The sequence below is a fragment of the Virgibacillus oceani genome (assembly GCF_014638995.1).
Lineage (GTDB): Bacteria > Bacillota > Bacilli > Bacillales > Amphibacillaceae > Virgibacillus_E > Virgibacillus_E oceani.
The window spans coordinates 1-57,671 of the sequence record NZ_BMFR01000005.1 but is presented as its reverse complement, the minus strand read 5'-3'; the positions used below and the strand labels follow the sequence as shown (position 1 = coordinate 57,671).

The following is a 57,671-nucleotide window of genomic DNA, read 5'->3' as shown; positions in this document are numbered from 1 at the left end:
TCCGCTTGCCAGCTTTACGAAGGATTGGAATGGCTTTCGATACATGCCTTATCCGGAAGGCTTTTCAGGTTCGACGATGCAGTTTTTCAGCTATTACGGTCAGGATAAAGGCGGTTTATATTTCGCTGCTTATGATCGTGAAGGTTATGCCAAATGGCTGAATTTCTATAAAAATGCTAACGGACTATTGGAAGCATCCTTTATTCATGGGTGTGAGGACATAGGGGAACAAAAAGGAATTACTGTTCACTATCCAGTTGCTGTGAAAGTACTGGAAGGCAAGGACTGGTATGAAGGAGCGGATATTTATAAAGATTGGGCGACTTCACAATTTTGGTGTCAGAAAGGTGTTCTTGCTGATGCTGATGAAACAATTAAAGCTAAATGGCTGCTGGAGGATATAGGACTTTCAACATTTGGTATAAATGCTGGGAGTGATCGTTCGGAATGGATTAGAAAATATCATGCATATATCGATACCGAATTATTTCATATCCTTGGTCCCGATTGGCCAAATAAAACACAGGATTTCGGAAACAATCTTCCAGGGGGACTAGAGGATTGGTTCCCGACTAAATTTAACCAAAAAAATATCAAGACTATGGAAAGCTTTGGCGATAAATATGCCCCGTTTGAATTCGATTATTTATTTAATTTTGCAGGAGCGGATGGGGATAAAGGAAAGAAGGCAATGCAGCAGATACCTTCTTCTTCAATGAGCATCGATCAGTATCCATTTCCATTTGTATGCCCGGCAGATACTTTTGTACAAGATCTTCACGTTCGGCGTGATGAAGCACTTCAGGAAGAAGCAAATGTGGATGCTATTTATTATGACATTTCTGCCAACAATATTTTGAAGGTTTGCATGGATGAATCACATGGGCATCCAGTGGGAGCGGGAAGGCAAATCACGATGGCTTACAGAGAAAATTATTTGAAGACGAAAGAAGCAATGATGAAAAAAGCCGGTGACCATTATATTCCAATGGGGACGGAAATGATGAATGAAATTTTTCTGGATGTGCTGGACTTTTATCAGGCACGGGCCGGGGCACAACCCGCAGCACCGCTGGAAGGATGGAATGTAAGAGAACTTCTGAAGACAGGCGATGCAGAACTGATTCCAATGTTTACGTATGTTTATCATGAATATGGTGCAGTAAGATTGGACGGCTGGGGAAAGGTTGTTGAGGAGATAGGCGATTTATTCTATTTTACTGTTGCCCGGACGTATCTTTGGGGCGGCCTATATGAGCTGAATCATGAGTACAGTCCAATGGAAGCAATCGAAGGAAAGGAAAATGGTGCCGCGGAACATTACTATTCATTCGATACGGCAGGTTATGAATTTTCACCTGAAAGGGCAACGTATATTTCCCAGTTTGCTAGATTAAGAACCGGGCATGGCAACAAGTATCTGGCCTATGGGAAAATGCTGCGGCCACTAGAATTTGTCTGCGATAAAACTTCTCTGGATTGGTTTCATTATAACTGTGACAAAGGCTTCAATGAATTTCATGATTCGGGGGAATTAACCGTAAATTCTATTGTCCATTCTGCATGGCAATACCGTGATGAAGGTATCGGCCTGTTCTTTGCCAATGTCACCGATCAACCACAAAGGATCAAGCTGGATTTGGATTTAAACAATTATTCATTAGCTAAAAATGAATATGCTGTTTATCTGGTTAATGAAACGAATCGGGAGAAAATGTTTGGTATCTATTCGAATGAAGTAAAAAATATTGAACTGGATATTACCGGAAAAAGTGTTATTCAATTGGAAATTTTTTAGAAAGTCATTGGGGCAGATGGAAAGGATTAAAACGGAGCGTGGCTGAAATGGAAGTTTTTCGGATAAGCCTGGATTTACGGATTGGAAAAATAATTCGGAGGGAGGTATGAGAAATGGAGAAAAACATGAATGTTGTATTTATCATGACAGACCAGCAGCGGGCAGATGTAATTGGTGAAAACCGCCACCCTTGTGCGGACTTTCCAAATATGGAACAGCTCAAGCGTGAATCTGTATCGTTTGCTAACTTTTTTACCGCGGCATCACCATGTGTCCCTTCACGGCATACCTTTTTGACAGGAAGACAGCCTTGGAGGAATGGTGTCAGCGGCAATAGGAAGTTTAGTACGGAAGGCGAGACAACGTGGATGCAGCTTTTGCGAGAATACGGATACCGCTGTGTTTCAGTGGGGAAGACGCATATGGTGCATGCAGGAAGCTTTCATATTCCAGTTCCAGTTGGAAAATCATTTGGTGAGCAGGATGGGTGGAATCATTTTAATCCGGAAGCATCCCCGGAATCGGATGATAACTATTATGATATCCATGTTGCAAGAAGGGCTTGTGATGCATTGGAACGCTTAAATGATACTGAACCATTCGCTATGTTTATCGGTTTTCACGCGCCGCATGAACCATATGTTATGCCAGAAAAATACTTGGACTTCTGTAAGCCTGAGGATGTTCCATTACCGGCAAATCGATCAGCTGATGAATATGAAACGAAATCAGAAGCATACCGAAGACGCCGTGATCTGTTTAAAAATATGTTTGGAGACATGACCGAGGGGAAAATGCGGAAGGGAATCGCGGGTCATTTTTGTTTATTGAAAATGGTTGATGATTGCCTGGGAATGATTAACGATAAATTAAATGAAAAAAATCTGCTGGAAAATACATTGATTGTGTTTGCGTCAGACCATGGTGAATTGCTGGGCGAGCATAACTTATTCAATAAAGCGGCAACAGCTTATGAATCGGAAATTCGGGTTCCGTTCATGATTCGCTATCCAGACGGATTCAAAGCAGGAGAAAACATTACGGGTCTGGCATCAAGCATCGACTTTGTACCAACACTGTTTAACATAATGGGACTAGAACCAGATGTAACGCTGCCAGGGCATTCATTGGTACCGTCCATAGAAGCGGGGAGGGAAGTCAGAGATTATGTGACACTTGCTGACGGTGATGGCACAATGGGAATTCGAACAAGGGAGCACAAGCTCTGGTATAACGCCAATTTAAAAGATGGAGAAATGTATGATCTCATCAATGATCCGGACGAAATGACTAATTTATATAATCATAAGGATTTTAAGGAACTGCGAAGTGAATTAGTTGAATTGATGCTTCATGCAAGGATGGTCGATGACGACAGAGATAACCTTCCTACAAGACGGGAAAAGCTTTTGCACGATGAAGTGAAATCTTCGTATGAGCCTGAGGTGGTTTGAGGAGGATTTGGTGAAATGGGCAGAGCATTCGGGAACATCGGCAGGAGAGCAAGAATGAATATCGGCGGGAGAGCAGGAATATCGTCAGGAGAACGAAATATCGGCAGTACATCCAAAACATCACTAGCATTGCCTGAATTTTTCTAAAAACTTATCATTAAACAGTTGAAAGCTTAGTGGATCTATTATATAGTATATGTAAACGATTACACAATTTAATAGGAAGTGGTCCATTGGCGAATGTAACGATTAAGGATATTGCGGAAAAGTCGGGGGTTTCAACGGCGACAGTATCAAGGGTTTTAAATCGAAGCGGCTATGCAAGTGCGGAAATTAAGGATAAGGTTTTCTCGGTGGCAAAGGAATTGAATTACCGGCCGAATGGCATTGCCAGAAGTCTTAAGATGCATAAGACCAATACAATAGGAATCATTATACCGGATATTTCCAACCCCTATTTTATGAAAATTTCAAAAGGTATTGAAGATGTCATCCAAAATGAGGATTATGTTTTGATTTTCGTAAGTGGAGATGAAAGCCCTATCAAGGAGGAGAAAACGCTGAAGGTTCTTCTGGAGAATAGGGTAGAGGGGATTGTGCTTGCTACATCCAGTGAAGACGATGAAAACATTACAAAGATACAGCAAGCAGGAGTGCCGGTAGTATTAATCGATAGAAAATTAGAGAACCAGTTAGTTGATTTGGATTTTGTGGTAGAAGATAACGTTGAAGCGGCATATCAGCTTACGAAATATTTAATTGAACAAGGTCATCGCCATATTGGTGTGATCAATGGTTCATTAAAGGTAAGTACCGGTATGGAACGTTATATGGGATACAAAAAAGCAATCATGGAATATGGAATGGAAGAGAATGCTGATCTTGTATTTAACGGCAATTTCATACAGGAGGATGGGGAAGAAGCGGTTGCTAAATTTTTCGAAAGAGATACAAAACCGACTGCAATCCTTTCCTTTAATAATACGATGACATATGGAGCAGTTCTGCAGCTGTCTCGAATGGGGTTAACGGTACCCGATGACATTGTAGTTGCTTCCTATGGTGAAACAGAAATTGCTCAATTGCTAAAACCACCCGGCATTATAAGTGTCAAACAATCACCATATGAAATGGGTGTCAGGGTTGGTGAAATTTTACTGGAACGATTAGCAAATAAAGAAAAAGAGGCAACGCATGAAATATTCACGCCTAAACTGGATATTTATGAAAATAACGTCAAAGAGGTGAAGTAGCAATGACAATAATAAACGATGTTAAACAAGCCATAGAAGTAGAAGCGGATGCTATTAAAGCGCTTGCGGATCAGGCGGGTCCTGAATATGAAGAAGCTGTTTCATTAATTCAAAACAGCAAAGGAAAAGTTGTGATTACTGGAGTAGGGAAATCCGGGCATATGGGCAAGAAGATTGCTGCTTCTCTTTCCAGTACTGGAACACCGGCGTTTTTTGTACATAGTACGGAGGGTGTTCACGGTGATTTGGGTATGATCGAGAAGGAAGATGTCGTTATTATGATTTCCAATAGTGGTGAGACTGCAGAAGTATTAAGTCTTCTTCCTTCATTGGGAAAAATTGGCTCTAAAAAAATAGCTATTACGTCAAAAAAGGCATCAACATTGGCTAAAAACAGCGATGTAGCACTGACGTATCACTATGCGAAAGAAGCCGATCATCTGGGACTTGCTCCAACAACAAGCTCGACGCTTACACTTGTAATTGGGGATGCCTTGGCAGTAGCACTATCTAAAGCAAAGGAATTTAAAAATGAGGATTTCCACCTGTACCATCCGGGCGGAAGTCTAGGCAAAAAATTATCAAACTAACAGACTATCAAAGATAAAGGAGAATGAACGATTATGTCATTTGTAGGAACATCATTAAGAGATTTATATCGCGTACGGGACAGTAAAAGAAAGCGTGCATCAAGCTATGATACTACCGGCGGCAACAGAGACTTTTTGAAAATTTACCCGGGTGATGCAGTGGATATTTGTGAACTGGAGGGCTCCGGCTGCATCACACATATTTGGATGACGATGGCACCATTAGATGATGATGTGGAGGAGTATTTGCACCGTAAAGTTGTCTTAAGAATGTATTGGGATGGGGAAGAGAATCCGAGTGTACAAGCACCGATTGGGGATTTCTTTGGCATGGGTCACGGAATCACAAAGAACTATTCATCAGCCCCATTACAAATGAGCCCTGAGGATGGACGGGCATTAAATTGCTTTTTCCCAATGCCTTTTGGCAAAAATGCCAGAATCGAAATTGAAAGCAATGCAGATGATCCGATTAAATTTTACTTTTACGTAGATTACGAGGTTTATCAGGAGGAAATTGATAGCCCGCTACGTTTTCATGCATTGTGGAAACGTGAATTGACGAAAGGTATTGATGATAAAACAGTTTCCAACGCTATCTATTGCTTCGGAGGTAAAAATACAACAGGTGACGAAAACTATGTCATTTTAGATGCAGCAGGAAAAGGGCATTATGTCGGCTGCAATTTAAATATTCATAACCTGAGATATACGCAGGAATGGAATTGGTATGGTGAAGGAGACGACATGATCTTCATCGATGGGGAAGCATGGCCGCCATCCCTTCATGGTACAGGAATGGAGGATTACTTCAATACTGCTTGGTGTCCGCAGCAGGAGCAATCCACCCCATATCATGGATTAATCCTTGGCGGGGATCCGAACTGGGCTGGTAAAATTTCTGCCTATCGTTATCATATTCAAGATCCGGTTATGTTCGACAAATCGATTAAGGTTACGATTGAGCATGGGCATAATAACCATCGAAGTGATGATTATTCAAGTACAGCCTATTGGTATCAAACAGAACCACACAATACGATACATCCGATTCTGCCTGTAAAAGATCGCCTGCCATTGCCGGATATTTTACCGCAAAATGAAGCGGATTTGAAAAAGTGTTTTGATTATTAATTAGCATCGTTTAAAGTATACAGCTCCTGCAAAACTTCCATGTAATCATATATTACGAAGGGTTGCAGGGGCTTTTTCTATTGAAGGGTTAGAAGGCATGGCGGGTATATGGTTCTATTTGTAAATTTTGCTGCCTTATATTTGACAGTTTTCGTAAAATGAGTGTTTATTTTTTTCGAATATTATGGGTGGATGGTCGCTCGAGTTCGGTTGCTTCTCGCTCGAGTGAGGTGGATTGTCGCTCGAGTGAGGTGGATTGTCGCTCGAGTGAGGGTGGATCTCGCTCGAGTGAGGTGGATTGTCGCTCGAGTTAGGGTGGATCTCGCTCGAGTGAGGTGGATTGTCGCTCGAGTGAGGTGGATTGTCGCTCGAGTGAGGTGGATTGTCGCTCGAGTGAGGTGGATTGTCGCTCGGGTGAGGGTGGATCTCGCTCGAGTTAGGGTGGATCTTGCTCGAGTGAGGGTGGATCTCGCTCGAGTGAGGTGGATTGTCGCTCGAGTGAGGGTGGATCTCGCTCGAGTGAGGTGGATGGTCGCTCGAGTGAGGTGGATGGTCGCTCGAGTGAGGTGGATTGTCGCTCGAGTGAGGTGGATTGTCGCTCGAGTGAGGTGGATTGTCGCTCGGGTGAGGGTGGATCTCGCTCGAGTTAGGGTGGATCTTGCTCGAGTGAGGGTGGATCTCGCTCGAGTGAGTTGGATTGTCGCTCGAGTTCGGTTGCTTCTCGCTCGAGTGAGGTGGATCTCGCTCGAGTGTGATGCTTTTACGAAAACATCTTAATTTAAAGATAAAACTAAAGGAGATGTTAATTGTGGCGTTACTAAAATGTGAGTTTACTTCGGAGATATTATCGATAAGTACATCCATGACAGTTATCCTGCCACAGGAACGGGCAGCTGGTCATGGAAGAAAGGGTCATCCAGTCCTTTATCTGCTTCATGGCTACATGGATGATCACACAACATGGACACGACTTACCTCGTTGGAAAGATACGTGGAGAACATGGGGCTTGCAGTCATCATGCCACAGGTAGGTCATAGCTATTATACAGACATGGATAAGGGGGGGAAGTATTGGACCTTTTTAACGGAGGAGTTACCACATGTGGTTCATTCCATGTTTCCCCTTTCAGATAAGCAAGAGGATAACTTTGTTGCGGGACTTTCCATGGGAGGCTATGGCGCATTGAAATGGGCACTGCGATTTCCTAATAAATTTGCTCAAGCGGCTAGTATGTCAGGGGCACTTGATGTTGCGAGTTTTACCAAACGTGTATCAGGAGACAGAAACGAAGAATTTAAATGGATCTTTGGAGAACAGGATATTCAGGGAACGGAAAATGATTTGCTGTGGCTTCTGAAAAAACATCAACAATCAGGCAGTAAAATTCCGTTAATATACCAGAGCTGCGGAACAGAGGATTTTCTATATGAGGATAATATTCGTTTTAAGGATTTATGTCAGAAGGCAGGCTATCCCTTAAAAACAGAGTTTGATTCGGGTGACCATAATTGGCTGTATTGGGATAGAAAAATTAAAGATGTATTAAACTGGCTTCCATTAAAAAGTGAATAGTTCTGTGAAAATGCCAGCTGTTCATTATGATAGTTTTAATTAGGAACAGGGGAGGAAATCTATTTTGAAACAAGCGGAAACGATATCGATCGGTGCAGGCTATTATCCGGATCATTGGCCAAGGGAAAGATGGCATGAGGACATAAATTTAATGAAAGAAGCGGGAATAAAAGTATTAAGGCTGGCTGAGCTGTCCTGGTCTTTTTTAGAGCCTAGGGAAGGGGAATTTGATTTCGCGTGGCTTGATGATTTTATTGCGCTGGCTTCAGGTGAAGGATTGCAGATTATCCTTTCTACGCCAATTGAAGCGTCACCGGTTTGGCTGCGGCATAAACATCCGGAAGTTGTTCGGACCGATAGCTTTGGCAGAATTCATGGTGACCGCGGTATGCATTGCCATAATAACTCCGATTTTATTTTTTATGTAAATCGTATTGTAACAAAAATGGCAAAGCATTACGCAAATAACCCTGCAGTTATCGGCTGGCAGATTGACAACGAACTGCGAAATGTGGATTGCTACTGCGGGGAATGTCAGGTCGCATTCAGGAACTGGCTCAAGGATCGATACGGTTTCTTGGGGGGATTAAACGATGCATGGGGTACTTGTTTTTGGAGTCAGGTTTATCATGAATGGGATGAAGTGACGTTGCCTTCTGCAGATCAGTTAACCATATCCGTAAGTCAGAAGCTTGATTTTACCCGGTTTGGCTCCGATTCAACTGTCAATCACCTGAATCGGCAGGTTGATATTATTAGAAGCTATGCACCCCATCATTTTATTACCCATAACATGCTGGGCTGGTATCCGAAATTAAATGCGTACAAGCTTGCAGAGAAACTTGATTTTATCAGCTGGGACTGCTATCCGCACGTTGACGGGGATAATAATATTGAGTGTTTTTTACATGACCATTACCGGGCTGTCAAAGGCAAGGGTCACTGGGTAATGGAACAAAAGAATGGCTATTTTAACTATAGTGATTATAATTTGGCTATTGAGCCTGGATTGATCCGCTTGTGGACATACCAGGATATTGCCAGGGGTTCTGATGGTGTCATGTATTACCGGTGGAGATCAAATAAATACAGCGGTGAACAGAATCCAAATGGACTGCTCAGACATGATGGTACACCTAGAAGACCGTATTATGAAGTCCAGCAGGTAACAAATGAACTGGAGAAGTTTGGTAGTGAGCTAATTTCAACAACTGTCGAGGCTCCTGTTGCCCTCATTTACAGCTATGACCAGATGTGGGCATTTGAGGCTCATGTACAATACAAGAATTTTGACCATAGGGAACATCTCTTAACCTATTACAGACAATTAACTAGGTTAGGGATTACGGCAGATTTAGTAGACCCAACAGCAGATTTATCGAAATACAAAATGGTTATTGCCCCGTCCATGGCAATGATCAGTGATGAAATACATGCGAATTTTACATCGTATGCAGAAAACGGCGGTTGTTTAATCATCGGTGCCAGAAGCGGTATGAAGACATGGTCAAACACAACACATGAGATGGCGTGGCCGGGGCTGCTTGGGGAGATGGCAGGTGTTGCGGTTGACGAATTTGAAGTGCTTCCAGATAAATATGCAAATTCCATTACTTATAATGGAAAGGACTATCCTGTAAAAGTTTGGCTGGACATGCTTGATACGAAAACAGCGGAGTCGCTTGCAACCTATAATGAAAAGTTTTATGCAGGCAGAACCGCTATTTCAAAGAATAATTTTGGGAAGGGGGTAGTTTATTATGCTGGCGTGATGGGGAATAGTGAGCTTGCCTATGACCTATTGGCGGATATTGCAAAGGAAAGGAATCTATCCGTTACACTATTGCCAGCGGGAGTGTACGTTTCTACTAGATCGAATGAAGCGTGCAGCTATACATTTTATATAAACATTAATAGGGAGCCGGTTCATGTTATTTTACCTGAAGATGGGGTTGATGTCATTCAGGAAAAGAAAGTATCTGGAGAAGTTGGTATTGAAGGATTGGATGTGCTGATTGTGAAATTTAGTAAATAGGGGAAGTATGCAGGCTGCTCCGGGATTTCTTATGGAGCAGCTTGTTTTTCCTTGGAGTCTGCAAGCTCTTTTTGGTTCTGTACTTTCACAAAAGCAAAATGACAATACCACATAACAACGAATGCAAAGATGCTACCGCCAAATACTGCGATCAATATTGGCACTAAATAATTAATGAGATAAATTACAACTGCCGCTATCCCCATTAAAATAGAAATAACAGGATGGGTGATCATGATCAAAAAGGCATTTTTGAATACTTGAAGCAGCTTTGTTTCAAAATGGACAAAGACAGGAAAAATGTAGCAGGCAGTTAATAGAAAGATTACGATAACAAGCAATAATGGGTAATAGGCAAGCTGCAGAAGCGGATTGGCTGCATCCTTGGTTATCATTAAATCAAGATAAAGTATATATCCAGCGATACTAAGTATATAGCCTAGAACATTACTTTTAGCAAATTCCTGTTTATAAACAGTCCAGAACGTTTTAAACACTGGGATGTCGGTTTCTGATAAAACCCATTTTCGGACAACAGAAAACATCGCAGCGGTTGCTGGAAAGAAACCTGCTGCAATTAAACCTAGTAACGAGAATGCAACCCATAATAGATTGACATAAAATAATTTCGTAACCCAATCTGAAAATCGATAAATACTTCCCATTAAACCTGTTTCCATACGCCAGCCTCCTGTTACCTAAGTATAATGTTCTATATTTTCCAAAAGTGTTGATTTATTAATAGATTCATAATATAGTTTGTGTAAGCGGTTTATTATACATTTGTGTAATCGTTTACACATCTATTTTATCTCTTTTTTGAGAAAAATACAATAAGCTAATTTTCAAGGATGAGGAGGAAGAGAAATATGTTTAATGGTTTAGGAATGGGGTTGGGGAATCTTTCCCGGCTTTCAAATGCAAAAACACGCTCGATCAGTCCGGAAAATTTTACTGGAGAAAAAGGGAAAGGTGCAATGGCTACTGAGGGAACGGGGGCAGAACCAAGCAGAGATCTAGGAAAGGGCTGGAAAATCTCCCCCTCGGTAGAAATTAAAGGGAACACAACACACACGGTGGCTGAAATTGATGGACCAGGTGCGATCCAGCATATTTGGCTAACAACACATCCAAATCATTGGCGCACGTCGGTTATCCGCATGTACTGGGATCATGAGGAAGAACCATCTGTGGAAGTTCCGCTGGGCGATTTTTTCTGTAATGGCTGGGGTGAGCGCAGTGATGTGAATTCGATCCCTGTCGCAGTAAACCCTGCAGGTGGATTTAATTGCTATTGGGAAATGCCGTTTCGTAAGCATGCAAAAATTACAGTCGAAAATATCGATGATGAAAGTATGATCCTTTATTATCAAGTGGATTATGCACTAACGGAAGTTCCTGAGGATGCAGCGTATTTTCACGCACAATGGAACCGAAGCAATCCATTGCAGTATAAGGATGTTCATACAATTGTCGATGGAATTAAGGGACATGGACATTTTGTTGGAACATACATTGCATGGCAGGTAAACAGCAACAATTGGTGGGGAGAAGGCGAAGTCAAATTCTATATGGATGGTGACGACGAATACCCAACAATATGCGGAACGGGTACGGAAGATTATTTTGGTGGAGCATGGAACTGGGAACAGCCAAAAGGGGAGTACAGAACCTATTCAACTCCATACTTAGGCATGCATCAGGTTATCAAGCCAGACGGACTATACAGGGCACAGCAGCGATTCGGTATGTACCGCTGGCATGTAATGGATCCGATTCGTTTTGAAAAAGATTTGAAAGTAACCATTCAAGCACTAGGCTGGAGATCGAAATTCAGATACTTGCCACTGCAGGATGATATTGCATCAACGGCATTTTGGTATCAGGCAGAGCCACATAATACGTTTAAAGAGCTTCCTAGCAGGGATGATTTGGAAGTTATTTAGTAGTGGTTGATGTGTAATCGTTTACAGATTGTAGGTTGAGTGCGGGGATTGTTTGCTTGAGAGAGCAGAAATATCGTCAGGAGAGCGTGAATATCGGCAGGAGAACAGGAATATCGTCAGGAGAGCGGAAATATCGTCAGGAGAGCGTGAATATCGGCGGGAGAGCAGGAACATCGTCAGGAGAGTGTGAATATCGGCAATAGAACAGAAACATCGGCAGAAAGTTCATATCCGACGAAATCGGCTAACTGGCCGATTTCTCCCACCCTGCTAAAAGCTTCTAAGGGAATGCTCGATAAAAAATACGGCTCTCTTATACTTAAAATTGACGGAATATTGGTAATTATAATTTCACAAAAATCCAAGGAGGTAAACAAAATGAAAAAGAAGCCACTTATTGTTGCTGCTTCAACGTTACTGCTTGCTGGCTCCATCGCGACACCATCAATGGCAGAAACTAAACAAGAGTCGTTTGAGCTGATAGCAACGAAGGCTAAAAAGGTTGCAAGGGTAACAGGGGCAACACTTGAGGGGGAGGACATTCCAAATCCAAATCAGACGCATACCAATTATGGGTTAACAGCGACGGATTTGGGGATTGTTTGGGATGCTACAACGGATCCAGATGATAAAAAAGTGATGATTGCATTTGGTGATTCCTATGATGATGGATGGGGTGGATCAGGTGGGGGTGGTGATCCTGAAGGCTGGCGAGGGAATTTGCTTGCTATTTCCAAGGATACCGATCTATCGGATGGGTTGAGTTTTTCTTCCATGATCACGAAGGAAGACGATCCAAACTATGCAAAGGAAATCATTCATTCCGAGCATGACACTTCAGGTGATGGTGATTTTACGGCTATTCCAACGGCCGGTATTACTGTTGGGGACAGGCATTTCATTCATTACATGCAAATCAAAAACTGGGGTGCTAATGGAAGGTGGAATACGAATTTTTCCGAGATTGCTTATTCGGATGATGAAGGGCAAAATTGGACTAAATCGGATGTGAAGTGGGATGCAGACAGTAAATTTGCGCAAGCCGCCTATGTGAAAAAGGATGGCTATGTGTACATGTTCGGTACGCCTGCTGGCAGATTTGATAATGCTTATCTAGCGCGGGTTGCGGAAGAGGATATGCTTAAAAAGGCAAGCTACGAATATTGGGATGGCTCAGGCTGGGTGGAAAATGATGAAGAAGCGGCCGCACCAGTCATTGATGTACCTGTAAGCGAATTATCTGTGCAGTATAATTCTTATTATGACAAATGGATCATGATGTATCTGAATGAAAACCGCTATGCAATGGTGATGAGAAGTTCCTCAAGTCTTACGGAAGGCTGGTCAGCAGAAACCGTTGTCGCAACAGGTGAGGAGTACCCAAGTTTATATGGAGGGTTTATTCATCCATGGACAAACGATGGAAAAGATCTTTATTTTCTCATGTCAGAATGGGGACCGTACAATGTTGTGCTAATGAAGGCCGAGCTCGATATTGGCAAACCGAAACCGAATCTTGTAGCGGACCCTTCTTTTGAAGACCAGGATTCGGAAACGATAGAAGATCCGTGGGTACTGGAAGATGGTGAAGGTGGTGTAGATGCTGCACTAGGAAATTCAAGGGGCGGCAGCAATAATGTCTTTTTACGAAACACCTCGGGATGGAACGGAATTACGCAATCTGTTCAAGTAGAAAAAAACACAGTATATGAGCTTACTGGTTTTGTAAAAACATCGCAAAACAACAATGCAGGCTATTTTGGTGTACGCGGTGAAAATGGAGATATTATCAAGGAAACGAAATTTGAAAGAAACGATAATTATACGAAGCAAACGATCAGGTTCAATTCCGGTGATAATGAATCAGTTACCGTTTTTACCGGAATGTGGGCAAATGGGGATACGTGGGTTCAAATCGATGATTATTTACTTGTTGAAGTGGACCCCACGCCGCCTGTTATTACATTAAACGGGGAGGAGACAATTGAGGTCCCATTAGGTGCTTCGTTTGAGGATCCGGGTGCAACAGCAGATGATAATTTAGACGGTGATCTTACCGATAAAATTCAGGTGTCCGGGGAAGTAAACACAGCTATAAAAGATACTTATACACTGACATACACTGTTACGGATGCTGACGGGAACAAAGCGGAACCGGTAACGCGAACTGTTAAAGTAACTGGCGAGGACTATACACTTAGTGACACTGAATTTACAGATAAGAATGGAAATCCGATAACAAAACTGCCTAAAGATGGGTTAGTCATGGGAACTGCAGCTATAAAGAACAATACAAGTAACGATAAAACGGTAGCGCTGGCCGTAGTACTTTATGACAAAAAGGATAACGTTGTCAATGTTTCTGGTGTAACAAAAGCAATTAAGCCAGGTGTTACGGAAACATTTACTGGCGGGTTCATGATGCCGGGTAACAATTCAGGCTATTATGCGGAAGTATTTTTAGCCAAGTCTTTAACAGATTTAGAACCGATTTCTGATGTGGAAAGAATTGAGCAAAAGTAGTATACAGGAGGAACGAATATGAAGCGCGATATTCCAGACTGGCTCGAAAATTGGATTTCAATACAGGATACACCATGTGATGTTGTGCTGACAGAAGAGCGGGCTGGCATTACGGGTGTTGAAGTTAAATGGGGCGAATCTTCTAAGGATGTTTCACAAATGCAGCTAACAATGGAATTGACCGATCCAGATATACAATGTGTGTGGAAACCGCATCTTTCGCCAGAGGAGGATATGGTAGTAGGGGATTTTGTCTTTCGCTCACCAGCAATAATTTTTGAAAAAGCTGATAGCATGTTTGCATTGATACCAGATATAGATTTTTTAAATGAGCAGCGAACCGCACCGCATGTTATGGATTATGTTGATACGGAAAGAAAGCTGTTTTATGGTCTTGGACACTATGAAAAAACGAAACATGTCTATCATAGGAGCGTTCATAAATCTATTTTTCTGGAAAGCGGTCAAACGTTGTTCCGCTTCTATCTTGCTGAATGGAAACAGACAGAAGGGAAGCGGGATTTCACACCAGTTGTGACTTTTTTATGGGAACGATTTGGTAAACGAAAAATGGCTGGAAATACCAGCAGTTTAAAGGATTTGGAAATTTACGCGAAACATGCTTACGACTGGGCGTTTAATCGTTGGGAAAATGTTGTGTGGCAGGAATTTGAACATAATCAAAAAGCGGTTGGCGGATGTGTATTCATCGTTCGTGCTGCGCAATCTCCAGGACGTGGCGAGGAGAACAATTGGAGGGAAAGGAAAAGTCTGTGGAATCAAGCCTGGTTCTCCAGTTTAAGAAGTGCATATGGCTATCGGCTTTGGGGAGACAAATGGAACAATCCCGATATGATCAGAAGAGCGGAACTAGCTAAGAATTTTGCTTTGGCAGCACCGCAAACGAATGGTTTGTTTCCATCTGTTTATTGGGCGAATGCCGAACAGGGTTGGGAAAACGGGAACTGGGGACATTCGGATAGAAGGCCGGAACATCATGAGGAATATGGTCATTTATTAGATATGTCATGGACCTGTTTGTGGATGCTGAAATGGTATCGTGACATTGAACAAAATGATGACTTATTAGCTTATTCGAAAAAATATGCCGAGCGCTTGCTTAAGCTGCAGCATGCTAATGGCAGTTTTCCAGCCTGGGTTCATGAGGTGACTGGCAAACCATCACCATATCTTTTCGACAGCCCGGAAACATCGATGCATGTGTGGCTGTTATCCCGGTTGTATAGCATTACAGAGGATGATAGATTTTTAGAAGCTGCTGAACGCGGGATGGAATTTGTGATGAAACATATCATTCCTCATGGCCGCTGGGAGGATTTCGAGCTGTACTGGTCCTGTTCACGTTCGTGGGATGGGAAAAAGTATGGCGAAAAGGATAAACGAAGCGGACTGTATAATCAATGTAACTTTTCCATTTATTGGACAGCTGAGGCATTGAAGGAATTATATGCTGTGACGAAAGAAGAAGAGTATTTACTGGAAGGGGAGAAAGTATTAGCCGAACTTTCGCTGTATCAAGCGATTTGGGAACCGCACTATTTAGGTGTTCCAACTTTAGGCGGATTCGGTGTGATGACATCAGACGATGAATGGAATGACGCACGCCATAGCCTGTTCGCACTAACCTATCTTGACTATTTTAATCTGACCGGTAAAGAGGAATACCACTGTCGCGGGATATGGGCAATGCGTGCTTCGTTTTATCTGATGTACTGCCCGGAAAATCCGCTTATCAAGGAAAGGTATGAAAAGACTTTCCCGCATTTTGGTGAACGCGATTATGGTTTTGAAATGGAGAACTCCCATCATGGTGAAAATGACGAATTCCATACAGGAGAATTTACAATATTTGATTGGGGAAATGGATCTGCAGCCAGTTCGTTAGGGGAAATTTTAGTGAAGGGTTACTAGATATATAAAGAAGACTTAGCCAATGAGGTGGTTAAGTCTTTTTTGCTAAGAAGTGCGCGAGCGTGTGGAGGTTTCCTAAATTATGGCAATACGATCCGATTTTGGGAGAATACGCTCCAATTATGTGAAATACGATCCGACTTTGGGAGAATACGATCCAAAATCCTGAAATACGTGCCAAAAATGATAAAATACGATCCAACGCTTAATTTCGTGTCATCCACTTTTCAAGTTCGGATAGGGACAAATGATATGTTTTGTCTTTATAAGAACCACTAGTTGGCAAATTTGATTTTTGTAACAATTTTGCTGCTACGGAACGTGATTCAATATGAAAATAAGATCTAAATTGCTGATTAGTAATTGTATTATCTATTAACAAAAAGTAATCCGCCAAACCCCGTAAATGCGCATCCTTACTTACCGAATTACAGCTTGTGCATTTCCAGGAACCCCTATTTCTCTTTAAGGATAGTTTCTTGCAATCCTCACAAAACAATCCTTTTTGTAATTCCTCACTCTTTATACCATACCGCTCTAACATAGCTGGCTTTGACGGGGTATGTTCCGATACAAGTTGTTCGGCAATTTTATTCAGCTTTTTTACAGTCAAAATTTTGTTTGGGTACAAATCTATTAGCGGATGAATTTTTTCAGGAAGATTCACAGCGTGTGTAACTTTCTCGTAGAAATTTGGATCATTGGAATTTGTATTTATAATGGCGGATGAATTGCTTATAACTACATAAGAAATGATTGGGATGTTGGGAAATTTGTGCTGCCGTAACCAGGAATTTAATTGTAAAACGTGCCGGTTTGACTGCGTTATCGGATAAGAAAAGCATTCCTGTGTACCGTCAGTTTTTGTACGGATTAACTGTTTTGCCGGTTCATCAAAAAATAATGTGCCGGTCATGTTTTTAACTTCTAATAGGATAATATAGGATGGGGAAAGGATTAGGGAGTCTATTTGGAAGTATGTATCATCTTTCCAAGGAAGCCGCAGATTGTGGAGAAACATGTATTTATTATCTTCCAAAAAGGATAAATGATAGTCGATGGACTGTTCACCGTAGTAGCCTGCGTACCTTTTTCTTAAATCTTCCTCAACTTTGGGCCGTTTCAGATGATTGTATGGGAGCCTTCGTAAAATTGCCTCCAATATGAAAATCTCAATAGGTATTTCTCTGTCTTTTAGTAACAAAATCTCACCTCTATTATTTTTATTAGCTATATTCGCCACTGAAAAACGATTATCCTGCTGAAATAATTGAATAATTTATGAACATCCCAGTATGATGCCGCCTAATATTTGGCAATACGATCCGATTTTGGGGGGAATACGATCCGATTATGTGAAATACGATCCGAATTCAAGAAATACGATCCAAATCCAGCAAAATACGATCCGATTTCAAGAAATACGATCCAAACCACTCAAATACGATTCAAATCCGAGAGATACGATCCCCCAAAATTTAAACCGTGATGTAAAAATACTATCCGCCATATTCGCCACTGAAAAACGATTATCCTGCTGAAATAGTTGAACAATTTATGACCATTCCAGTATAATACCGCCTAATATTTGGCAATACGATCCGATTTTGGGGGAATACGATCCAATTATGTGAAATACGATCCGAATTCAAGAAATACGATCCAAATCCAGCAAAATACGATCCGATTTTGAGAAATACGATCCAAACCACTCAAATACGATTCAAATCCGAGAGATACGAGCCCCTTTCAAATACGATTCAATTCCGAGAAATGCGCTCCTCCCTCAAATACGATCTAATTTCGAGAAATGTGATTCCCAAAAATTAGAACCGAAATGTAAAAATACGATCCAAATCATGAAATACGATCCCCCACTCAAATGTAATCCGAACTTATATACGAGCCAAACGATATATCCAGTATGGCCCGTATAGTCTATTTATCTAGTACGGGAAATTCGCCTATTCGCAGTCTTGCGCATCCGTATGGGACAAGTTCTAAACCCTTCAATTCCGCATTATTATATGGCTTTGGATTCAAAGGTGGCGATCCTGCTGAATTTTTCTCCATTATCCAGTTGGATAGCAGCCGGCCTTTTGTCACTAATTTAACCGGCGCATCCTCGGTACGAAAAGGCTGATAGGATACACCATTTAATTGCACATCAAAGTCTTTCTCCAACGCATATTGCCAGGGGCTGCTAGGGTAGACCTCCCAGTCATGAAACTTTTCCCGTTTCTGTGTGCGGATCCACTGTTCCTCAATTGGCAATGCAAATACGAGCGGTCCGCGGGTAACACTGATGGCGTAATTATTTCGTTCTTCCACTCGCACTTCCATTGGTAATACTAGATCGATTCGGTCATTATTTTTCCACACCCGGTTAATACGTGCAAACCCATCTTCGGCATTAACCTGTAAAAGCTCACCATTTATTTTGATTCGCTGATTGCTGCACCAGTTTGGAATTCGTAAAAATATTGGGAAGGCAGCCTCATCGGATAAACGTATTTTAATCGAAACCTGCTCACGGAACGGATAGGCACCACCAACCAGTAATTCCACATCTCTACCATCTGCCACCGTTGTTTTAACATGACACGGTGCATAGGAAATTGCAGCCAGTCCTTGATCCTCGGTTGCCATCCATAGACTTGCGGTAAATTTTGGCCAGCCTTGATGCATATTTGCTGTACAGCAGCCGAAATGCGGTTCAAGCCCAAAAGTATTCGCATCAGGTCCATTCACCCATGGCCGGTTGGCAGCATTGCACATGATTTGGTTAACCTGCTGATCATACTGGTGAGCATCCCAGGCAGGAGAAATTGTTGCCGGCAAAGCGTTAAATACGACTTTTTCAAGGATATCAGCAAACCTCCCATTACCAAGAATGCGAACAAGATTTTCCATGCTGAACATGTATTCGACAACCGCACATAGTTCAGTACCTTGGCTTGGATGCGTCCCTGACAACCATTCATCACCGGAAAACATCCCATTTGCCTGCCCGTGATAGGTCATTAAACTTTCGATTCCTTTATAGGCAGCATCACGGTCCCGATCCTCGCCGGTTTGCCTGAAAAATAATGCAGGAGCCTTCGTGGCCATCGCGACATTTACGACATGAACGCGGTGATCCCATTCTGTTTGCTTACGCTTATAAGGAAAATTTGAAAAAATTCGCGTCCAGTCAATTGTCTGTGTACGAACAGTTTCCGCCAAGTTAAGAAGCATATCATCGTTTGTTTTTTCATATAGCCAATGAATGGACAACAGCAGATCTGCACCTCTTGCCTGGGACCATTCCTTTAATGGAAAACGAACGATGGCCACATTTAAATACCGGAAATACCTTGTCATGAAGGGGATTACCCGCTCATCATTGCTTGCTTCCTGGTATTGTGTCAGCACCTTGAGCATGATAACATCCTGCCACCAGTCCTGTTTATTCATATGGACATTAAAATCGGCTTCGGTATTAATTGTTGAAAAATGATTTGGACCAAACGACCCATCCTCTTTTTGACTGGATAATGTCCACTCAATCCAGCGTTTAGCCTTTTGCAGAAGCTGTTCATCCTCTAATAAATATGCCAGTGGTACGAGCCCATCTAAATAGTACGGACCTCGTTCCCAGCTGTCACCATCACCGCCAAGCCATCCATTGTTTGGACCGACATCTTCCCAATGTTCCTCCAGATGGCCGGTTAATCCATCACGTTGTATTTTTAACTGATTCCGCAGCCATCCTTCAGGTTTTATGCTGCCAAGTGGCAATGATCGGAACTTAGAATCTATCAGCTTAAAATCTCCCATTTTATCACCCCATAAAGTTGATATGTTCATTGTAGAGTGATAGATATTGAAAGTGAATAGCATATTGTAACAATTTTTTTCACTTTTATAACATTCTGTGGTGTAGTTAAGGTATTGATAAAACGGCGCTTGATCTGATATCGATGGTTTGGGCAACTAAATTGCATGAGCGGCCGTTTTTGAAAATACCGGTATATTGTAAGGGAACAATCGTTTTTGGAGAATATCAGCAGTGCTGTGAGGAAGCGATCATTTTGGAAGATGCCAGCCATATTGTCGAGTATATTCATTTTGAAAAATACCAGCCGTATTTTGCAGGAATCCGCCATTTTCGGAAAATATCACAGTCTTGCTGGAATTCAGCAGTTATTAAAATTTTACCGCTCGACCAAAGCTGAAATCGACCGCAGTTTATCATATAATTATAGACACACGATTTGCATAATCAAAACATAGGAGGTGATGATGAAATGATACTAAAATTGCTGGCACCGCCATTGCCTTCTTTCATATCTGGTGGGGAGGATACGTATGAAATTGGTCAACATCATCCAAACAGAAAAGGTATTGGTGTATTTGATTTAATTGTAGTTACAAAAGGTGTATTACATATAAGTGAAGATGATGCCCGTTATCAGGTGAATGAAAAGGAGACTTTAATTCTTTATCCGGATGGTCATCATTATTCCGCGATGCCTTGTAATAGCGAAACTCACTTTTACTGGTTTCATTTTATAACAGCCAATAAATGGACGACTATTTCCCCGGAGTTAACCAATTCCCAATATAAGGAAGCAATGCATGATGATCCATTTAAGGTGAAGCATTTTTCTATAAGGCTGCCAAAGCATTGCACTATTGTTAATTGGGAAAAGGTAGAGTGGCTGTGCGGGCAAATTATTGATCCATCTCCAGAACTGAATCTTGCCTGGGAATTTCAGCAGCAATTATTATTTCAAGAACTGCTGCTGGAATTAGCAGCTAATCAGGATGCAGACAGGTTATTACCTTCTGTCGCTCTAGCGGAAAAAGCTGCAGCATATTTGCGGAGAAATTATACAAACAAAGTCAGTTATCAGGAGCTGGGCAGGGTACTGCAGTTTCATCCGAATCATATTGCCAGGTGCATGATTGATGTGCTGGGGTTTGGACCGAATGAATATGTGAATCGTTATCGTATTGAGCAAGCTAAAACGCTATTGATTTATACCGATTGGCCGATCGAACGAATAGCCGAAAAATGCGGGTTCTCCCAGCTTGCTTATTTCAGCAGGTTTTTTAAGAAGCTGGAGGGAGTTAGTCCAAATCGTTTTAGGAAGATGGGGAAGGGATAAAGGAATTGCTTTACAGTAGATTTACTTTAATAAACAAACGAATAGAGATATTAAAACCCATTCTTCGGGATCACGATAGCATACGCACCCCAGTGTACGGTCCTCAGCGACAAAAGAAAGGTCACTCGTAACATCTTCCATTCTTTGTGTCGTATAGCTATTACTTATGGTTGACTAAAGCGGAAGAGCAACCATAAATGCCAAATCAAACAACATTTGTGTAAGTACAATTATTAGAAAACATCCATGCAGTAAAATACCTTTAATAATTAACTTAATTAATTATGATATACTCAAAATAAGAATTAACAATGGAGGATGCTTATGCGACGGGGTACTTTTCAATGGATGAAATCAGTAAATAAATCGATCATACTTAATAAAATACGGACGAACGAGCCGATTTCAAGAGCTCAAATTGCGAAGGACACCAAGATCACACCTCCAACAGTCAGCAGTATCGTAAAAGAATTAATTGAGCAGGAGATTGTGGTGGAGAGTGCTGTTGGTGACTCTAAGGGTGGCCGGAAACCGACGCTGCTAATGATTAATAGTAGGAATTTTTATATTGTTGGTGTCGATGCTGGGCCAAAAACAGTTGATTGTGTGCTTGCTGATTTATCAGGCAGTATTATTGAACGCTCATCCCATCAATTGGAGCTGCCCATTACAAATAATCAATTTTTAAACGTATTGAAATCGGCCATTCGCACTGTTATAAAATCGTTTCATTTAGATATGGAAAAAATCGTTGGAATCGGAATAGCGATGCACGGGGTGGTGAACGTTGAAACCGGTACATCGATTTATGCGCCCAATTTGAATCTGTCCGCTATTCCTATTAAAGAGGAGCTGGAGAAGGAATTTGGATTGATTGTTAAAGTAGAAAATGACGCAAGAGCCATGGCATTGGGTGAAGCATGGTTTGGCAATCATGGTCAAACAGATAGTATGCTGGCAGTAAACCTCGGCCGTGGGGTCGGGGCGGGAATTGTGATTAATGGAAAGCTATACCATGGCGCTTTTGATATTGCTGGTGAAATCGGTCATATGATGGTGGATATGAATGGAGAAGTCTGTGCGTGCGGCAATCGCGGTTGCCTGCAAACACTTGTGTCAGGACCAGCTATTGCACACCGGGCGGAAAAGGAATTAGGGCTTGACCTTGGAAAGATTGCTGGTGAAGATGTTTTCCATCTGGCAACTGAAGGTAATCGTGCATATGTAAAAATATTAGAGGATACTGGTACGTACATTGGAATGGGCTTAACAAATCTAATTCACATCGTTAACCCTGAAAAAATTGTCCTGAGCGGCGGCGTTACAAATGCTAAGCAATTCATCTTGGAACCAATTAGAGGGGCGATAGCAGAACGTGCATTGACACCACAGGCGAAGCAAACAGAGGTTGTCATAACGGAACTTGGTAAGGATGCGACTATATTGGGGGCTGTTGCATTGCTGCTGGTGGAATTGTTTGATTTGGTATGATAATAGAAATGAAGCGCGAGCGGGACACAGGGTCAGACCCCTTGTCCCAAAAAAAAATCGGGACGCGGGGTCTGTTAACTATACCCCGCGTCCCGATTTTTTTAGATATACTACCTGTCGCCTTTAACAACGCCAAATGAAAACACGGTTCGCGATTCATACTTTTCATCTGGCGTAAGCACTACCGATGGAAAGCCTTCATGATGGAGTGAAGCAGGGGAGCTTTGTGTTTCAAAGCACACTCCCAAATAATTTTTTGATTGCCCTTCTGCTAATTCGAGGTCGTTCCCAAGACCATTCGATGTATACATTACCATTCCAGGCTGATCGGTCTCAATGGTCAGTATACGTCCGCTTTTAGACTCATTTACAACAACACTTTCCTTTTTTTGATGGTCAAAAATAAAATAATGATCATACCCGTTACCCGCAATGATATTTTGGCCAAAGGATGATTCTATTCCATCCATTATCTCTCTGCCATTAGAAAAGTCGAATGAAGTACCAGTGGCATCCAACAGCCGTCCCGTTGGTATAAGTGCATTATCCAGTTCGACAAAGTGCGTGCTGTCCATTGTAATGTGATGATGTTGAATTGTATTTTTCAAATCGCCACTTAGGTTAAAATATGAATGGTTCGTCATTGTCAGAACTGTCGTTTTAGTTGTCGTGCCTTCATAAGAGATTGTGAACTGATTATCATTGTTAAGCTCATAGGTAACGGCAGCATCCAATTTGCCCGGATATCCACCTTCACCATCTGGACTTGTGTGTGTCAGTTTTACACCGACTGTCGACTCGGTTTGAAAGTCTGTTGAATTCCATAAAACCTGATGAAAACCACTTGAACCTCCATGCAGATGATTTTTTCCTTCGTTAGGAGTTAACGAATATGTTTTTCCATTCAATTCAAAATTGGAATCCTGAATTCGTCCCGCGATCCTTCCGATTAGTGCACCGAAATAGGTGGAATTTGTAAGATAGTCATCGTAATTTTTATAGCCGAGAACAACATTTTCCAAATTGCCGTTTTTATCCGGAACCACTATGCTTGTAATAATCCCGCCGTAGTTTAGAAAACTTACCTCCATACCGTTATCGTTCACTAAAGTATAATGCTTCCAATTATGTTGGATGTCTTTTGTATTTATTTTCATGCTATCAGCTCCGATTATGATGATGATTTATGGTATCGATGAAACGTTTGAAAGCTTCTTTTCCTGTTTTGTTTTGTTTAAATACGCCTGCATCTTCCAGTACCCGTGAGAATTTTGCACCTAATTCCTTCTGTACGATAAGGTCGGCTTCCGTGGTATCTGACTGCTGTCCGTAAGTATTTTTAATATGATTGGCCCATTCCTGATGATAAGAATTTACGTTAGCTAATTTACCAAGAAGGAAACGTTTGATTTCTTCCAGTTCATCCTTTAATCTTGCTGGCAATACAGCAAGTCCCATTACCTCAATTAACCCGATGTTTTCCTTCTTAATATGATGTACATCTGCATGTGGATGAAAAATTCCTAATGGATGTTCGTCAGTTGTTCGATTGTTTCTTAATACGAGATCTAGTTCATACACCCCGTCACGGATTCTAGCGATTGGCGTTATCGTGTTGTGTGGCGTTTCATTGGAAAAAGCCTTAATGTCTACTTCTTCGTCTGAGTAATTTTTCCAAGTGTTTAACACATGTGACGCTGCATCTAGTAGCTGGTCTTTGTGAGCGCTTTTTAACCGAATGACAGACAGCGGCCATTTTAATACGGCAGCAAATACATCGCCAAAACCGTTTAATGCAAAAGTAAAACTATCCTTTGTATTCGTCATGGCAAATTCATATCGTCCAGCCTGATAATGGTCGTGGCTTAATATGGAACCTCCTACAATCGGAAGGTCTGCATTCGATCCGATAAAGTAGTGGGGGAACTTTTCCACAAAAGCAAGCAAACGCCCGAATGCTTCCTTATCAATTTTCATATCCCGATGCTCTTCCGCCAAAAGAATACTGTGCTCATTATAATAGACATATGGTGAATATTGAAGATACCAGTATTCTCCCAATAGCGGGACACGAATAACCCGGTGATTAGATCTGGCTGGGTATCCCGTTCTGCCAGCATAGCCTTCATTTTCAATACATAAAACACACTTTGGATAATGAACATCTTTCTTCATTGTGCGTTCCCGTTTAATTTGTTCCGGGTCTTTTTCCGGTTTTGATAGATTGATCGTTATTTCCATGGCGCCGTATTCTGTATCTGCTTTATAATGGATATTTTTCTTAATCCGGTTCATTTGGATGTAATTGCTGTTTTTGCTTAATTTGTAAAAGTAATCTGTCGCGTCTTCTGGTGATTGGGCGTATTTTTCGTTAAATATACGGTTAACCTCTGATGGTCTGGCAACAAAGCAATTCATGATCTTGGCTGCAAGGATCTCTTTATCGTCAAAGACATCATCGATAACACCTTGCTCGACAGCAAAGCCAATTACCTTTTCCAAACTGTTAGGAATAGAATTGTCTTCCGCTTCGATGGCCGATTCCGGGAATGATTCAAGCTGTAATAGATGAAGGATTTGATTGCGCACATAGATTTGGTCTCCGGGTTCGATTAGTTCCACATCAACGGCTTGTTTGATAAGTATTGCTATATGCTGATAAATTTGCATTACCTCACATCCTTTTGGTAGCCATGCGGGTGGTTTGAATGCCAGTTCCATGCATCTTCAATGATCTTCGTTATCGATGTCCTGCTCGGATTCCATCCAAGTGCTGCTTTAGCTTTTTCGGATGAAGCAATTAACGTACCTGGATCACCTGCTCTTCGTTCGCCCATTTTCGCAGTGATTTCTTTTCCCGTGACTTTCCGTGCCGTATCAATCATTTCTTTTACAGAAAATCCTTGATTGCTTCCCAGATTGAAAATATCACTCTTACCGCCGTCGTTTAAATAATCAAGTGCTGCTAAATGCGCCTGAATGAGATCCTCGACATGAACATAATCCCTAATGCACGTACCATCAGGTGTATCATAATCATCTCCAAAAATGGTGATATGTGATCGCTGGCCTAGTGCGGTTTGTAAAATAATTGGGATGAGATGTGACTCTGGATTGTGATCTTCGCCAATTTCGGCTGTTTCCCGTGCACCGGCAACATTGAAATAACGCAAGGAAACGTATTTAATGCCATATGCAGCATCACACCATTTCATCAGTTTCTCCATGGTAAGCTTCGTTTCGCCGTATGTGCTGGTTGGATTTGTTTTCATTTCCTCTGTGATCGGGACTGAATCTGGCTCTCCGTACGTTGCTGCCGTGGAGGAGAAGACAATTTTGTTTACACCATATTCTTTCATTGCCTCAAGCAATACTTGAGTCCCATGAACATTGTTGTCGAAGTATTTCAATGGTTTTTCCATAGACTCACCGACAAGTGAGTTTGCCGCGAAATGGATAACAGCATCGATGGATTCTTTTTCAAAAATGTCTCGCAAAAAGTCATTGTTACGGATGTCGCCTTGATAAAATGCTGCATCAGGGTGGACTGCTTCCCTGTGTCCAGTCTCCAGATTATCGACAACAACAACTTCTTGTTTATTATCTATTAATTGATACACTGCATGCGATCCAATATATCCCGCTCCGCCTAAAACTAATACACTCATTTATAACACTCCCTCGGTAATTTCTTTTGCCCCATCACCAATCGCAGCCGTGTAAAATGTGGCATCATAGCCAATTTCAACCAGGTAGGCTTCGTTAACGTTTTCTTTAAACCGATTAACCTTGTCTTTTTGAATTATAGCAATAGCACAGCCGCCAAAGCCAGCCCCTGTCATGCGGGCCCCTAACACACCATCTTGTTCCCATGCCGCTTTAACCAGTGTATCAAGCTCTATCCCTGTTACCTCATAATCCTGCTTTAGCGATAGGTGCGATTCATTCATGAGTTTTCCAAAGCTATCAAGGTCACCATGCCGTAATTTTTCTAATGCTTCTAATGTACGGGCATTTTCGTATACGGCGTGTTTGGCACGTTTTTGATTGGTTTCGTCTTTAATGAGATGCCTATGCTGCTCGAATTCTTCCTTTGTCAGGCCGCCAAGACTTTTAATGGAAAGCCCAACCTGTAAATCAGCTAGAGCCTGATCGCATTGGGCTCTGCGTTCGTTATACTTTGACCCGGCAAGCGTCCGCTGCTTATTCGTGTTCATAATCATGATGACATGATCATCCAGTTCAATTGGTGCATATTCGTGTTCCAATGTTTGACAGTTTAATAGAATCGCATGGTCTTTTTTCCCTTTTCCAATTGCAAACTGGTCCATAATTCCGCTGTTAACACCAATATACTCGTTTTCTACTTTTTGTCCTAATTGAATCATATCTAAACGATCAATACTAAGGTCAAATAATCCTTCTAAAAGAACCCCAGTGGCCATTTCGATTGAAGCGGATGAGGAGAGACCAGCCCCATTCGGAATGTTTCCGTAAAATAGAATATCTGCACCGGATTTAATGCTATGGCCAGCATTTTTAAGATATTGAATCATTCCTTTAGGGTAGTTCGCCCAATCGTGATCATTCTGAAAAGTTAAATCAGCAAGGCTGCACTCCACAATTCCTGTTTGCGGAAAATTCATCGAGTAAAAGCGCAATTTTTGATCACTGCGTTTTTGGGCAAGTGCGTACGTCCCAAATGAAATCGATGCAGGGAAGACGTGACCGCCGTTATAATCTGTATGTTCGCCGATTAGGTTGATCCTGCCTGGGGCGAAGAAGATGCGTGGCTGCTGTTTGGTTGTAAACGTATTTCTGAATTGCTTTACTAAATCATGAATCAGCATAGTAACCTCCTTGAAGTTTATTAATTAATTTAATTAAGTTTATATTACTATTTATTTTAATGAGTTTCAAGGATCTGTTTATATTAAATAAATAGACACAATGAAATTAAAAGTCCAATTTTGCAAAAACGGATGTGACTCATTTGGTCTTAACTATTCGTAGTAGCTTTATTATAGTGAACGTAAGGGAAAACTAGTATGAATTATCTTTAATAAACGGATCCTGGCAAGGGTGATAGGTATGGATAAACGAAGTATAGCGGTGTTAAATCAACTATTACAATCAGATTCGTATTGCAGTGTTCAACAGCTGGCATCGATGTTTAATGTTTCAAGACGTACGATTTACAACGATCTTGATAAAATTAACTATTGGCTGAAGGAGCATGATTTATCAGAAGTTATGCAGGTCCGGTCAGAGGGATATTATTTATGTGAAGATGAGAAACAGCAGATTTCAAGGAATTTACAGGTTACGGATGATCCATATTATGAATATTCTCCTGTGGAAAGAAGGTCTTGGATTTATATTTATCTCGTAGCACAGGAACGACCATTCCTTCTGGATACGATTCAAAAATTGTGCCGGGTAAGTAGAAATACAGCCCTAGAAGATATAAAGAAGTTAAAGAGTGATTTAAGCGAATTTCGGCTTACACTTTTTTCAGAGCGTAAGCAGGGATATATCATTCAAGGAAATGAAAACGATATCAGAAAGGCTCTTGTTCATTATTTGTCTTATATAACCCCAAAAAATGGCTGGCACAGTATTGCAGACATTCCAAATGAGGATAGAGCACAGCATGCAGGAGAACCTTTTGCCATTTTCCATGTACCTTCATTAAAAATGCTGCGTGAATTCATAACCGATTATGAAAAAGAAATTGGAATTGAATTTGTGGATGATGTACTGAATAACCTGGTTGTTTGGTTCTTCTTATTTATTCAGCGGATGAAACAAGGGAATTACGTTGAAGTAGATCCGATTGAAAAAGAAGTAATTTACGCTACTGATGAGTTTCATGGTGCAGAAAAATTGTCCGACCGGATTTCAAAGCAATTTCTTAGTGAGTTCCCAAGAGATGAAATCTATTTCATTGCTAAGTATTTGCTTAGCTCGAAGGTGAATTACAATCTGAGTCAGCAGGATGAAAGCCAGGAAATGAAGAAACTTCGGGATGTAGTAGAAAAGATGGTCCATGATTTTCAATTATATGCCGCTGTAGATTTTCCAGATCAAAAGAACATGATTCAAAACCTTTTATTGCACATGAAACCTGCTTATTATCGAAGCAAATATGGCATCTATCTAGAGAATGTGCTGCATGATTCAGTGAAACGAAATTATCCGGAAATTTTTCACTTAACGAGTAAGGTGATTCATCATTTTGAGGATTTAATTAAAAAGCCTGTGAGTGATGACGAGGTGGCATTCATTGCAATGCATTTTGGCGGCTGGCTGCGTAAAGAAGGGGTTGAACTTGAGCAAAACCGGAAAAAGCTATTGATTGTGTGTACGAATGGCTTGGGAACATCAAGACTTCTTGAAAGCCAGCTGGAGGGGTTATTTTCGGACGTTGGGATTGTGGGTGTAACGTCATTAAGAGAGTATGAAAAAATGGAGTTATCAGCCGATTTTATTGTCTCAACTATTCCGCTTCCTGATAGGGGGGTTCCAGTATTTGTCGTGAACCCTGTACTGGATAATGAGGCAAAAGAAAACCTGTTGAAAAAGGTTAATAGTTTATTTCAGCAAACATCCCTCAAGCAAGTGTATTCGGTAGATACGGTGATGGATATGGTGAATCGGTATGCGACAGTCAATGAAAGTGAAGCATTAAGACAAGAACTGCGGCACTATTTTCAGACGCCGGTTTCGATTGATAATGAAGTAATAAAACCAGGTTTAAATGAACTTTTGCCACAAAGCAGAATCAATTTTGTAAGGCATGTAAACAATTGGGAGGAAGCTGTTGAAAAAGCCTCAGATCCATTATGGAGACAAGGATATATTGAAAAGAACTACATTGATAAAATGATTCAAGCGATTAAGGAGCATGGACCATATGTTGTTATCTCAAAGTTTATCGCACTACCCCATGCGAATGCTGCCGATGGCGTGATCAAGACAGGAATGAGCATGCTGCATCTTAACAAACCAATAGACGTAATGGGTAAAGATGCATCTATATTTATTGTGCTTGCTCCAAGGGATAATGAACAACATTTGAAGGCATTAGCCCAATTGACAAGATTGTTCTCGGATAAAACATCTAAAGAGGCAATACTCAGGGCTGAAACGAAGGAACAAGTTGCAAGCTTGATTCGTTCGTATTCAACAGAATAGCTTACGTACAAAAGGGCAGGTGTGTGTGATTTATGAAATTCTTAGATGAAAAATTAGTAGCAGTAGGTGTTGAAGCTAGTAATGCAAGAGAAGCAATTGAAGAAGCAGGAAAACTGCTTTTAAAGGAAGGGCTTGTAGAAGATTCATATATTAAGGCAATGGTTAATGCCTATAACGAAAACGGACCATACTTTGTACTTGCACCACAGATTGCAATTCCGCATGCGAGGCCAGAGGATGGCGTAAAGGAGGCATCCGTTTCCTTTGTTCAATTAAAAAAGCCAATTGCATTTGGGCACACATCCAACGATCCGGTCCAGCTTGTATTCGGATTAGGAGCATCGTCAAGTGATGAACATTTAACATTATTGAAGAAATTAACCTCGTTATTAAATAATCCTAAAAATGTGGAGAAACTAACGAATGCAAGAGACTATGCATCAATAGAACAAATTTTAGAAATGGAGAGATAAATGATGATGAAAATTTTAACGGTTTGCGGATTAGGTCAAGGAACTAGTTTAATTTTAAAAATGAATGTGGAGCAGGTGCTTGGGGAAAAAGGAATTCAAGCTGATGTTGAACATACTGATGTTTCAGCTGCTTCCAGTATGCAGGCGGATTATATTGTAACAAGTAATGAGCTAGCAGAAAGCTTGGTAGGACATAGTGCAAAGGTATTTATTGTCAATAACTACTTTGATATGGACGAAATTAATCAAGCAATTGACGAGAATATTGTGAAAGACTAATAAACCATGTAAAAACAAGGGGGAAGAACAATGGATATTATTTTTTGGTTTGCAAAGAACGTATTTGGTCAACCTGCCATTTTGCTCGGGTTTATCGTTCTGCTGGGCTTGCTATTACAGAAAAAAACAGCAAGCCAAACGATTAGTGGAACGTTCAAAGCAATTATCGGTTTTTTAATTATTGGTGCAGGTTCCGGTGTAATCACCAATGCGTTGACTGTTTTTGAACCGTTATGGAAAGAGGTTTTTAACCTTTCCTCTGAACCACTAGGGGATTTTATGGGACAGGAAGGGTTTAATGCAAAATATGGCAGTGCGGTTACATTAGCGATGACACTTGGGTTTGTTATTAACGTATTACTGGCACGGTTTACTAAATTAAAGTTTATTTATTTAACCGGTCATATGATGTTTTGGACGACAACTATTTTTGCTGGAATCGTTGTTCAGGCAGCAGGAGATGTTTCATTTGGAAAGCTTGTTATATTCTTAGCAATTATTATGGGGCTGTATTGGACGATACAGCCAGCATTGACACAGCCATTTATGCGGAAAATTACTGGCAATGACAATATAGCACTAGGACATACATCGGCATCTGTCGCATTGCTTGGTGCGTTGGCTGGTAAATTGCTGGGAAATAAAGAGAATGATTCTGAAAAAATTAAACTGCCTAAAGGGCTGGAGTTTTTGAGAGACTCCAATGTTATTACTGCATTAACGATGGGGTTATTATTTTTAATCGGGGCTATCATCATTTCCTTTAAAGATACTCCAGGTGCTAAAGAATTGTTAGCCCAAGCTGGTGATCAAAGCTTTATTGTTTATGCAATTATCCAGTCGTTTACCTTTACGGCAGGTATTGCAGTAGTATTAGTTGGGGTACGGATGTTCATTGGTGAAATCGTACCTGCGTTTAAAGGAATCGCAACAAAGATTGTACCAGGGGCAAAACCAGCGTTAGACAGTCCAGTTGTATTTCCTTATGCACCGAATGCAGTTATTCTTGGGTTTTTAGGATCCTTTGTTGGTGCATTGCTTTGGCTGGTTGTGTTAGGTAATACAGTAGGATATGTATTTGTTCCTACCATGATCGTGCTGTTCTTCCACTCAGCAACTGCTGGTGTATTTGGAAACGTCACTGGTGGAGTGCGAGGAGCTCTAATGGGCGGATTTATTACGTCTACTGTTGTGGCATGGGGGCAATATATTACCGTTAAGCTATTGCTGCCGGATACGATTCCAGATACAGCAATGTGGGCGGCTGATTCCGATATGTTTATCTTAGGACCAATTATCCGGTTTCTGGCACAGTTGTTATTTTAAGCTAATGATAGGGGAGAGGTTAAATGAATCTCCCCTTTTAATTATTAATCTAGGAGTGATTGCATGCGTTTTATTCGTACATTACATGGTGATATTCATCCAGAAGAGTTGGGAATTACGTACTCACATGAACACATTGTTTGCAGACCTCCGTATTGGGTTGAACAAGGTGCGGATGATTTGTTACTAGATGATAAAGAGAAGTCCAAGCAGGATGTAATTGACTTTAAAAATTTGGGAGGGCAAGCGATTGTTGATGCTACTGCTGTTGATTATGGTCGAGATGTAATTGCAGTTAAAGAAATCGCAGAGGAAACAGGTGTTACCATTATTGGAACAGCTGGATTCAATAAAAGTTTTCTTTGGGATGCAAAGCTCCCGCAAAAGGTTAAGGAAGTTGTTGGCAATTACAATACGTATTATGAGTGGATTGATTCTACGTCTATAAACACATTAGCGGATTTCGTTATCAAGGAAATTGAAGAGGGATTAGAGGGTACTGGAATACGAGGCGGTCAAGTGAAATTTGGAACAGGCTACAACCGTATTTCGCCTTTAGAAGAGAAAACCCTGCGTGCAGTTGCAAGAGCCCATCACGAAACAAAAGCTCCTATGCACTCCCATACCGAGGCAGGTACGATGGGACTTGAACAAGTTGAACTTTTGAAGAGTGAAGGGGTTAATCTGGAGTATATCAGTTTTGGCCATATGGACCGTAACCCTGATCCCTTTTATCATAGAAAAATGGCAGAGACTGGGGCACTTCTTAGTTTTGATGGAATTTCAAAAATAAAATATGCCCCCGAAAGTACGCGTATTAACTGCATTTTGGAACTTGTAAAGAATGGCTATGAAGACCAAATTCTAATAAGCGGGGACACTGCAAGGAAGTCCTATTATAAGCATTATGATTATGGACTTGGCCTGGAGAACATCCTATTAAAATGGGTTCCGCGTTTTATTGAAGATGCGAATGCCAGGGGTTTTGATGGAGAAAAACTGATTGACAAGTTTTTTATTGAAAATCCTGCTCGATGCTTTACTTTTAAAAAATGATGGATGGTGAAACGGATATGTACATGCAATATCAGAATTCCTTTGACATAAAGGAACAAATTAGTCATTCAAAAATAGCCATATTGCCAATTGGAGCTGTTGAAGCACATGGTCCTCACCTGCCATTGGGTACGGATAATTTGTTGGCAGAGCGTGTATCCGAAAAACTAGCCGAACGTGTTAATGGCCTTGTATTGCCTACACTCCCATATGGACAGGTGTGGAGTTTGCGTAATTTCCCCGGAAGCATAACAGTAAGCAATGATTCGTTAATCCGTTTTATTGTCGATATTGGCAAAAGTCTTTCCAAACAAGGATTCACTACATTTGCGATGGTAAATGGTCATTTAGGAAATGGGACTGCTTTAAAAGAAGCGGCACGTGTATTATATGAAACATGTCCTAACTTGCAGGTATTTTACTTCTTTTACCCTGGTATGAATAAAGCTGCTGCAGAGGTTCGTGAAACAGTCTCCGCACATGCCGCTTATTTTCATGCCTGTGAAATTGAAACATCCTATATGCTTTATTTGGCACCTGAACATGTGGATATGGATAAGGCAATAACCGATATTCCGGATATACCAATGCATGCAGATGCAACACCAACACCCTGGGAAGAATTTACGGAAACAGCAGTTTTGGGGGATGCAAAATTAGCAACGAAAGAAAAAGGAAAATATATTATTGATATCGCATTGGATAACATGGCAACAATGGTGAAGAATGCGACGGCAGAAATATAAGGTAAAGGCGTGAACTACAGAATGCAGCGAAAACTATATGATAAATTTTTGTTTAACTACTTAGCTAAGGATGCCGGGAATGCTGCTGAGATTATGGAAGCCGGTGGAGGGTATGTTGTTCCAGGGATTGTTTCTGATAAATTCTCCACACCAGATAAGGCTGCTTTGAAAGTTCAAGAGCTAAAGACTGTAACAGAGATGGTAAGTGTTGGTCTTGGTGGAGGTGGAGATGCGGCTAACTGGAAAAGGGTGTTAGATATCAGTTTAGCCAGTAACCCGGGCCATCTAAATCAACCATTTGAGACAGCATCCTATACAAAAGGGTTCTTGGACGGAAGTGATGTGCCAAATCAATTGGTAAACGCACTTGTAAAGCCGACAGGACAAGTCGGAAGGATACAGCTTACCTCAGGACAAGTAATGAATGCTGAAGAATTTCTTGATCTGGCAGCTGCGCTCGGAATTGAAAGTATAAAAATCATGCCTGTGAACGGTGATGAACACATAGACGAACTGATTCATTTGACAAGATTAGCTGGGGCAAAAGGGATCCGTGGTATTGAACCAGCTGGAGGCATTAATGCTAGTAACATTAGGAATCTTGTTGAAGGTGTGAAAAATATCGATATAGAGTTCTTTATGCCGCACATTTTTGGAGCTACAATCGACAAACAGACCGGAAAAACGATACCAACTAAAGTACGAGAGATTCTGGACGAATTGGAGGATTAAGTATGATCAGTCACTATTTGAAAAAAATTAACGATCTTTTAGAATGTATTGAAACGGAAGAAAAAACTGTCATGTGTGAGGCGGCACAAAAAGTTGCAGATGCTATTCAAGCTGGTGGTATCGTTCATTTATTTGGATGTGGTCATTCGCATATTCTAACAGAAGAAGTCTATTATCGTGCCGGTGGTTTGGTTCCGATTCATCCGATTTTGCATGAACCTTTAATGCTGCATGAAGGAGCAGTAAAATCTTCAGAACTGGAAAGGAAAAATAATTATGCCAGTACGTTTATGGATGCTGAAGACATACGTGAAGGGGATATTATGATTGTGATTTCAACGTCAGGCCGAAATCCTGTTCCGGTGGATGCTGCACATATTGCTAAAAAGAAAGGTGCATACGTAATTGGAATTACATCAATTGCCTATTCCTCCAGTCAGCCATCCCGTCATACGAGTGGCGAGCATTTATATGATGCAGTGGATTTGGTGATTAATAATCATGCCCCTGTTGGTGATGCATTACTTTCACATGAAAAAGTCAAAGTAAGCTTTACACCAAGCTCTACGGTTATTGGTTCCGCAATTTTGAATGCCATTTTTGCAGAGGCTATCGAGAAGATGGCGGAGAATAATTTCGATCCCCCGATATTTTTAAGCGGGAACATAGAAGGTGCAGATGGCCATAATCAGCAGCTGATTGAAAAGTATAGGAAGCGGGTTAAGCTTTGAATGGTGTATATTAATTTCGGTGATCAGGAAGCAGGTGAATGTGTCTGCTTCCTTTTTATAATGGGAAAAGTTTAAATTGAAGCTGTATGACTGTATTAACAAGCGACACAGCCTACTGTTTTTTCGTAATTGGAAAGGTTATTTTCATATTCGGATGATTTTCTCAAGAACCCATGATGCTTGTTCCCTAAGGTTTCCGAGGTAGCGGCTGGGAGTCAGATTAATTATCTCCATTTTTACATCGCTTATGTTTTTTTATCGGAATACATACTTCCTGGATTCATCATTACCAATCGGATTTGATAAATGATAAAATAGGCAATATCATAACACTTAAAAATTTTGCCAATTGGGAGGATCATAATGACACACATTCAATTCACATACGATAAAGCACTAAGCTTTTTCAACCAGAAAGAAATCGATAATCTTAGCAGCTTTGTTCAATCTGCTCATGATGCATTACATAATAAAACAGGTGCAGGGAATGACTTTTTAGGATGGATTAATCTGCCGGAGAATTACGATAAAGAGGAATTTGCCCGCATTAAGGCAAGTGCTGAAAAAATTAAAAATGATTCCGACGTACTGATTGTTATTGGAATTGGAGGGTCCTATTTAGGTGCACGTGCTGCAATTGAAATGCTGAATCATTCTTTTCAAAATTTGCTATCTAAAGAACAGCGGAATGTGCCGCAAGTTATCTTTGTTGGCCACCATATGAGCTCAACGTATATGAGCGAACTGTTTGATGTGCTTGAGAATAAAGATGTTTCCATTAATATCATTTCAAAAAGCGGTACTACGACGGAGCCGGCAATTGCGTTTCGTGTTTTCCGCAATTTCCTTGAAGAAAAATATGGGAAAGAGGAAGCCCGTAAGCGAATATATGCGACAACTGATAAAGAAAAAGGTGCATTAAAATCTGTTGCGGATGAGGAAGGATATGAAACGTTTGTAATTCCGGATGATGTCGGCGGCCGTTATTCTGTCCTGACTGCTGTTGGTTTATTGCCAATTGCAGTAAGTGGTGTTTCTGTTGATGAGATGATGCGGGGGGCAGCAGCAGCGATGAATGATTTTGCGGAACCTGCATTGGAAAAGAACGCAGCATATCAATATGCAGCGGTTCGAAATGTCCTGTACAGCAAAGGGAAAACGATTGAAATGCTAATTAATTATGAACCACAGCTTCAATATTTTGCCGAGTGGTGGAAGCAATTGTTTGGTGAGAGTGAAGGGAAGGATCAAAAAGGTATTTTCCCAGCTTCTGCAAACTTTACAACAGATCTTCATTCATTAGGACAATACATTCAGGACGGAAGAAGAGATTTGTTCGAAACCGTATTGCGTGTAACTTCGTCGAATAAGAAAATGACTTTAGAAGAAGATAAGCAAAATTCGGACGGGCTTAACTATTTAGCAGGGAAAACGATTCATGAAATAAATGATAAAGCATACCAGGGAACATTACTTGCCCATACGGATGGCGGGGTTCCTAATTTAGTGGTTGAAGTTCCGGCACTTGATGCGTACACTTTCGGCTACTTGGTTTACTTCTTTGAAAAAGCTTGTGCAATGAGCGGCTATTTGTTAGGAGTAAATCCGTTTGATCAGCCTGGGGTGGAGGCATATAAGAAGAATATGTTTGCGCTCTTAGGGAAGCCTGGGTTTGAAGCGGAGAAGGAAGCGCTGGAGAAGCGGTTGTAGGGAAGTTGATAAGTATGTAGATCATAGCATTTTTAAAATTAATGTATGGAGTATATTGTTTTGAAGTAGGTTTGTATTCTGCCATGATTAAGGAGATCTGTGTAATCAAGCTACCAAAAATAATCACATATTTTTTTGTTTGCAAACCATTTTTTCTAGTTATAATATAAACATAGAGACAAGAAAAAAGCATAAACAAATAAATACTGAAGATACGTCAATATCTCCGGTCAGCAATAAATCGCTCCCCTTCAAGAGGGGTCAGCGCAAGTAAGGAATAGACCTCGCCCGGCTGCTAAACTCAGGGAGGTCTATTTTTTTTCGTTCTGTAATCGTTACAACGAGTGTTGCAAAAGCGATCATTAGAACCAGTGTTAATATATCGTAAAAACAACGGAAACTTCAGTAAAGACTGGAGATTCCGTTGTTTTCTTTTTCCTTCTAGTAAATATTTAGTACCTTTTCCTTTACATTTATTCCTTTGTTTATAACAGTATTTTATAGTTATGTAATTCAGCAATACCAATAAAATTTATGTTTTTGTTATCAGAATTTTCGAATGCAAATCACAATGATGTACAAAATAAACTCAATCCATTGCGATGAAAACGCATCCATTTATCTAAATTGCGGTGATACAATAAATAGTGAAAGAGGGGTTATCATGAATCTTGATGCCAGAAGCAATAAAATTTTAGAAGAACTTATGATGAATCCGGGTATTACGAGCAAGGATATTGAGAAAAAGTATGACTTGACCAGAAGAAAGCTTGGTTACAGCTTCGATAAAATAAACGATTGGCTGATCAGCAAGAATCTTCCGGCAATCGAAAGAACACGCCAAGGTCAGTTTATTATTGACGAGACTATTTTTACGAAAATGAATAACGACCATACTGGTGAACCGGCAGAGTTAGAAATTCTTTCGGAAAAGCAGCGAGTTTATACGATTATCATGATGCTCTTAAGTAATGAAGAACTTTCTTTAAATCATTTTACAAGTGAACTGGATGTTAGTAAAAATACAGTGCTACGTGATTTGAAGCGTGCGCAGGATTATGTAGCTGATTATGATTTAACAATCCGGTATTCAAGACGATTGGGATACGTTATGGAAGGGAAAGAATTTTTAGTTCGAAAGCTGCTTATTCATGTAACGTACAAAATTCTTGAACTGAAAAACGGTGCAAGAAGGCTGCGCGGATTAGCTGGTATTAAGGAAGCGGAAATTAATGAATTAAAAAAGCGGATTACCAAAGTCGAGAACAAATTGAATTTGAAATTTACCGACGAGAAAATCGAAACAATGCCATATACTTTGACACTAGTTTTACAGCGAATTAAAAACGGTCAAAAAATTACTTCGTTTTACATTAAATATGAGGAACTATCGGATACAAAAGAATATTTGGCAACAGAAGAAATCTTGTATGATTTTGATGATATACCGATGGAGGAACGGTTATTTATTACATTGCACCTGCTGACGACAAATGTCTACTGGTCGGAGTATTTAACCGAGGAAGCGATACCGAACTTATTGCAGGCATTAGATGATATGCTGCGTTTATTTGAAAAAAGTGCGTGTGTTTTTTTACAAGACAGAGAGCAGCTGCTTAATAAATTGCTGCTTCACGTGAAGCCTGCATATTACCGGATTAAGTATCATCTAACAGAAATCAATCATGTTCAGGACTCTGTGAGCAAGGAATTTTTAGCATTGCACCATTTGGTTCAAAAATCAACGCAGCCATTGGCAGCATTAATTGGCATGAGAATTCCTGAAAGTGAAACCACGTACCTGACCATGCTAATCGGTGGATGGCTGACAAGGCAGGGAGACAGCCTGCAGGAGAAGGTAAAAGCAATTGTAGTTTGTCCTAAAGGTGTATCTGTTTCGCGATTGATGTTTAGTGAATTAAGAGAATTATTTCCGGAATTTGTTTTTCTTGATTCTTTATCGGTAAGGGAATTTCAAACGTATACATTTGATTATGATATTGTTTTTTCACCAATGTCTCTGGAAACGGATAAAAAGCTATTTATTGCAAATTCGTTTTTGGAACGGGAAGAGAAGCATCGCTTGCGAAAACAGGTCATGCTGGAGCTTCACGGATATATTCCATTTGACATAAATGTAGATGATTTGATCGCAATCGTAAAAAATCATGCAGCGATTGAAAATGAACAGGAGCTATCGAATGAGTTATTCCGCTACATTAATCGGGATGACACTGCTGCTGTAAAAAAACAACCAGCAGATAGTCCGGCTATAAATTTGAGTGACTTACTAACACCGAACACGATCACGAGAAAACAATCGGCTGCCACATGGGAACAGGCAATTCAAACGGCTTCAAAGCCATTAATTGAAAGCGGATGCATTAAGCAGGAATATGTGGATGCAATGATAAATAATTACGACCGGGATCCGTACATTGTAATTGGACCACATATAGCTATTCCACATGCCGCACCAGACGAGGGAGTAAATGAGGTTTCCATGAGTCTTCTGCAATTAGAAGAAGGTGTCAGCTTTACCGAGGATTATTCCATCAATGTAGTCATTGTTATTGCGGCGGTTGATAAACAGCAGCACTTGAAGGCATTAATGCAATTGATGAAGCTTGCCGGAACAGAAAAAGACCGAAATGCTTTGGTTCATGCAGCTTCAGCTAAGGAAATATACGCAGTCATTAAAAACTATTCGCACGATTGAACAACTTAGACAAGGGGTGCAGGGGATGAGTACTATTTATTTTGATGAATCTATTATTCTGCTGGATGTAGAAGCCAAAACGAGGGAAGATGTTTTGCATGTAATGGGAGGCAATCTGGCGAAAAAGGGACTTGTAAAGATGAGTTTCATTGATGCGATTATAGCAAGAGAAACAGAATTTGCAACGGGCCTGCCAACGACTGGTGTCTCTGTCGCAATTCCACATACAGATGTTGAACATGTAAATCAAAAAACGATTAGTGTTGCAGTGTTAAAGGACACGGTGGAGTTTGGAGTTATGGGCGATCCGGATGAAACAACACCTGTCAAAATCGTTTTTATGCTGGCGATGGATCAGGCGCATGACCAGCTTGCATTGCTGCAGCGTTTAATGAAAGTCTTTCAGAATGCAGCAGCACTAAACTATTTGGCAAATGAAAAAAGCAAAACAAACATTAAAAATCTATTAGCGGAAAAGCTGGATTTTGCACTTGAAGGAGGTGAGTGATGATGTCTAAAAAGAAACAGGTATTAGTAGCATGTGGTGCTGGTATTGCAACATCAACAGTTGTTAACGGTGCTATTGAAGAAATGGCTAAAGAAAATAACCTAAGCCTTGATTTAGTTCAAATTAAGATTGCTGAAGTTGGCGGTTATGTTGAAACTGCTGATTTATTAGTTACTACTGCTATGACGAAAAAGGAATATCCTTTCCCGGTGATTAATGCACGCTCATTCTTAACTGGAATTGGTGTTGAAGATACAAAGAAACAGATCTTGGAAGAACTTAAAAAGTAGTAGTTTATAAGACATATGATCAGGCTGTCTTTAGGTGATTGGCAACCTAATAGACAGCCGCATTTACAAAACATGTAAGGGGGAGAAAGACATGCAGGGATTTGTGGATTTTATTCAAGCCTTTTTAGATTTAGGTGCAACCGTAATTCTGCCAGTCGCTATCTTTTTATTAGGTTTATTTTTTGGCCAAAAACCGGGTAAGGCGTTTCGTTCTGGTTTGACTATTGGAGTTGCATTTGTCGGAATATTCTTAGTTATTGATTTGCTTGTTCTCAATTTAGGACCCGCAGCACAGGGCATGGTCGACAGGCTGGGGGTAGAACTAAATGTCATTGATGTGGGATGGCCGGCAACGTCATCCATTGCTTGGGCATCTGTTGTGGCGGCATTTATTATTCCGCTCGGATTAGTTGTAAACGTTGTCATGCTTCTGACAAAAACAACGAAAACAATGAACGTGGATATTTGGAATTTCTGGCATTATACATTCATGGCTGCCATGGTATATGCGATTTCAGACAGCATTATTCAAGGGCTGATCGCAGGGGTATTATTCCAAATCGTTTGTCTTAAAGTTGCTGACTGGACAGCACCGATGATGAGTGAATTCTATGATTTGCCAGGCGTTTCTATCGCGACAGGCAGTACCATCTCCTATGCGCCGGGGATGTTTTTGGTAAAGGGAATTCAAAAGGTACCTGGATTAAAGAACTGGAATGCAGACCCAGATACCATTCAAAAACGTTTTGGTATTTTCGGTGAATCGATTTTCATTGGCTTGTTCCTTGGTGCCGCGATTGGTGCATTAGCTGGGTACAGTGTTGGCGACATTATTGAAATTGGTATGGCGATGGCAGCGGTTATGGTATTGATGCCTCGTATGGTTAAGATTCTAATGGAAGGTTTAATGCCAGTATCGGAATCGGCTAGAGAATGGTTAAACAAACGATTTGGTGATAAAGAGATTTATATTGGACTTGATGCAGCGGTTGCATTGGGACATCCTGCGGTAATTTCAACTGCATTAATCCTTGTTCCAATTACAGTTGTTATGGCAGTTATTCTTCCAGGAAATGCTGTGCTTCCTTTTGGAGACTTGGCAACGATACCGTTTATTGTCGCATTCATTGTCGGTGCTGCAAGAGGTAACATCGTTCATTCTGTTATTGTCGGTACGATTATGATCGCAATTTCATTGTATGTCGCAACAGATGTAGCCCCATTGTTTACACAAATGGCCGAAGCAACAAACTTTGATATGCCTGAAGGGTCTGCACAGATTTCAAGTATAGACCAAGGCGGTAATATCGTTAACTGGGTAATCTATAAGATCTTCTCTTTATTTAATTAACCTATTTCCTCTTTAGGCACTAGAATTTTTAACAGATTACAGGAGGAGTTTAACATGAAAGCACTGGTAAAAACAGCGCACGGATTTGGAAATTTAGAAATTCAGGATAAAAAAGAGCCACAGGTTGGAAATGGCCAGGTGAAAATTGAAGTGAAATACGCTGGTATCTGCGGATCTGATATTCATACGTATGAAGGGCATTACAAAGTAGGTGTACCGGTGACATTAGGGCATGAATTTTCTGGTGAAGTCGTTGATGTCGGCGAAGATGTTACCGAATTTAAGCCAGGTGACCGGGTAACGTCGGAAACAACCTTCTATATTTGCGGTGAATGTGACTATTGCCAGTCCGGTGATTACAACCTCTGTAACCATCGTAAAGGTCTTGGCACACAACAGGATGGCGGGTTTACGAAATATTTAATTGCACGTAAAGAGAGTGTTCATTTGCTCCCGGAAAATGTTGACTATCAATCTGCCGCAATGACTGAGCCATTAGCTTGTACCCATCATGCTGTTTCCAAAACGGAAATTAATGATGGTGACATTGTAGTTGTCATTGGCCCCGGTCCGATTGGGCTATTTACCGCACAGGTTGCGAAAAGCCGCGGTGCCAAGGTTCTTATTTCTGGATTAACAAATGATAAAGTCCGTTTGGATAAAGCAAAAGAATTAGGGATTGACTATGCCGTTAATACGCAGGAAGAAGATATTAAGGAAATTGTTAATGGTTTGACAGATGGCTATGGTGCTGATGTTGTCTTTGAATGTTCCGGCGCAGTTCCGGCAGCCAAGCAGGGACTTGATCTTTTACGCAAAAAAGGACAATACGGACAGGTCGGACTTTTTGCACAGCCTGAAATTCCATTTGATCTGGAGAAAATTATTCAAAAAGAAATCCGGGTTGTCGGCACCAGGAGTCAAAAGTCAGCTGATTGGGAACCGTCATTAGCGCTGATGAACGATGGACGTGTTCATGCAAAAGCAATGGTGACGCATGAATTTGACATTTCTCAATGGGATGAAGCTTATCAGGCTATCAAAAGCGGCGAAGCAATTAAAGTCTTATTAACTCCTGCAGAATAAAAGTGATATGAGAGGCTGAATTGGTACAAGTGGGGCAATTTCGGGCGGAATCCCCACTGCGAGCTATTCGGTTTTTGGGGGTCATGCCCTAATGGGGAAGACCCCATCCATTATTAGAAATGAGGGATGAAAATGGTCGAGACATTAATAGACTTTATGATTGGACCCTTCAGATCTATAAGTCAATTTTACTTTGAACATCAATTAATCTTTAATTCTATTGTATTAGGAGCAGTACTTGTAAAAATTTTTACCAAGAAAAAGGAATCAACTAACTAACAAGACATTGCAATATGGAAAGGGTGAAAGAGATGAGATCCCTTAAGCTCTATGGCGAACAGGATATACGATTTGAGGAAGCGGATAAACCATATATTGAAAATGCGGACGATGTCATCATAAAGGTGAAAGCAGTTGGCATTTGCGGTTCTGATTTATCAAGATACCGAAAGCTCGGACCATATGTAGAAGGAACCATTTTTGGACATGAATTTTCCGGGGAAGTTATAGAAACAGGCTCAGAAGTTACGAATGTAAAAGTAGGAGACAGAGTAGCCGGTTGTCCTGCTTTTTGTTGCGGAAAATGTGCGAGCTGTAAAAAAGGAGAATTGGCGCGCTGCGAAAAACTTCATGTTATGGGGGCATATCATCCTGGCGCTTACGCGGAATTCGCAAAGCTACCTGCAGAAAATGTTGTTCCAATTCCAGATAATGTTGATTTTGACACGGCTGCGATGGTGGAGCCGTCAGCGGTTGTTGTGCACGGATTGTACCATACGAACCTGCATCCAGGGTCGGAGGTTGCCGTAATGGGATGCGGTAATATTGGATTATTGGCGGTCCAATGGGCAAAAATTTTCGGTGCGAAAACTGTCTATGCGATTGATATTGACGATGATAAGCTTGCAGTGGCCAAGGAAGTGGGTGCAGATGTCCTCATCAATTCAAAAGAACGACCTGCCCATGAACAATTGATGGAATTGACGGATGGTCGCGGTGTGGATGTTGCGATCGAATCAGCCGGATCACCAATTACCTCCGCTCAGGTATTTGCATTGCCAAAAAAAGGCGGCCAGGTAGTATTTATGGGTATCCCTTATGCCGATATTACAATCGAACGCTTTTACTTTGAGAAAATTGTCCGTAATGAATTAATCGTATTAGGTTCATGGAATGCAATATCCGGCCCATTCCCCGGCAAAGAGTGGAGCACGACTGTTCATTATATGAGCACTGGCCAACTAAATGTTCAGCCGATTATTTCCCACCGCTTACAATTACGACAAGGCCCCGAAACATTCCACAAAATCATAAACAGGAACGGCGCTTTTGGGAAAGTGCTGTTTTATCCGGAATTAGGATAAGGATGAAGCGGGACAAGGGGTCAGACCCCTTGTCCCAAAAAATTGCCAGCCAAAAATAATTATACATACTCATGCCACTTTTTATCCTTTCCTCATCGATTTTATTGGTGAAGGGAGGGATAAACATGGCAGTAGCAGAAACTATTAAATCTACGTTGCAGCTTATTCTGGACGAGGGTATTGATCCAGAATCAGGTAAACAAATTTTTAAATTAAAGAGCTTCAACAATGTCAAGACTGAAGCAACGGCTGATCAGCTATATGCAATTGCACAAGCTGTAGCACCACTGCAGGAGCGCCCGCTTTACAGCATTGAACGTGAAGACAGCTCCGAAATTCAAGGTTAGTATTACGAAAATAACAGAAGGGAGGACTGACAATGAAGAAGCTAGAGCTTAAATTTGTGAACCAGGACGGGAAGACTGTTACGTATTCATTAGATAATCCAGTCGAGCCGGTAGATTCAGCCGCTGTAAAGAATGCAATGGATGAAATTATGGCACAAAATGCTTTCACATCATCAGGCGGCGATCTTGTATCAATAAAGAGTGCTCGAATTGTGGAACGCAATGTAACAGATGTGGAATTGGCATAGGGGTTGAAGGTGAATTGGGGAAATTGTTCTAATAAAAACAGACCCGGCAGAAAGTTTCTGCCGGGTCTGTTTTTTGCGGGACGGGGGGTCTGACCCCTTGTCCCACCTGACCCCCTGTCCCACTATGCTCCCTTACATTTCTACCTTCAGGAAATTCTCAGCAGAAAATGCTGCAACTCCTAATGCGGTCGCATGTGTGGATAACTTGGAGAAATTAATTTGTAAATCTTTATGGTGAAATTTGAGTATTTGATTATACATTCTATTATTTAATGATTCCCGAAGCCACTTTTCCGATGTTGCTAATCGATTGCCAATAATTACTTGCTGCGGGTTAAAAATATTGATGATGTTATTGATTCCTACCCCTAAGTAGTCACCGATTTTATTAAATAAGGCTAATGTTTCCGTGTCGCCACTTTCTGCAAGCTGATTTAGGAATTCCAAGGCATTTTCCTCACTTGATGGTATTTTTATTCCTAATTGCTGCGCATTCGTAAGCAAAGCTTTTTCCGAGGCATATAATTCCCAGCAACCTTCATTCCCGCATCGGCATTTAGGGCCATTCACTTCAATTGTCATGTGTCCCAATTCTCCTGAAAACCCGTTGCTGCCTTTATAAAGTTTTCCGTTAAGTATCAAGCCTACACCAATCCCTATTCCAGCACTTACATAAATAATATTATCAAGGTCTTTGCCTGCACCGAATTTCTTTTCACCGTAAGCACCGGCATTAGCCTCATTCTCAATAATAACTGGTAGTTCGTATTTTTCTTCAAGGACCTTCTGTAAGTTTATATTTCGCCAGCCTAAATTAGGAGCTACCACTATTTCACCGTCCATGTTAACTGTACCTGGCACACCAATACCAATTCCTATAATTCCATAAGCGCTTGGAGGAGCGGAGGAGATAAGGTAGTCGATAATATCAACTAACTTAGTTTTAATTTCCTCATACGATAATTGGCTGTATTTAACCTTTTTTTCATTGCAAACGTTCCCTTGAAGGTCAGTTAATACACCAAGTAAATAATTAACACCTAGATCAATGCCGATAGAATAGCCAGCCTTTTGATTAAACAGCAGCATAACAGGTCTTCTTCCACCACTGGATTCACCAGGTCCAGATTCATAAAGCAGTTGTTCTTCAAGCAGTTCACTTACTAAAGAAGATACGGTTCCTTTATTAAGTCCAGTCTGATTGGCGACATCTGCACGAGAGATAGGGGATTTTTCTTTAATTGTTTTCAGAACAAGAGACTTATTTCCTTTTTTAACAACAAATTGGTTCCACGTTTGGTTCATAGCTATCTCCATTTCTTTCCCTTTTTCTTTATTATAGCAAATAATGATAGCAGAATAAACTTAGTTTACCCACTAGACAAACAAAGTTTGGTTTGGTATGATTAATGTGCAATATAATACTAAGGGGGTTTTTAGTTAATGAGAAATAAGAAAGCGATTACATCATTGGTTGCTATTTTTGCCTTACTTTTGTTTGCAGCAGGCTGCTCCGGATCGGACGATGAAAGTTCGGCGTCAGGCTCTGATGATGCTAAAACGATTAAGTTTATGCATCTATGGCCAGAAGGCAGTTCAAAGGACCATTACGAAATTGTAAATGAAATCATTGCTAGCTTTGAAGAAGAAAACCCAGATGTAAAAGTGGACCTTGAAGTTTTAAGTAATGAACAATATAAGGATAAATTAAAAGTATTGTCATCCTCAGATCAACTTCCTGATGTTGGTATGACTTGGCCAGCAGGTTTTTTAGAACCATATGTTGATGGGAACATGTTTACACCGTTAAACGATATTCTGGAAGATGGATTACAGGATCAATTTGTATCCGGTACAACAGAGGCATATCAAGTCGATGGCAAAACGTACGGCCTTCCGCTTGAGCTAAATATTGCAACCGTTTTTTATAATAAGAAAATCTTTGAAGAAAATAACGTAGAGGCTCCAAAAACATATGAAGAACTGAAAAATGTAATTTCTACATTAAAAGATAATGGTGTTGCTCCAATTGCATTAGGAAATAAAGATCGCTGGACAGGTTCTTTATGGTATATGTATCTAGCTGATCGAATTGGTGGAGCAGATGTATTAAACAGTGCTATTGATCGTTCAGGTTCTTTTGAAGATCCAGCTCTTACAGAAGCGGCTGCGAAAGTCCAGGAATTAGTAGATATGGGAGCTTTTATCAAAGGATTTAACGGCCTTGCCGATCAGGAAGCTAAAAGCATGTTTATGAACGGGCAGGCTGCGATGTATTTAATTGCTACCTGGGATTTGCCTAACTATACTACAAACGAAGATGTACCACAGGAATTTAGAGATTCTGTTGGTTACTTCAATTTCCCAACTGTTGGCGGGAATGGGGATATGACTAGTTTTGTAGGTGGTCCTGGAGTCGGATTATTTGTTTCAGAGGATTCGGAAGTAAAAGAAGAGGCGAAAGCATTTGTTAAATATTTTGCAGAACAATGGGGAGAAAAATCTGTAACCCAAGCTGGTGTGATTCCGGCAACCAAAGTAAATAGTGAAGAAGTTGAACTTCCAGATTTGTATCTTGATGTATTGAACGATTTAAATTCTGCAAGCAATATTACATTATTTGCTGACGTTCAAATGAGTCCTGATGTTGCACAGGTACATTTGGATCAAATTCAAGCATTGTTTGGGGGAGAGGTTTCCCCAGAGGAATTTACTAAGAAACATGAGGAAGCCCTTGCAAGCGAGGAATAAGCTTAAATAGACGAATCTATCAAAAGAACACTTCACTAAGTTGAGGTGTTCTTTTATTATATTAATCTGTCTGTCAAAACTTAGTTTATCCACTGGACAAACAAGGTTTAGTTTGATATTCTAAAAAATATAGAAAAGATGTGAGATTTTTTTATTATGAGGGGTTGTGATTAAATAAATAGTAAGCGATTACAAATAGTCGCTATTCGTACAATAGAATTTATTTTAAAATGAAAAATTTTATTTCTTATATGGACAGGGGGTTGAAGCTATGAATAAAGTTATGTCTAATAAGTTAGTGATCGCTTTATACGTCTTACCAGCACTTCTATTAGTAGGTGTGCTTATATTCATTCCATTAATTCTTAGTGGATACTATGGCTTAATGGAGTGGGATGGTATCGGGGCCATGAAATTCATTGGCTTAGAGAATTATAGTAATGCAATAAGGGATCTTAAGTTCTGGGATAGTGCATGGCATTCCCTGTTACTTGCGATCTTTTCAACACTGAGTTTAGTAATCTATTTAGCAATATCTATGATACTGGCGTCTAAAATAAAAGGGTCTGACCTGCTTAGAAAAATCTATTTAATTCCGATGCTTTTATCTTCTGTTGCGATTGCACAGCTTTGGATAAAGGTATTTAATCCGACGAACGGAATGTTAAACAGTATCTTGATGTCACTTGGGGTCGATAGTCCGCCAGCATGGTTAGCTGAACCTAAGTTTGTGCTATTTGCAATATTTGTTCCGATTTTGTGGCAATATGCCGGTTTTTACATTTTGATTTATTATGCGGCATTGAAAAACATTCCGGGGTCATTAATAGAAGCTGCACGCATTGATGGTGCATCTGCTTTTCAAATTGCTTACAAAATCAAGCTTCCTTTAATTATGGGTGTTGTTAAGGTAACTATCGTACTTGCGATTGTAGGTTCGTTAAAATATTTCGATTTGATTTATGTAATGACTGGCGGCGGACCGAATGGGGCTAGTGAGGTAATGGCTTCGTATATGTATAAGCTGGCATTTGCAAGTAATGACTTTGGATATGGTAGTGCAATTGGCTTCTTGTTATTAGTTATTACGTTAATTGTAACCGTTATTATTCGTAAATTAACTGCCACTAAAGAAGAAATACAGTATTAGAAAGGGGTTTAGAGAATGGGTCGCTTGGGATATGCGTTTCTATACCTATGCCTTGGAATCATTGCCTTGTTTCAGGTTTTTCCGATTGTTTGGCTCTTCCTATTTTCATTAAAGGATAACAGTGAGATATTTTCCGGGTCACCGTTTGCTTTACCGACAGAATTTAGATGGGAAAATTACCAGAAGGTTTGGGAAGGCGGAATAGGTGTTTATTTTTTCAATAGTGTTTGGATTACGGGATTGGCAATTATTTTAACTGTGCTGCTGGCAAGCATGGCTACATTTGCAATTACCCGAATGAACTGGAAGCTGAATAAGTTTGTATTAGGTTTATTTATGGTTGGTCTGATGATACCAATTCACTCTGCGTTAATTCCGCTATTCAACATGTTCCTAAATGTAAACTTAATCGATAACCCGTTATCCATTGTCATAACGTATACGGCTTATAATTTGCCAATTACGATGATGATTTTGCTAGGATTTTATTACACATTGCCACGTGAAATTGAGGAAGCGGCTATCATTGACGGTTGCTCGATCAACCGGTTATTTTTCCGGATCATTTTACCAATGACTGCACCGGTAATATCTACGACGGTCATTATTAACATGATCTATAACTGGAATGAATTCGTTTTTGTTAATACATTCATTAGTTCTGACGAGTATAAAACACTGACTGTTGGGATTCAAAATTTCATTGGACAGTATATGACGGACTGGGGAGCGATTGGTGCAACACTCATTATTAGCATCATACCGATACTGCTTGCGTTTATTTTCTTCAGCAACAAGGTTGTTGAAGGTATTTCGTCAAGTGCTGTGAAAGGATAGAAAGGTGGATAAAAAATGACTATGATTCAAAATCCGATATTAACAGGTTTTCATCCGGATCCAAGTATTTGTCGTGCGGGGGAAGATTACTATATTGCAGTCTCCACGTTTGAATGGTTTCCGGGAGTTGGCATTTACCATTCAAAGGACTTAAAAAATTGGCGGCTAATTTCACGGCCACTAAACCGTTTAAGCCAATTAAATATGCTGGGAAACCCGGATTCTGGTGGGGTTTGGGCACCGGCACTCTCCTATAGCGATGGCAAGTTCTGGCTTATTTATACGGATGTTAAGGTAACAGAAGGTCAGTGGAAGGATAGCCATAATTACCTTGTTACATGTGACACGATTGATGGGGAATGGTCGGAGCCCGTACATTTAAATAGTTCAGGCTTTGATCCGTCCTTATTCCATGATGATGATGGAAAAAAATATTTAGTAAACATGCTGTGGGATCACCGTGTTGGTCACCATAATTTTTATGGGATTGTCCTTCAGGAATATAGTGTTGGAGAGGAAAAACTTGTTGGGAAGCCGGAAGCTATTTTTAAAGGAACGGATATAAAATTAACGGAGGCTCCACATTTATATAAGATGAATGGCTACTACTACCTTTTAACAGCAGAGGGCGGGACAAAATATGATCACCAGGCAACAATTGCACGCTCTAGAGACTTAAGGGGTCCATATGAAGTTCATCCGGAAAATCCATTAATCACGTCATTCCCATATCCAAGAAATCCGCTGCAAAAAGCGGGGCATGCTTCAATCGTTCAAACGCATACAGATGAGTGGTTTTTAGTCCATTTGACAGGGCGTCCACTGCCTAGGGAAGGGCAACCTTTATTAGATCCACGGGGATATTGTCCACTTGGGAGAGAAACGGCAATTCAGCGATTGGAATGGAAAAACGATTGGCCATATGTTGTTGGCGGCAACCAACCAGCATTTGAAATAGAAGGACCAGCAATAGAAGCAGTGAAATGGGAAAGGGACTATGATGAAAAGGATGATTTTAATACTGAAACATTGAACCTGCATTTCCAAACATTGCGTATTCCATTGGGAGAAGATATCGTTTCATTAAAAGATAATTCTGGTCATTTGCGGTTGTATGGAAAAGAATCACTGACATCAAAATTTACCCAAAGCTTTGTAGCGAGACGCTGGCAGCATTTTAATTTTACCGCTGAGACAAAAGTAGCGTTCAGACCCGATACATTCCAGCAATCAGCGGGACTAGTAAACTATTACAATACGCAAAACTGGACATCCCTTCAAATTTCCTGGCATGAGGAGAAGGGCAGAATTCTGGAACTCATGACGTGTGATAACTTTACATTTGATCAGCCGCTTAAAGGAAAAGAAATCGTTATTCCAAATGATGTGGAATATGTTTATCTCCGTGTGGACGTCAGGACAAACACGTACGAGTATGCTTATTCGTTTAATGGTGAAAACTGGACAGCCATTCCTGTGCAGTTCCAATCATATAAGCTGTCTGATGATTACATTCAAGGCGGGGGCTTCTTTACGGGTGCTTTTGTCGGCATGCAGTGCCAGGATACGTCCGGTCAGCGTAAATATGCTGATTTCGATTATTTCCTATATAAAGAAAACAGTTAAATCTAACACTTCTACAGGGGCCGTTGGTAAAATAATAAACATATAAATTAAGGGTACAAATCGAATGTAGATTTGTACCCTGTTTTAATATTCAACCAATGTGTTCAAAATATATTTTCAAACGTACACAAGCATTTATAAAACTTTGCCACGTCAGCTGTAAGCAGGAAAGGCAACCAATTAGCCAGTTCGTTGATCATTAGTTAAGATCTCAAAGACGTTCGTGACAAAGACATTTTGATTGATTCCTAAGGCGATACGTGTACAATTTGGTCCATAACAATCACTCGAGCGTGCCCGGAAGTCAGCGATACTTTCACCGTATGTGAGGTTACCCTCATGTTCCACCCTCACCTCTCGTTTGCTGTAAGAATACAATCCGCTTATATCTAGAGCAGCCATTAAAGCGGCCAAATCGTGCAATGGTGCTCCAGGTATACCAGGCTCAAGCTGTTGATAGACTTCATAATAGAAATCCAAGATTGGTTTAATTAATTCCTCCAAAGGTGAATCTGAGCGGGAATCAATGAGATCGACTTCTCTTGGGGTCAATAATGCGTCTCTTGTCACATTTAATGGAACGATTGTGAGGTTAACGGCATGTTGACAAATGAAATCAGCTGCAATTGGATCGCCGAAAAAATTCGCTTCTGCTACTTCGGATGCATTGCCAGGTTCGAGAAAAGCTCCACCCATCAAATAGGTTTCTTTTACATTTTCCATCACTTCAGGACTTAAATAATGGGCAATTGCCAGTGAAGTGCATCGTCCGACATTAACGATTATCAAATCATTAGGATTGTCCTTGATCAAACCGAATAGCTTACTGAAATTCGTTCGATTCTGATAGCGTTCTTCAGGGATTGGCGGATCAATCGGTCCTAGTCCCTCAATGCCATGAATTTCAGGAAAAAAGACAGGTTCTTCACCACTCAGTGGACGTGTAGCACCAGCAATGACTGGAATATCTGTACGACCTGCTAGTTCCAGCAAGTACTCGACATTCCTATACGTTTTTTCCCGATTGATGTTTCCGTAGCCACTGACCACTCCAATCAAATCTATCTCAGGATTCTTCAGTGCGTAGATCAACGCGATTGCATCATCAATGCCTGTATCGGCAAATAAGATTATCTTTTTCATATTTTTCACCTCAACTTACCTTATGAATTAAGAAGAGGTATGCTTGTTTGTTTGTCCGCTTAAGGGTCTTCTATAGAATAAAAATGGTTAAATGATTTGACTCGCTAATGTGTATTTGGCCCTGTTATAGTTCACTTAATTAGTGTAATGATGGAGGAAATTACCCGAAAAAGATTTTATTTGTGAATGGGCTAGTGATAACTTTACACTTGAAGCCTATAATACTAAAACGAACAGGAACCATGTTGTTATGGTTCCTGTTCGTTTTAGTATTATTACAGCAAGTTAGTCAGGTGGGATGGGGATTCCCGCAGTCTTCCTAAATGTAGGGGGAGGGGAAATGCAACCGACTGCACCTTCAAACCATCATCGTCCTTCCGCTGGCTGCTTCATTTTTTTTACCTCAATGGCTTCTTCTTGCTCACTGCTCCTTTCCTTGCGCATAAAAACTGTGACAACAAGAGCAATTATCCCTAAAACCAGCATAAAAAGATAAGCATCATTTGTACCAAGTATTGAGGATTTCTGAGCTAGTTGAGATGGTGACAGCGCTTGGTTTGTATCCACCATTTGTGCAGCATGACTATTTGTTCTGCTTGTGAAAATCGTGATAATCATTGCCGTTCCAATTGAACCCGCAAGTTGGCGGACTGTATTCGTAACAGCTGACCCATGAGAATTTAAATGATTCGGAAGGGCATTCAATCCAGCGGTATTTAGCGGCATTGTCAGAAAACTTAGCCCAATACGTAAGAAAACCGTTCGGATCATCAAATAGTTGTACGTTGTTGCATCAGTCAAATGCGTTACACCCCAAATGGAAGGAATCAAGAAACATAAACCGACAATCACGATAGGCTTTGGTCCGAATTTATCTAATATCCGTCCAGTTACCGGTGACAACAATGCATTCACTAATGCGCCTGGAAGTAACAGCAAAGCAGTATCCAAAACGGAAAAGCCTCTGCTGGTTTGCAGGTAAATCGGCAATAAAATCATATCTGCATACATGACGAACATAACCATAACGCTGATAATTGTCGTTGTCGTGAACATTGGAACTTTGAATACACTTAAATTAAGCAAAGGATCCTTCGACATGATCTGACGCCTGCAGAAAAGGAATAGCAAAACAATACCCAAAGCGATAAAAATTAACACTTCAGCGCTTCCCCAGCCTTTATCTCCTGCATTGCTCAACCCAAACAGTAAACCACCGAAACCGATTGTTGAAAGAATGATACTAGTGAGATCGAGTTTTGCTTTCGATGTTTCCGAAACATTTACCAGGAACTTTAAAGATAACAGAATGACGATGGCAACTAGTGGCAGCATACCAATAAAGATCCAGCGCCATGAAAACTGTTCGATGACAAAGCCTGCCAAAGTCGGACCAATGGCTGGTGCAACGATCATCGCTAGCCCAATGAAACCCATGGCAGTTCCGCGGCCTTCTTTTGGATACACAACAAAAACAACCGTCATTAAGAGAGGCATAATAATCCCTGCCCCCGCTGCTTGAATCAATCGTCCAACTAGGAGAAATTCAAACCCTGGTGCAATGGCACTGATAAAAGTACCTGCAAACAAGAAAGCCATGGAACTGAGAAATAATTGCCTTGTTGTAAATCGTTTCATCAAAAAGGCAGTCACCGGCACCAAAATTCCATTTACCAACATAAATCCAGTGATCAGCCATTGAACCGTTGTCGCACCAATCTCAAATTCATTCATTAAATCTGGTAAGGCAACATTTAATATTGTTTGGTTCAATATGGATAAAAAAGAGCCCAAAAGCATAACGGGCATAAGAATCTTTTTATTGATTGGATGTTTCATTTTCAAAATCCTTTCACAATTACTTAATTGACGTTTTGTTAATTAATTGATATCTTGTCAATAAAATAGATACTACCACGCGAAAGATGAAAAATCCATTTACATTTTCCTAAAAAATGTATAGTAATTGACATCTTATAAGAATATGTCGATAAGAAGCGGGATTATAGTCAAAGGAGTGATCAAATGTCTAATAACAAGGAGGAAAAGGTGGATCCTAGGATTCTTCGCACAAAACGAATGTTTAAGGTTGCGCTTATTTCACTGCTCCAGGAAAATGAGAATCAAAGTAAATTAACGGTTCAGAAATTAGCCGATCGTGCAGAATTAAATCGAGCCACTTTCTATTTGCATTATCATGATATTGAAGAATTAAAAGAGCAAATGGTGGATGAAGTGCTTGATGAGTTAAATAGAAAGATACATCCGCTTTTCCGGGAAAATCAGGAGATCGTCACACAACCCATTGTTTCGTTTTTAGAGCATATTTATGAAAATGCCGTACTATTTAATGTAATGATTGAGAACAAGGGGTTTCGCAAAAGACTATTTGAAATAATCACTGGGATCGTTTCCATCAGGCGCGAAACAAGAAAGGTGAAAAAACACACGTCACAAGTTCCAATTGAAATTATTGCTTCCTCAACTTTTGGCATTGTAACATGGTGGATACAGAAAGGGATGCCTTATAGTCCAAGCTATTTGGCAGAACAAATTAACAGAGTGTATCGAAATAACATCAATGATCTTCCCAAGTAACTACCAGGTTTTTGCCATTTGTATGCACGGGTCTTAGTTTACCTGTTCTACCCTTCATGTTCAGTTACAATGAGTACTGTTTAACAAGGATTATAAATTCTTATCTGTGAACAGAGTGCTGGTGATATTCCGCAGTAAGTAATGGGAGAAGGGGGGAACCATTTTGTACGCGTTAAGCGAGCGGTTACCCGATTCCTTTTATGGGGGTGTTTTTTCTAGGCTTGCTTTTTCTCAACATTAATAAAGGCATGATAGCCGAGTCCCATCGTTATCAAAGCGTAGATGCTTCCGCCGAAAATAAATGCCAATGCCGGGAGAACCTGTATGATCAAGTAAATGGATACAATGCTGATGGTCATTAGGATACTGTGGACCGGACTAATTAACATGATTAAGAGAGCATTTTTCATCACGCTAAGGACGTTTAAATCATAATGCACAAAGGCTGGAAAAACGTAAAACGTAAACAGAGCAATCAGCAGCATAAATGCAAATAGGGGAATATTTCTCCAGTCTAATACATGGTTTACTTGAATATAAAATATATCAATAGTGATAATCACAACAATAGCTGCGTAAAACAAACCCAGCCGATTGCTTTTCCAAAAGTCGGCTTTATAAAATTCCCAAAAAGACTTCATGATTGGGATATCAGTATTTCCTTTTATCCATTGGCGAACAATGGAAAACATCGCTATTGCAGCGGGGAAAAAGCCAAGTACAATTCCCCCCAGAAGTGAAAACAATATCCATAATAGATTCACGTATGCAAAGCGGGTTATCCATTCCAGGAAACTATAGATCGCTCCACCTGTTGAATTCATGAAATAAAACCTCCTTACCTTAAGTTCGTACGTATTTCTGCATGGTTTATTATACTTCAGTGTTAAGGTTATAAACAAATAGTTTTGGTAGATTCGTTCTTTGCTAAACTCTACTAAAACTAGTACATATAATAATTATAAACTTAGTTTAAACAATAGACAAACTAAGTTGGTGTTGCTATAATAAATTTATGAAAGCAGTTACATGAATGGATAACTATATTTTATAACTTTTCAGGAGGTATATGGATGGTTTATTTCGATAATATCAGCAAAATCAAATACGAGGGTGCAGCATCAAGGAATCCATACGCATTTAAATTTTATAATCCACATGAAAAAATCGGTGGAAAGACAATGGAGGAATACCTTCGATTTGGTGTAGCATACTGGCATACGTTTACAATGGATGGCTCAGATCCATTTGGTGCAGGTACGATGGTCCGTCCGTGGGATAAATTTACCGGAATGGATTTGGCTAAAGCACGTCTGGAGGCTGCATTTGAACTTTTTGAAAAACTGGATGTACCGTTTTTCTGTTTCCATGATGTTGATATTGCGCCAGAGGGAAGCAATTTAAGGGAGACGAATCAAAACTTAGATGCGATTGTCAGCATGATGAAGGATTACATGAAAGATAGTAAAACAAAATTACTTTGGAATACAGCGAACAATTTCACACATCCACGTTTTATCCATGGTGCAGCTTCCTCCAACAATGCAGATATCTTTGCATATTCTGCGGCTAAAGTGAAAAAAGGATTGGAGATAGGTAAGGAGTTAGGTGCAGATAACTATGTATTCTGGGGTGGTCGTGAAGGTTATGAAACACTTTTAAATACAGATATGAAACTGGAAATGGATAACCTGGGCCGTTTCTTCCATATGGCTGTTGACTATGCAAAAGAAATCGGCTTTGATGCGCAATTTTTAATTGAACCAAAACCAAAAGAGCCGACGACACATCAATATGATTTTGACGTAGCTACCGGTTTTGCTTTCTTACAAAATTATGGACTTCAAGATAAGTTTAAATTTAATATTGAAGCAAACCATGCAACACTTGCGGGTCATACCTTTGAACATGAACTTCGCTATGCACGGGTAAACAATATGCTAGGTTCTGTTGATGCTAATCAGGGCGATCCACTAATTGGGTGGGATACCGATGAATTTCCCACAGACCTGTACGCCACAACACTAGCTATGTATGAAGTTATTAAAAATGGTGGACTTGGCCGTGGTGGATTGAACTTTGATGCGAAGGTCAGAAGAGGTTCATTTGAGCCAGATGACTTGTTCCATGCACATATTGCCGGAATGGATAGCTTTGCAGTTGGATTGAAAGTTGCTCAAAAACTAGTTGATGATAAAGTATTGGATAGTATATTGGAAGATCGTTACAGCAGCTACAACGAAGGTATCGGTCTCGATATCGTTGAAGGGAAAACGGATTTTCATAAGTTGGAAGAACATGCATTAGGATTAACAGAAATCAAACATCAATCAGGAAGGTTGGAACAAATTAAAGCAACGATTAATCAGTATTTGTTGAGAGCTTATGCTGGGGAATAATTTTGGCCGGACTGAAATAGCAGTTAAATCGACTGCCATGCAAGTCCAGGAATGAGACCTGCTGTAAGATGTCAAGAAGAAAATAAATAAATATTTAGTTATCAAGGTACAATTTGCTTAAA

At 40.5% G+C, this 57,671-nt stretch carries 49 protein-coding genes (1 of these 49 running past the window's edge); 38 read left to right on the top strand and 11 right to left on the bottom strand.

The genetic code is table 11. The annotated features are described in order from the left end of the window. The 8 genes from IEV74_RS08295 to IEV74_RS08265 form a co-directional block, all read left to right on the top strand. Window positions 1-1,798: the 3' portion of a DUF6259 domain-containing protein gene (locus IEV74_RS08295; protein WP_188454914.1), read on the top strand. The gene continues 434 nt to the left of window position 1, outside the view; the window shows 1,798 of its 2,232 coding nt (coding positions 435-2,232); its start codon lies off the left edge, out of view; its stop codon occupies window positions 1,796-1,798. A gap of 113 nt (window positions 1,799-1,911) precedes the next feature. Next, window positions 1,912-3,252, top strand: coding sequence for a sulfatase-like hydrolase/transferase (locus tag IEV74_RS08290; protein ID WP_188454913.1), 1,341 nt, complete (start codon window positions 1,912-1,914; stop codon window positions 3,250-3,252). 15 nt (window positions 3,253-3,267) lie between these two features. Beyond that, window positions 3,268-3,399 (top strand): hypothetical protein, encoded by a 132-nt coding sequence (locus tag IEV74_RS19865; RefSeq protein ID WP_268233832.1) that lies wholly within the window; start codon window positions 3,268-3,270, stop codon window positions 3,397-3,399. 86 nt (window positions 3,400-3,485) lie between these two features. Continuing rightward, window positions 3,486-4,505 (top strand): LacI family DNA-binding transcriptional regulator, encoded by a 1,020-nt coding sequence (locus IEV74_RS08285; protein ID WP_188454912.1) that lies wholly within the window; start codon window positions 3,486-3,488, stop codon window positions 4,503-4,505. 2 nt (window positions 4,506-4,507) lie between these two features. Continuing rightward, the gene (locus tag IEV74_RS08280) at window positions 4,508-5,095 is read left to right on the top strand and encodes a KpsF/GutQ family sugar-phosphate isomerase (protein WP_188454911.1); all 588 of its coding nucleotides are present in this window, start codon (window positions 4,508-4,510) and stop codon (window positions 5,093-5,095) included. A gap of 33 nt (window positions 5,096-5,128) precedes the next feature. After that, window positions 5,129-6,229 carry a glycoside hydrolase family 172 protein gene (locus IEV74_RS08275; protein ID WP_188454910.1) on the top strand — a complete coding sequence of 367 codons (1,101 nt, stop codon included), beginning with the start codon at window positions 5,129-5,131 and terminating at the stop codon, window positions 6,227-6,229. Window positions 6,230-7,037: 808 nt separating this feature from the next. Next, window positions 7,038-7,802 carry an alpha/beta hydrolase gene (locus tag IEV74_RS08270; protein ID WP_188454909.1) on the top strand — a complete coding sequence of 255 codons (765 nt, stop codon included), beginning with the start codon at window positions 7,038-7,040 and terminating at the stop codon, window positions 7,800-7,802. A 64-nt stretch (window positions 7,803-7,866) separates the two neighbouring features. Continuing rightward, window positions 7,867-9,837, top strand: a complete 1,971-nt coding sequence (locus tag IEV74_RS08265) for a beta-galactosidase (protein WP_188454908.1) — start codon at window positions 7,867-7,869, stop codon at window positions 9,835-9,837. Between the two features lie 29 nt (window positions 9,838-9,866). Here IEV74_RS08265 and IEV74_RS08260 read toward each other — a convergent pair whose 3' ends face one another. After that, a complete protein-coding gene (locus IEV74_RS08260) occupies window positions 9,867-10,517 on the bottom strand; it encodes a YesL family protein (protein WP_188454907.1) in 651 nt (216 codons plus the stop codon). Between the two features lie 189 nt (window positions 10,518-10,706). Here IEV74_RS08260 and IEV74_RS08255 point away from each other — a divergent pair, with 189 nt between their 5' ends. The 3 genes from IEV74_RS08255 to IEV74_RS08245 all read left to right on the top strand — a co-directional run bounded on the left by IEV74_RS08255 (window position 10,707) and on the right by IEV74_RS08245 (window position 16,238). Next, entirely contained in the window at window positions 10,707-11,783 is a 1,077-nt protein-coding gene (locus tag IEV74_RS08255) for a glycoside hydrolase family 172 protein (protein WP_188454906.1), read from the top strand. 378 nt (window positions 11,784-12,161) lie between these two features. Beyond that, complete coding sequence (locus IEV74_RS08250; protein WP_188454905.1) at window positions 12,162-14,306, top strand: DUF4185 domain-containing protein; 2,145 nt, start codon at window positions 12,162-12,164, stop codon at window positions 14,304-14,306. An 18-nt stretch (window positions 14,307-14,324) separates the two neighbouring features. Then, window positions 14,325-16,238: a glycoside hydrolase family protein gene (locus IEV74_RS08245; RefSeq protein ID WP_188454904.1), complete on the top strand. Its 1,914-nt coding sequence runs from the start codon at window positions 14,325-14,327 to the stop codon at window positions 16,236-16,238. Between the two features lie 205 nt (window positions 16,239-16,443). Here the strand turns inward: IEV74_RS08245 and IEV74_RS08240 are convergent, their stop codons facing one another. Both IEV74_RS08240 and IEV74_RS08235 read right to left on the bottom strand, forming a co-directional pair. Beyond that, window positions 16,444-17,442 (bottom strand): nuclease-related domain-containing protein, encoded by a 999-nt coding sequence (locus tag IEV74_RS08240; protein WP_188454903.1) that lies wholly within the window; start codon window positions 17,440-17,442, stop codon window positions 16,444-16,446. 734 nt (window positions 17,443-18,176) lie between these two features. Continuing rightward, the gene (locus tag IEV74_RS08235) at window positions 18,177-20,057 is read right to left on the bottom strand and encodes a beta-L-arabinofuranosidase domain-containing protein (protein WP_188454902.1); all 1,881 of its coding nucleotides are present in this window, start codon (window positions 20,055-20,057) and stop codon (window positions 18,177-18,179) included. Between the two features lie 143 nt (window positions 20,058-20,200). On the opposite strand from IEV74_RS08235, the gene IEV74_RS08230 reads away from it, so the two are divergent. From IEV74_RS08230 to IEV74_RS08220, 3 genes are all read left to right on the top strand, one after another. Then, a complete protein-coding gene (locus IEV74_RS08230) occupies window positions 20,201-20,455 on the top strand; it encodes a hypothetical protein (protein ID WP_188454901.1) in 255 nt (84 codons plus the stop codon). Between the two features lie 72 nt (window positions 20,456-20,527). Beyond that, on the top strand, window positions 20,528-21,391 hold the full coding sequence (locus tag IEV74_RS08225) for a helix-turn-helix domain-containing protein (RefSeq protein ID WP_188454900.1): 864 nt from the start codon (window positions 20,528-20,530) through the stop codon (window positions 21,389-21,391). Between the two features lie 324 nt (window positions 21,392-21,715). Then, window positions 21,716-22,882, top strand: coding sequence for an ROK family transcriptional regulator (locus IEV74_RS08220; protein ID WP_188454899.1), 1,167 nt, complete (start codon window positions 21,716-21,718; stop codon window positions 22,880-22,882). A gap of 110 nt (window positions 22,883-22,992) precedes the next feature. Here IEV74_RS08220 and IEV74_RS08215 read toward each other — a convergent pair whose 3' ends face one another. Genes IEV74_RS08215 through IEV74_RS08200 form a run of 4 tightly spaced genes read right to left on the bottom strand, consistent with a single transcriptional unit; the run spans window position 22,993 to window position 27,732 of the window. Further along, entirely contained in the window at window positions 22,993-24,039 is a 1,047-nt protein-coding gene (locus tag IEV74_RS08215) for an aldose epimerase family protein (protein ID WP_188454898.1), read from the bottom strand. A gap of 4 nt (window positions 24,040-24,043) precedes the next feature. Beyond that, entirely contained in the window at window positions 24,044-25,552 is a 1,509-nt protein-coding gene (galT, locus tag IEV74_RS08210) for a UDP-glucose--hexose-1-phosphate uridylyltransferase (RefSeq protein ID WP_188454897.1), read from the bottom strand. Continuing rightward, window positions 25,552-26,550, bottom strand: a complete 999-nt coding sequence (galE, locus tag IEV74_RS08205) for a UDP-glucose 4-epimerase GalE (protein ID WP_188454896.1) — start codon at window positions 26,548-26,550, stop codon at window positions 25,552-25,554. The genes galT and galE overlap by 1 nt, the downstream gene beginning before the upstream one ends. Further along, complete coding sequence (locus IEV74_RS08200; RefSeq protein WP_188454895.1) at window positions 26,551-27,732, bottom strand: galactokinase; 1,182 nt, start codon at window positions 27,730-27,732, stop codon at window positions 26,551-26,553. A gap of 241 nt (window positions 27,733-27,973) precedes the next feature. Between IEV74_RS08200 and IEV74_RS08195 the strand changes: the two genes are divergently transcribed. From IEV74_RS08195 to IEV74_RS08110, 18 genes are all read left to right on the top strand, one after another. Continuing rightward, entirely contained in the window at window positions 27,974-30,079 is a 2,106-nt protein-coding gene (locus IEV74_RS08195) for a BglG family transcription antiterminator (protein ID WP_188454894.1), read from the top strand. 32 nt (window positions 30,080-30,111) lie between these two features. After that, complete coding sequence (locus IEV74_RS08190) at window positions 30,112-30,552, top strand: PTS sugar transporter subunit IIA (RefSeq protein WP_188454893.1); 441 nt, start codon at window positions 30,112-30,114, stop codon at window positions 30,550-30,552. 6 nt (window positions 30,553-30,558) lie between these two features. Then, on the top strand, window positions 30,559-30,831 hold the full coding sequence (locus IEV74_RS08185; RefSeq protein WP_188455030.1) for a PTS sugar transporter subunit IIB: 273 nt from the start codon (window positions 30,559-30,561) through the stop codon (window positions 30,829-30,831). 30 nt (window positions 30,832-30,861) lie between these two features. Then, the gene (gene ulaA, locus IEV74_RS08180; RefSeq protein ID WP_188454892.1) at window positions 30,862-32,157 is read left to right on the top strand and encodes a PTS ascorbate transporter subunit IIC; all 1,296 of its coding nucleotides are present in this window, start codon (window positions 30,862-30,864) and stop codon (window positions 32,155-32,157) included. Window positions 32,158-32,220: 63 nt separating this feature from the next. Beyond that, the gene (locus IEV74_RS08175) at window positions 32,221-33,213 is read left to right on the top strand and encodes a phosphotriesterase family protein (protein WP_188454891.1); all 993 of its coding nucleotides are present in this window, start codon (window positions 32,221-32,223) and stop codon (window positions 33,211-33,213) included. A gap of 17 nt (window positions 33,214-33,230) precedes the next feature. Continuing rightward, on the top strand, window positions 33,231-33,959 hold the full coding sequence (locus IEV74_RS08170; protein WP_188455029.1) for a creatininase family protein: 729 nt from the start codon (window positions 33,231-33,233) through the stop codon (window positions 33,957-33,959). 21 nt (window positions 33,960-33,980) lie between these two features. Further along, window positions 33,981-34,691, top strand: coding sequence for a KDGP aldolase (locus IEV74_RS08165; RefSeq protein WP_188454890.1), 711 nt, complete (start codon window positions 33,981-33,983; stop codon window positions 34,689-34,691). 2 nt (window positions 34,692-34,693) lie between these two features. Beyond that, complete coding sequence (locus IEV74_RS08160; protein ID WP_188454889.1) at window positions 34,694-35,422, top strand: SIS domain-containing protein; 729 nt, start codon at window positions 34,694-34,696, stop codon at window positions 35,420-35,422. Window positions 35,423-35,782: 360 nt separating this feature from the next. Continuing rightward, window positions 35,783-37,132 carry a glucose-6-phosphate isomerase gene (locus IEV74_RS08155; protein ID WP_308418984.1) on the top strand — a complete coding sequence of 450 codons (1,350 nt, stop codon included), beginning with the start codon at window positions 35,783-35,785 and terminating at the stop codon, window positions 37,130-37,132. Window positions 37,133-37,796: 664 nt separating this feature from the next. After that, the gene (locus IEV74_RS08150; RefSeq protein ID WP_188454887.1) at window positions 37,797-39,851 is read left to right on the top strand and encodes a BglG family transcription antiterminator; all 2,055 of its coding nucleotides are present in this window, start codon (window positions 37,797-37,799) and stop codon (window positions 39,849-39,851) included. A 25-nt stretch (window positions 39,852-39,876) separates the two neighbouring features. Then, entirely contained in the window at window positions 39,877-40,359 is a 483-nt protein-coding gene (locus IEV74_RS08145) for a PTS sugar transporter subunit IIA (protein ID WP_188454886.1), read from the top strand. A 2-nt stretch (window positions 40,360-40,361) separates the two neighbouring features. Next, window positions 40,362-40,649 carry a PTS sugar transporter subunit IIB gene (locus IEV74_RS08140; RefSeq protein ID WP_188454885.1) on the top strand — a complete coding sequence of 96 codons (288 nt, stop codon included), beginning with the start codon at window positions 40,362-40,364 and terminating at the stop codon, window positions 40,647-40,649. 91 nt (window positions 40,650-40,740) lie between these two features. Continuing rightward, the gene (locus tag IEV74_RS08135; protein WP_188454884.1) at window positions 40,741-42,000 is read left to right on the top strand and encodes a galactitol-specific PTS transporter subunit IIC; all 1,260 of its coding nucleotides are present in this window, start codon (window positions 40,741-40,743) and stop codon (window positions 41,998-42,000) included. Window positions 42,001-42,054: 54 nt separating this feature from the next. Next, window positions 42,055-43,086, top strand: coding sequence for a zinc-binding dehydrogenase (locus IEV74_RS08130; protein WP_188454883.1), 1,032 nt, complete (start codon window positions 42,055-42,057; stop codon window positions 43,084-43,086). Window positions 43,087-43,218: 132 nt separating this feature from the next. After that, on the top strand, window positions 43,219-43,365 hold the full coding sequence (locus IEV74_RS08125; RefSeq protein WP_188454882.1) for a hypothetical protein: 147 nt from the start codon (window positions 43,219-43,221) through the stop codon (window positions 43,363-43,365). Between the two features lie 32 nt (window positions 43,366-43,397). Beyond that, window positions 43,398-44,450: a galactitol-1-phosphate 5-dehydrogenase gene (locus tag IEV74_RS08120; RefSeq protein WP_188454881.1), complete on the top strand. Its 1,053-nt coding sequence runs from the start codon at window positions 43,398-43,400 to the stop codon at window positions 44,448-44,450. A 125-nt stretch (window positions 44,451-44,575) separates the two neighbouring features. Further along, complete coding sequence (locus IEV74_RS08115) at window positions 44,576-44,797, top strand: DUF1659 domain-containing protein (protein WP_188454880.1); 222 nt, start codon at window positions 44,576-44,578, stop codon at window positions 44,795-44,797. Window positions 44,798-44,829: 32 nt separating this feature from the next. Further along, window positions 44,830-45,045, top strand: coding sequence for a DUF2922 domain-containing protein (locus IEV74_RS08110; RefSeq protein ID WP_188454879.1), 216 nt, complete (start codon window positions 44,830-44,832; stop codon window positions 45,043-45,045). A 132-nt stretch (window positions 45,046-45,177) separates the two neighbouring features. On the opposite strand, the gene IEV74_RS08105 is transcribed toward IEV74_RS08110, so the two are convergent. Continuing rightward, window positions 45,178-46,350 carry an ROK family protein gene (locus IEV74_RS08105; RefSeq protein ID WP_188454878.1) on the bottom strand — a complete coding sequence of 391 codons (1,173 nt, stop codon included), beginning with the start codon at window positions 46,348-46,350 and terminating at the stop codon, window positions 45,178-45,180. A 138-nt stretch (window positions 46,351-46,488) separates the two neighbouring features. Here IEV74_RS08105 and IEV74_RS08100 point away from each other — a divergent pair, with 138 nt between their 5' ends. The 4 genes from IEV74_RS08100 to IEV74_RS08085 all read left to right on the top strand — a co-directional run bounded on the left by IEV74_RS08100 (window position 46,489) and on the right by IEV74_RS08085 (window position 51,409). Beyond that, window positions 46,489-47,796, top strand: a complete 1,308-nt coding sequence (locus IEV74_RS08100; protein ID WP_188454877.1) for an extracellular solute-binding protein — start codon at window positions 46,489-46,491, stop codon at window positions 47,794-47,796. A 271-nt stretch (window positions 47,797-48,067) separates the two neighbouring features. Then, window positions 48,068-48,946, top strand: a complete 879-nt coding sequence (locus IEV74_RS08095) for a carbohydrate ABC transporter permease (protein ID WP_188454876.1) — start codon at window positions 48,068-48,070, stop codon at window positions 48,944-48,946. A gap of 15 nt (window positions 48,947-48,961) precedes the next feature. Continuing rightward, the gene (locus IEV74_RS08090) at window positions 48,962-49,783 is read left to right on the top strand and encodes a carbohydrate ABC transporter permease (RefSeq protein WP_188454875.1); all 822 of its coding nucleotides are present in this window, start codon (window positions 48,962-48,964) and stop codon (window positions 49,781-49,783) included. A gap of 15 nt (window positions 49,784-49,798) precedes the next feature. Then, on the top strand, window positions 49,799-51,409 hold the full coding sequence (locus IEV74_RS08085) for a glycoside hydrolase family 43 protein (protein WP_188454874.1): 1,611 nt from the start codon (window positions 49,799-49,801) through the stop codon (window positions 51,407-51,409). Between the two features lie 180 nt (window positions 51,410-51,589). Here IEV74_RS08085 and IEV74_RS08080 read toward each other — a convergent pair whose 3' ends face one another. Together IEV74_RS08080 and IEV74_RS08075 are read right to left on the bottom strand one after the other, a co-directional pair. Beyond that, a complete protein-coding gene (locus IEV74_RS08080) occupies window positions 51,590-52,552 on the bottom strand; it encodes a nucleoside hydrolase (protein WP_188454873.1) in 963 nt (320 codons plus the stop codon). 366 nt (window positions 52,553-52,918) lie between these two features. Beyond that, on the bottom strand, window positions 52,919-54,391 hold the full coding sequence (locus IEV74_RS08075) for a DHA2 family efflux MFS transporter permease subunit (protein ID WP_188454872.1): 1,473 nt from the start codon (window positions 54,389-54,391) through the stop codon (window positions 52,919-52,921). 186 nt (window positions 54,392-54,577) lie between these two features. On the opposite strand from IEV74_RS08075, the gene IEV74_RS08070 reads away from it, so the two are divergent. Then, entirely contained in the window at window positions 54,578-55,150 is a 573-nt protein-coding gene (locus IEV74_RS08070; RefSeq protein WP_188454871.1) for a TetR/AcrR family transcriptional regulator, read from the top strand. 215 nt (window positions 55,151-55,365) lie between these two features. Here IEV74_RS08070 and IEV74_RS08065 read toward each other — a convergent pair whose 3' ends face one another. Then, window positions 55,366-55,974 carry a YesL family protein gene (locus IEV74_RS08065; protein ID WP_188454870.1) on the bottom strand — a complete coding sequence of 203 codons (609 nt, stop codon included), beginning with the start codon at window positions 55,972-55,974 and terminating at the stop codon, window positions 55,366-55,368. A 249-nt stretch (window positions 55,975-56,223) separates the two neighbouring features. On the opposite strand from IEV74_RS08065, the gene xylA reads away from it, so the two are divergent. Beyond that, complete coding sequence (xylA, locus tag IEV74_RS08060; RefSeq protein WP_188454869.1) at window positions 56,224-57,549, top strand: xylose isomerase; 1,326 nt, start codon at window positions 56,224-56,226, stop codon at window positions 57,547-57,549. The last annotated feature ends 122 nt before the right edge of the window (window positions 57,550-57,671 follow it).

Bases quoted from the DNA above. Each gene is read 5' to 3' on its own strand.
- IEV74_RS08290 (WP_188454913.1), top strand. From the start codon at position 1,912: ATGGAGAAAAACATGAATGTTGTATTTATCATGACAGACCAGCAGCGG.
- IEV74_RS19865 (WP_268233832.1), top strand. From the start codon at position 3,268: ATGGGCAGAGCATTCGGGAACATCGGCAGGAGAGCAAGAATGAATATC.
- IEV74_RS08280 (WP_188454911.1), top strand. From the start codon at position 4,508: ATGACAATAATAAACGATGTTAAACAAGCCATAGAAGTAGAAGCGGAT.
- IEV74_RS08275 (WP_188454910.1), top strand. From the start codon at position 5,129: ATGTCATTTGTAGGAACATCATTAAGAGATTTATATCGCGTACGGGAC.
- IEV74_RS08260 (WP_188454907.1), bottom strand. From the start codon at position 10,517: ATGGAAACAGGTTTAATGGGAAGTATTTATCGATTTTCAGATTGGGTT.
- IEV74_RS08255 (WP_188454906.1), top strand. From the start codon at position 10,707: ATGTTTAATGGTTTAGGAATGGGGTTGGGGAATCTTTCCCGGCTTTCA.
- IEV74_RS08250 (WP_188454905.1), top strand. From the start codon at position 12,162: ATGAAAAAGAAGCCACTTATTGTTGCTGCTTCAACGTTACTGCTTGCT.
- IEV74_RS08245 (WP_188454904.1), top strand. From the start codon at position 14,325: ATGAAGCGCGATATTCCAGACTGGCTCGAAAATTGGATTTCAATACAG.
- IEV74_RS08235 (WP_188454902.1), bottom strand. From the start codon at position 20,057: ATGGGAGATTTTAAGCTGATAGATTCTAAGTTCCGATCATTGCCACTT.
- IEV74_RS08230 (WP_188454901.1), top strand. From the start codon at position 20,201: ATGGTTTGGGCAACTAAATTGCATGAGCGGCCGTTTTTGAAAATACCG.
- IEV74_RS08225 (WP_188454900.1), top strand. From the start codon at position 20,528: ATGATACTAAAATTGCTGGCACCGCCATTGCCTTCTTTCATATCTGGT.
- IEV74_RS08220 (WP_188454899.1), top strand. From the start codon at position 21,716: ATGCGACGGGGTACTTTTCAATGGATGAAATCAGTAAATAAATCGATC.
- IEV74_RS08215 (WP_188454898.1), bottom strand. From the start codon at position 24,039: ATGAAAATAAATACAAAAGACATCCAACATAATTGGAAGCATTATACT.
- galT (WP_188454897.1), bottom strand. From the start codon at position 25,552: ATGCAAATTTATCAGCATATAGCAATACTTATCAAACAAGCCGTTGAT.
- galE (WP_188454896.1), bottom strand. From the start codon at position 26,550: ATGAGTGTATTAGTTTTAGGCGGAGCGGGATATATTGGATCGCATGCA.
- IEV74_RS08200 (WP_188454895.1), bottom strand. From the start codon at position 27,732: ATGCTGATTCATGATTTAGTAAAGCAATTCAGAAATACGTTTACAACC.
- IEV74_RS08195 (WP_188454894.1), top strand. From the start codon at position 27,974: ATGGATAAACGAAGTATAGCGGTGTTAAATCAACTATTACAATCAGAT.
- IEV74_RS08190 (WP_188454893.1), top strand. From the start codon at position 30,112: ATGAAATTCTTAGATGAAAAATTAGTAGCAGTAGGTGTTGAAGCTAGT.
- IEV74_RS08185 (WP_188455030.1), top strand. From the start codon at position 30,559: ATGAAAATTTTAACGGTTTGCGGATTAGGTCAAGGAACTAGTTTAATT.
- ulaA (WP_188454892.1), top strand. From the start codon at position 30,862: ATGGATATTATTTTTTGGTTTGCAAAGAACGTATTTGGTCAACCTGCC.
- IEV74_RS08175 (WP_188454891.1), top strand. From the start codon at position 32,221: ATGCGTTTTATTCGTACATTACATGGTGATATTCATCCAGAAGAGTTG.
- IEV74_RS08170 (WP_188455029.1), top strand. From the start codon at position 33,231: ATGTACATGCAATATCAGAATTCCTTTGACATAAAGGAACAAATTAGT.
- IEV74_RS08165 (WP_188454890.1), top strand. From the start codon at position 33,981: ATGCAGCGAAAACTATATGATAAATTTTTGTTTAACTACTTAGCTAAG.
- IEV74_RS08160 (WP_188454889.1), top strand. From the start codon at position 34,694: ATGATCAGTCACTATTTGAAAAAAATTAACGATCTTTTAGAATGTATT.
- IEV74_RS08150 (WP_188454887.1), top strand. From the start codon at position 37,797: ATGAATCTTGATGCCAGAAGCAATAAAATTTTAGAAGAACTTATGATG.
- IEV74_RS08145 (WP_188454886.1), top strand. From the start codon at position 39,877: ATGAGTACTATTTATTTTGATGAATCTATTATTCTGCTGGATGTAGAA.
- IEV74_RS08140 (WP_188454885.1), top strand. From the start codon at position 40,362: ATGTCTAAAAAGAAACAGGTATTAGTAGCATGTGGTGCTGGTATTGCA.
- IEV74_RS08135 (WP_188454884.1), top strand. From the start codon at position 40,741: ATGCAGGGATTTGTGGATTTTATTCAAGCCTTTTTAGATTTAGGTGCA.
- IEV74_RS08130 (WP_188454883.1), top strand. From the start codon at position 42,055: ATGAAAGCACTGGTAAAAACAGCGCACGGATTTGGAAATTTAGAAATT.
- IEV74_RS08125 (WP_188454882.1), top strand. From the start codon at position 43,219: ATGGTCGAGACATTAATAGACTTTATGATTGGACCCTTCAGATCTATA.
- IEV74_RS08120 (WP_188454881.1), top strand. From the start codon at position 43,398: ATGAGATCCCTTAAGCTCTATGGCGAACAGGATATACGATTTGAGGAA.
- IEV74_RS08115 (WP_188454880.1), top strand. From the start codon at position 44,576: ATGGCAGTAGCAGAAACTATTAAATCTACGTTGCAGCTTATTCTGGAC.
- IEV74_RS08110 (WP_188454879.1), top strand. From the start codon at position 44,830: ATGAAGAAGCTAGAGCTTAAATTTGTGAACCAGGACGGGAAGACTGTT.
- IEV74_RS08105 (WP_188454878.1), bottom strand. From the start codon at position 46,350: ATGAACCAAACGTGGAACCAATTTGTTGTTAAAAAAGGAAATAAGTCT.
- IEV74_RS08100 (WP_188454877.1), top strand. From the start codon at position 46,489: ATGAGAAATAAGAAAGCGATTACATCATTGGTTGCTATTTTTGCCTTA.
- IEV74_RS08095 (WP_188454876.1), top strand. From the start codon at position 48,068: ATGAATAAAGTTATGTCTAATAAGTTAGTGATCGCTTTATACGTCTTA.
- IEV74_RS08090 (WP_188454875.1), top strand. From the start codon at position 48,962: ATGGGTCGCTTGGGATATGCGTTTCTATACCTATGCCTTGGAATCATT.
- IEV74_RS08085 (WP_188454874.1), top strand. From the start codon at position 49,799: ATGACTATGATTCAAAATCCGATATTAACAGGTTTTCATCCGGATCCA.
- IEV74_RS08080 (WP_188454873.1), bottom strand. From the start codon at position 52,552: ATGAAAAAGATAATCTTATTTGCCGATACAGGCATTGATGATGCAATC.
- IEV74_RS08075 (WP_188454872.1), bottom strand. From the start codon at position 54,391: ATGAAACATCCAATCAATAAAAAGATTCTTATGCCCGTTATGCTTTTG.
- IEV74_RS08070 (WP_188454871.1), top strand. From the start codon at position 54,578: ATGTCTAATAACAAGGAGGAAAAGGTGGATCCTAGGATTCTTCGCACA.
- IEV74_RS08065 (WP_188454870.1), bottom strand. From the start codon at position 55,974: ATGAATTCAACAGGTGGAGCGATCTATAGTTTCCTGGAATGGATAACC.
- xylA (WP_188454869.1), top strand. From the start codon at position 56,224: ATGGTTTATTTCGATAATATCAGCAAAATCAAATACGAGGGTGCAGCA.